Raw genomic sequence first — 55325 nt, forward strand, 5'->3', positions numbered from 1 at the left:
TTCCAGGGCGATGCGCAGCATCGAACCCGGAATCTCGAGATTCCGGGTTCGATGCTGCGCATCGCCCTGGAATGACGAACACAAAAAAAAGCCCCCGCAGGGGCTTTTCCAAATTGCGATGACGCCAGCGCTTAGTGCGCGTTAGCCCAGACCTTCTTCTTGGTGAAGTAGAGCAGGCCCGTGAGCAGGATCAGGAACACGAACACCTGCAGACCGAGCCGCTTGCGCGCCTCCATGTGCGGTTCCGCGGTCCACATCAGGAACGTGGTGACGTCCTTGGAGTACTGCGCGACGGTGGCCGGCGCACCGTCGTCATACGTCACCTGGCCGTCACTGAGCGGCTTCGGCATCTTGATGGCGTGGCCGGGGAAATACTTGTTGTAGTAGGAACCTTCCGGGAGCGAGAAGCCGGCCGGCGGCTTGTCTTCATAGCCTTGCAGCACGGCCGTAACGTAATCCGGGCCCTGCTCCTGGTACTGGGTGAAGAAGTCGACCAGGAACATCGGGAAGCCGCGCTTGTAGGAGCGCGCCTTGGTGATCAGCGACAGGTCCGGCGGAAACGCGCCGCCATTGGCGGCCCGCGCCGCATTCTCGTTCGGGAACGGCGACGGGAAATAGTCGGCCGGCCGGCCGGCCCGCTCGAACATCTCACCCTTGTCGTCCGGACCGTCCTTGACCTTGTAATCGGACGCGAACGCCGCCGCCTGCGCCACCGAATAACCGGGACCGCCGGCTTCGGCGAGGTTGCGGAAGGCGACGTAGGACAGGCCGTGGCAGGACGCACAGACTTCCTTGTAGACCTTCAGGCCGCGCTGCAGCGCGCCACGATCGAACTTGCCCATCGGGCCCGAGAACGACCACTTGTTTCCGGGCGGGGCAACGCCATGGTCCTCGGCGCGTGCATTCTGCGTACCACCGACCAGGAGACCGCCAGCGACGACGAGCGCGACCACCACTGAGGCCACCTTGCCGCCGTGCTTGGCCAGCACGTCGTCGGCGATCGAGTTCGGCACCGGACGCGGCGTCTCGATCCGGCTCAAGAGCGGCAGCAGGATCAGGAAATAGGCGAAATACAAGAAGGTCAGGATACGGCCGGCGATCACGTAGATGCCTTCCGGCGGCTGCGAGCCGAGATAGCCGAGCCCGAGGCAGACCACGACGAAGATCCAGAAAAACTGCTTCGCCAGCGGACGATATTTCGAGGAGCGGGTCCGCGCGTTATCGAGCCAGGGCAGGAACGCCAGGATGATGATTGCGCCGAACATCGCCACCACACCGGCCAGCTTGTTCGGGATCGAGCGCAGGATCGCGTAGAACGGCAGATAGTACCATTCCGGCACGATGTGCGCCGGCGTCACGCCGGGATTGGCGGGAATGTAGTTGTCGGCGTCGCCGAGATAGTTCGGCATGTAGAAGATGAACCATGCGAAGAACAGCATGAAGCAGGAGACGCCGAACGCATCCTTGATGGTCGCATAGGGCGTGAAAGGCACGGTGTCCTTTTCGGTCTTCGCCTCGACACCGGCCGGATTGTTCTGGCCCGCAACGTGCAGCGCCCAGACGTGCAGCACGACCACGCCGGCGATCACGAACGGCAAGAGATAGTGCAGCGAGAAGAAGCGGTTCAGCGTCGGGTTGCCGACGGCATAGCCGCCCCACAGCAGCGTCACGATGCTCTCGCCGAAATACGGTACGGCCGAGAACAGATTGGTGATGACGGTGGCGCCCCAGAAGCTCATCTGGCCCCACGGCAGCACATAGCCCATGAAGCCGGTCGCCATCATCAAGAGGTAGATGATGACGCCGAGGATCCAGAGGATTTCGCGCGGCTCCTTGTACGACCCGTAATAAAGGCCGCGGAACATGTGGATGTAGACGGCGAAGAAGAACATCGAGGCGCCGCAGGCGTGCATGTTGCGCAGCAGCCAGCCGTAATTGACGTCGCGGACGATCAGTTCGATCGACTTGAAGGCCATGTCAGCGTGCGGCGTGTAATGCATCGCCAGGATCACGCCTGTCAGGATCTGCAGGCCCAGCATCATCGAGAGGATGGCACCGAAGGTCCACCAGTAGTTCAGGTTACGCGGCGTCGGATAGGCCACGAACGAGGAATGGACGAGGCCCATGATCGGGAGACGCCGTTCGATCCACTTCAAGGCGGGATTGGTCGGCTGGAAATCGGATGGTCCGCTCATTGATGCGATCCTGAGGAAGTAAAACGACGCGACGGATTAAGGTCCCGGACGGGCGTCCGGGCCTTAGCCGATCTGGATTTTGGTGTCGGAAACGAAGGTGTAGGGCGGCACCGGCAGGTTGCTGGGCGCCGGTCCCGAGCGGATGCGGCCCGAGGTGTCGTACACCGAACCGTGGCAGGGGCAGAAGAAGCCGTCGTAACTGCCCTCATGGGCGATCGGGATGCAGCCGAGATGAGTGCAGATGCCGATCACGACCAGCCACTGGTCGTGGCCCGCCTTGACGCGTGCCGAGTCGGGCTGCGGATCGGGCAGGCTCGACAGCGACACCTTCTGCGCCTCTTCGATCTGCTTCTTGGTGCGATGGCTGATGTAAATCGGCTTGCCACGCCAGAACACCTTGATGTCCTGTCCCTCGGCGATCGGCGTCAGATCGACCTCGATCGGCGCACCGGCCGCGATCGTCGCGGCGTCCGGGTTCATCTGGGCAACGAACGGCCAGACTGCGGCCGCGGCGCCTACGGCGGCGACGGCTCCCGTTGCAACAAAAAGAAAATCACGGCGTGTCGGATGGTCCGCCGAAGACGCTGTCGTCACGATTCCAAGCCCTTTCTCATCTGCAGCCGGCGGAACCGCCCCGGAAACGCTGAAAACGCACCCAGAAGAGGCTGCCGGCGCCCGCGGCCCCCGCGGCGGCAGAAAGACCACTTTTCCCGGCCAAATCCGGCGGAACAAGCAATCCAGAATCGTTCTATTGGCACCCTTGCCGTAAGAGCGCAAGCCCGCTATCGGCTCGCAAGCGTGCAATGCACTAAATCCGCGCCGAGCTGTGATTTTTCAGTCATTTCATCAGGGCTTCACAGGCCGCCAACATCATGCAGATTGCGCTTTTCCAGCCCGACATCCCCCAGAACACCGGAACGATTCTGCGCCTGTGCGCATGCCTGGATGTCGCGGCCCACATTATCGAGCCCGCGGGCTTTCCGGTCTCCGACCGCCATTTCCGCCGCTCCGGCATGGACTATCTCGACCATGTCGCTATTACACGCCACGACTCATGGTCAAAATTCGAGCAATGGCGTAACGACGGCGGTTTCCGGCTGGTCCTGCTTACGACCAAGGGGGCCGGTTCCTATCTGGATTACCGATACCAGCGGGACGACGTCCTGCTGTTCGGGAGGGAATCCGCGGGGGTCCCCGACGAGGTCGCCGGCGTCGCGGACGCGCGGCTGGTGATCCCGATCAAGCCGGGCCTGCGTTCGCTCAACGTCGCGATGGCGGCCGCCATGGCACTAGGCGAGGCGCTGCGGCAAACCGGTTCCAAGACCTGATCGAGAAAGGCTTGATCGAGACCTGATGGAGAGATGGTGAGTTACGCGGTCAAAGAGATATTTCTGACCCTCCAGGGCGAAGGCGCGCATGCCGGCCGTGCGGCCGTGTTTTGCCGTTTCGCCGGCTGCAACCTCTGGACTGGCCGAGAACAGGACCGTAGCTCCGCCACGTGCAAATTCTGCGACACCGATTTCGTCGGCACCGACGGCACGCTGGGCGGCCGCTACGCCTCGGCCGATGAGCTCGCCGATACCATCGCCACGCAATGGACCGGCGCGAGCGCCAACCGCTACGTCGTGCTGACCGGCGGCGAGCCGCTGCTGCAGGTGGACACGCCGTTCATCGACGCGCTGCATGCGCGCGGCTTCGAGATCGGCATCGAAACCAACGGCACCATCGAGCCGCCCGAGGGCATGGACTGGGTCTGCGTCAGCCCGAAAGCCGGCTCCGACCTCGTGGTGCGCCGGGGCCATGAGTTGAAGCTGGTCTATCCGCAAGCGGGTGCAGCCCCCGAGCAATTCGAAGGTCTCGCCTTCGAGCGCTTCTCGCTACAGCCGTTGGATGGACCCGACGTAACCGCAAATACCGCGCGCGCGATCGACTATTGCCTGCAGCACCCGCAATGGCGACTCAGCCTGCAGACACACAAGACACTCGGCATCAGGTAGTACTGGCATCAGATAGGATTTGAGCTTTCGCAATGTGGGAACTGACAAAATCGTTTCGCTTCGAGGCGGCGCATTCGCTGCCGGGAACGACCTTTGGCGCTGATAGCGAAGAGATTCACGGCCACTCGTTTCGCGCCGAAGTGAGCATGCGCGGCACGGCCGATCCCGCGACGGGGATGGTGCTCGATCTCGGCCTGCTCGAACGCAGCATGGCGGAGGTCCAGAAGACGCTCGACCACAAGCTCCTCAACAAGGTCGAGGCGCTTGGCCCGCCGACGCTGGAAAACCTGTCCCGCTTCATCTGGGAACGGGTCCAGCATGCCGGAAAGATCACCCGCGTCAGTGTCCACCGCGACAGCTGCAACGAGAGCTGCACCTATTACGGCCCGCAGAACTAACCCGTCATTGCGAGGAGCGAAGCGACGAAGCAATCCACACTTTCTTTGTCGCACCATGGATTGCTTCGCTTCGCTCGCAATGACGGAGGATAGACGTTAGGAATTACCGATGGACACGACCGTCATCGAGGATCGCAAGGCGCGGGCGCGGGGTTGGTTCGAAGCGCTGCGCAACGACATCTGCGCGGCCTTCGAGCGGCTGGAAGACGATGCGCCCGCCTCACTCTATCCCGGCAGCGCGGGGCGCTTCGAGCGCACGCCGTGGGACCGTGCCGACCATACCGGCAAACCCGGTGGCGGCGGCGTGATGTCGATGATGTACGGACGGCTGTTCGAGAAGGTCGGCGTGCATTGCTCGACGGTTCATGGCGAATTCAGCCCCGAATTCCGCTCGCAGATTCCGGGCGCCACCGATGACCCCAGGTTCTGGGCATCCGGCATCTCTGTCATCGCGCATATGCGCAACCCGCACGTTCCCGCCGTGCATATGAACACCCGCTTCGTGGTGACGACGAAGGCGTGGTTCGGCGGCGGCGCCGACCTGACGCCGGTGCTCGACCGGCGCCGCAGCCAGGAAGACGCCGACACGATCGCCTTTCACGCGGCGATGAAGGAGGCCTGCACCGGGCCGAACGGCGTTGCCGATTACGACCGATACAAGAAATGGTGCGACGAATATTTCTACCTGCCGCATCGCAAGGAAGCCCGCGGCATCGGCGGAATTTTCTATGATCACCACGATTCCGGCGACTGGGATGCCGACCTCGCGTTCACCCAGGACGTCGGCCGCGCCTTCCTGAAAATCTATCCCCAGCTGGTAGGTAAGAATTTCGGCACCTCCTGGACGCCGGCCGATCGCGAGGAGCAACTGGTGCGCCGCGGGCGTTACGTCGAATTCAACCTGCTCTACGACCGCGGCACCACCTTTGGCCTGAAGACCGGTGGCAATGTCGATTCAATCCTGTCGTCGATGCCCCCTGAAGTGAAATGGCCCTGACCAAAATGGCCTCGAACAAGATGACACAACTACCCCGCGCCATGCTGATCGACATGGACGACACCATCCTGTCGGCCTATGGCCGCCCCGAGATCGCCTGGAATAATGTCGCGGCGGAATTTGCCGATGAGTTGGGCTCCATCCCATCGCAACAAGTCGCCGCGGCGATCGTGGAGTCCGGCCGGAATTTCTGGGCCGCGGCCGCTGCCGAATGGCGGCTGAAGCTCGCGGAGGCCCGGCACGTGGTGGTCGGCAACGGATTTGCAGCGCTTGCCGCCGCCGGCCACGCGCCGCTGTCGCCGGATCTGGCCACGCGGCTCGCCAACCGGTTCCATGCGTACCGCGAGGAGGAGATGTTCGTCTTCCCCGGGGCGCACGACGCGATCGACGCGCTGAAGGCACACGGGGTGAAGCTGGCACTGGTGACCAACGGCGCCGCCGGTCCGCAGCGCGCCAAGGTCGAACGTTTCGCACTGTCGCACAGGTTCGATCACATCCAGATCGAGGGCGAGCACGGCTTCGGCAAACCGGAAGAGCGCGCCTATCTGCACGCGATGCAGGCACTCGGCGTCACCGCGCCCGAGACCTGGATGATCGGCGACAATCTGGAATGGGAAGTCGTGGCGCCGCAGCGCCTCGGCATCTACGCGATCTGGATCGACGTGCACGGCGACGGCCTGCCGGCGGATTCGACGATCAAGCCCGACCGCATCATCCGCTCGCTGACCGAGTTGCTGCCTTAGGGGCTTCGGTTCCACCGCTCAAATCTCCACCGCGAAAACGGCCGGTCGTGATCCGTCTGTCATGACAGACCGATAGCCTGTTCGTCGCGTCAATCAGCGCGGAGGGAAGATCATGGAATTGAAGCCAGGCGATGTTGTTATTCTGAAATCCGGCGGTCACCCGCTGACGGTGGCCGAGGTCAACGACGACACGGTCGAGTGCCTGTGGATGGGCGGCGAGGGCGATCTGTTTCGCGAAACGCTTCCCAAAGCGGTCCTCGAGCCTGCCGAAATCGATGATACGGAAGACGATGATCAGGACGAAGACGATCAGGATGAAGACGAGAGCGAAGACGACGAAGATGAGGACGACGACCACAAGAAGAAAAAGAGCAAGAAGGTAGCGTAGTAACTCCCTGCGATACCGCCGGGTCGGGATACCCGGCGGCATCGTTTTCCCGGGCATTCCATCCGACCCTCGAACCGAGAGACCGCTAACCGAAGAGAGACCGCACGGCGGTTGAGATCATCACCACGCCGCCGGTGATGACGGCGGCGTCGAGGATCGCGGTATGAATATGTACCGGCATGCGCTCGACAAAGGCCTTGGCGAGAAACGCGCCAGGGATCGAGATCGCCCCGATCAGGATTGCAAAGGCGAGCACCTGCGCGGTGACGGCGCCGGCCAGGCCAAACACCGAAATTTTGATGATTGAGGTCGCAACCGAGATCACGGCGTCGGTGGCGATTACGGCTGCGCCTTCGAGGCCGACCGCCATCAACAGCGACAGCAGGATCACGCCCGAGCCCGAGGTGCCTCCGACCACCACCCCATACCCGACCGCGCTGGCGCCAAGTCCGGCGTCGCTGATCCTGATATCGCGGCGTTTGGCAAAACGGCGCAGCGGCACGCTCAGAATCAGCATGCTGCCGATCACCAGCGCCGCGCCGGAACCGGACAGCCGCGTATAGCCGTAAGCCCCGAGCGCCGTGGTCAGCGCCGCGGCCGATATCACGATCAGCGCGCGGCGGCGGTCGGCATAGCGGACATAGGCGACGAAGCGGCTGATATTGGTGAAGATCGAGGAGATCGCGATGATCGGCACCACCGGCTCGGCGCCGATCAACGGCACCAGCACCAGCGGCATCAGCGCGCCGGTGCCGTAGCCGGCAAGGCCGCCGACCACGGAAGCAAACAGCGCCACGCCGGCGACCAGCAACAGCTGGACGATCGAGATGTCGGCAAAGCCTGCGAGAATATTCACGGTTGCCGTTTCACAGCCGGTGGTCGCGGGTGAAGCGGGCGACGGTCTGGTCGGCAATGGCCGATAGCGCGGGTTGATCGAGCGGAAAATCCGCCGCCAGCCAGGCGTCCTCCGCCAGCGTCAGCACGTGGCCGAGCGCCGGGCCCTCGGCAATGCCGCGCGCGATGAAATCAGCCGCCTTTAGCGGGAATTTCGGAGCGCTCCAGCGCTGCGGCAGGGTGGCAAATTCACGCCAATAGGCGGCGCGATTGTCAGCGAAGTCCTGGCTCCCCCCTGAGCGCGCCCAGGCCAGCAGCAGCCGGTCGCGATATTGTTCCTCGCCTAGCCGGTAGAGCCGCCGCCGCGCCCTCGCCTCGTCCATGTCGGCAAGCCGCCACCAGCGGTGACCCATGGAGTCGAGCGCCTTGGCCTCGGCGTTGGTCAGACGCAGCCGCGCCGCGACACGTTTGGCGTCCTCGGTTACCGCCACCGAGAGCGCGCCGAGCCTGCGAACCGGGCTCGGCGTCAGCCCCAGCATGTGTTCCGCCGATATCATCGCAGCCATGGGTCCCGTGTAGGTGACGCCGCCGAAGATCGCTTGCAGCAGACCGGCATCCCCCATCGCGGTGACGGCAACCAGCGCGCCCTCCGCGACCATGATCTTCAACATTTCCATGCGCACGCGTTCGGCGGAGAGACTGGCCAGTCCCGCACGGCCGCCAATGCAGGCGAGATAGCCGACGCGGTCGGGCTCGCCAACGCCATAGACGGCGTTCATGCGGAAGAACCGCAGGATACGTAAATAATCCTCGGCGATGCGCTGACCGGCGTCGCCGATGAAGCGCACGCGACGGGCTGCGATATCGGCGAGCCCGCCGACATGATCGTGCACGACGCCGTCAGCATCGACGGACAGGCCGTTGATGGTGAAGTCGCGCCGCTCCGCATCGCGAACCCAGTCGCGGCCGAACGCGACCTTGGCCTTGCGGCCAAAGGTCTCGGTATCCTCGCGCAAGGTCGTGACCTCGAACGGCTCGGCGTCGACCACCAGCGTCACGGTGCCATGCTCGATGCCGGTCGGCACGCATTTGATGCCCGCCGCCTTGGCGCGACGCGCCACTTCATCAGGCAGCGCCGTGGTGGCGATGTCGATATCGCCGGGCGGGATGTTCAGAAGCGCATTGCGGACGGCGCCGCCGACCACGCGGGCCTCCTCGTTATTACCGTTGAGCAGAGCGAGCACGCGGGCAGCCGGACCTGACGTGAGCCAGGGCGTGTTGGCGAGCACGCGCACCTCGCTCATTTTCCGGCTCCGGGTCTATCGGTACCCGGAACGAACTTGCCGTTCTCGATGTGGGCGGGAACGTAGGTCGAATCCGGCGCTGCGCCTCTGAAATGCGCGAGCAGGACGAAACTGACGATCACGAGCAGCAGCGACCCCAGCACGAGCTTGGCGACGAGATGCGCCGGCCAGGAAGATTTCGCCAGCACGCCGGAACGGGTCGCAAGCAGGAACAGCGCATAGGCCACGAACGGGATCAGGAAAATTGCAAGTTCGGTCAATACCGGACGGATCATGCGAGATAAATCCGCTCGTACAACACCCGCAGGATGCCGGCGGTGGCGCCCCAGATGTAACGCTCGGCGAACGGCATCGCGTAATAGGAACGCTCCATGCCGCGGAATTCCTTGGAGTGGATCTGGTGGTTCTCCGGATTCATCAGGAACGCCAGCGGCACCTCGAAGGCGTCGACGACCTCGCCCTCGTTGATGTCAAGTTTAAAACCCGGCTTCACCCGCGCCACCGTCGGCAGGATGCGAAAGCCGAACGCGGTGCCATAGAGATCGAGATAGCCGATCGGCTCGATGAAGTCGCGCTTCAGTCCGACTTCCTCGTCGGCCTCGCGCAAGGCAGCGTCCATCGGCGAAGCATCGGTTGCATCGATCTTGCCGCCGGGAAACGAAATCTGGCCGGCATGGCTGCTCAGATGCTCCGAGCGCTGCGTCAGCAGCACCGTCGGCTCCGGATGATCGACCACCGGGATCAGCACTGCCGCCGGCCGCACCGGCTGTTCCTGGGCGATGATCTCGAGCATCCGATCATTGCCCTCGTCGCCGGTTCTGGGAATGATATTCGGATCGATCAGGCCGGGCGGGACGTCGAAGTTCAGCCGCGCCTTGGTCCGCGCGAAGAATTCCGCCGAGCTGACCGCTGCCGGTTCCAACTTCTTCAGCATCGGCTCGTTCAAAGCGCGTCCCTCACCTGCTTCGCGTCGGCCATCGCGAAGAATTCGCCGCCGGATTCGATTCCGAACATTGGCTGTCCATCGACCACCCGCTCTTCCCCCATGTCAACCAGATCGTAATAGAGCGCGCGGGTGACCTTGGCCCAGAGATCGCTGCGCACGTGAAGATAGGGCGTGAGGCCGCCGTCGGCAGCCATCTCGAACCGCAACCGGTGCTCGCCGTCGCAAGGCACCCAATCGTCCACATTGGTGCGGAAGCGCAGCAGGCGGCCACCGCCCTCGCTTTGCTCGTTCTGCATTTCGACCGCCAGGAACGGCGCATCGTCGACACGGATGCCGACCTTTTCTACCGGGGTCACGAGAAAGTGCTTGCCGTCCTCGCGCTTCAGGATGGTCGAAAACAGCCGGACCAGCGCCGGCCGCCCGATTGGCGTGCCCATGTAGAACCACGTGCCATCGCCGGCGATTCGCATGTCGAGATCGCCGCAAAACGGCGGATTCCACAGATGCACGGGCGGCAGGCCGCGTCCGGCGGGGCTGGCCTTTGCCGCATCGGTCGCTGCGGCGGTCAGACCTTCGAGACCGGTGTTTTCACGGCCTGGTTTGCTGGTTTGCCCTTGCTTCGCCATTGTTTGCCTTAAAGCTTCTGCGGCTCAATCTGGCACGATTGGTGCACGTCCGAGAGACGTGAGCGGGAACAATATTCTCGCCATATCGTGATGCCGTTCATACCCCCATATACCGATAATGTGGGGATAGTTTAATTCAGCGAATACATGGCCTTTGCGCAGGTTTAGCATGAGGTTCGTGGCATGACGACGCATTCGGCGGGGTCATGAAGCGGTGAAGGAGATGGATATGCCTGGCGCAGATGGTGTCGAAAAGCTCGAGGACGCAATCGTCCGTTCGGCCGAACAAGTCGCCGGTCAGATCAAGGCCGCGAAAGAAGCCATCTCCACCGTCATTTTCGGCCAGGAACGGGTGATCGAAAATACCCTGGTGACGATCCTGTCCGGCGGTCATGCACTCCTGATCGGCGTTCCCGGCCTCGCCAAGACCAAGCTGGTCGAAACCCTCGGCATCACCCTCGGTCTCGATGCCAAGCGCATCCAGTTCACGCCTGACCTGATGCCGTCTGACATTCTCGGCGCCGAAGTGCTGGACGAGAGCAACTCCGGCAAACGCTCGTTCCGCTTCATCTCGGGCCCGGTATTCGCGCAGCTTCTGATGGCCGACGAAATCAACCGTGCCAGCCCGCGCACCCAGTCGGCCCTGCTGCAAGCCATGCAGGAACAGCACATCACCGTTGCAGGCGCGCGGCACGATCTGCCCAAGCCGTTCCATGTGCTCGCGACCCAGAACCCGCTGGAACAGGAAGGCACCTATCCGCTGCCGGAAGCCCAGCTCGACCGCTTCCTGATGGAAATCGACGTCGACTATCCCGACCGCGACGCCGAGCGCCGCATCCTGTTCGAGACGACCGGCGCGGATGAGACGCTCGCCAAGGCCTCCATGAACGCGGAGATCCTGATCACCGCCCAGCGGCTGGTGCGCCGCCTGCCGGTCGGCGACAGCGTGGTCGAGGCCATTCTTTCGCTGGTGCGGGCCGCGCGTCCCAATCCGGATGGCGAGAGCGAGAAGCTGATCGCCTGGGGCCCCGGTCCGCGCGCCAGCCAGTCGCTGATGCTGGCGGTCCGCGCCCGCGCGCTGCTCGACGGCCGTCTCGCGCCCTCGATCGACGATGTGCTCGACCTTGCCGAACCGGTGCTCAAACACCGCATGGCGCTGACGTTCTCGGCGCGCGCGGAAGGCCGCACCATTCCCGACGTGATCAGGCAATTGAAGACGCGGATTGGTTGATGGCCGCAGAGACCAAGCACGCCAACGGGGAGATCACAGCAATCCGACGTGCCGATGGCGAAAGCCGTACGCTCGCCGCATCGCTGCCGCGTCTCGTGCTTGAAGCCCGCCGCATCGCCGCCAACGTCATTCACGGCCTGCACGGCCGCCGCCGCGCCGGCTCCGGCGAAAGTTTCTGGCAATACCGCCGCTTCGTCTCGGGTGAGCCGTCGCAGAACGTCGACTGGCGCCGCTCGGCGCGTGACGATCATCTCTATGTCCGCGAGCAGGAATGGGAGGCCGCGCACACCGTATGGGTGTGGCCCGACCGCTCGCCGTCGATGGCCTTTGCCTCGAAGCAGGCGCGCGACAGCAAGCTGGAGCGCGGCCTGATCGTGACCTTCGCGCTGGCCGAACTGCTGGTCGCGGGCGGCGAACGCGTCGGCATCCCCGGCCTGATGAACCCGACCGCCAGCCGCAGCGTCATCGACAAGATGGCGCAGGCGATGCTGCATGACGATGCCGCGCGCGCGAGCCTGCCGCCGTCGTTCATCCCGTCGGCGCTGGCCGAGATCGTGGTGCTGTCGGATTTCTGGTCGCCGATGAGCGAAATCCACACCATGCTCGCGGGCCTGTCGGCCTCCGGCGCGCATGGCACGCTGATCCAGATCGTCGATCCCGCCGAAGAGACCTTTCCCTATTCCGGACGCGTCGAGTTCGTCGAACCGGAAAGCGGCGGCGTCATCACCGCCGGCCGTGCCGAGAGCTGGGCCAGCGACTATGTCGCGCGCGTCGCCCTGCATCGCGACGAGATCCGGGGCGAGACCAACAAGCTCGACTGGCTGTTTTCGACCCATACCACCAGCCGCTCCGCGGCCGAGCTATTGTTGTTCCTGCACTCGGGCATGATGGTGAGCAAGGGCGCGGTGCGCTCCTCGACCGTCAAAGCGGGGCGAAGCGCATGATCGCGGGCCTGCCGCTCTCTTTTGCACAACCGCTGCTACTGCTGGGCCTGTTGTCTCTTCCAGTGCTGTGGTGGCTGCTGCGCGTGATGCCGCCGCGGCCGAGGCGGATCGAGTTTCCGCCGACGCGGCTATTGTTCGACATCAAACCCAAGGAAGAAACCCCGTCGCGGACGCCGTGGTGGCTGACGCTGTTGCGCCTGACCGCAGCAGCCCTGGTGATCCTCGCCGCCGCAGGTCCGATCTGGAATCCGCAGACCGCCGCCGGCGGCAGCAGGGCGCCGCTGGTGATCCTGCTCGATGACGGCTGGAGCGCGGCCTCGAGCTGGGAAACGAGGATCAAGGCCGCCGACGAATTGATCGCCAATGCCGACAATGACCGCCGCGGCGTCGCGCTGGTACCATTGTCCGAACCGGCGCGCGACGTCACGCTGATGCCGGGCGGCACGGCCCGCGTCGCACTGCGCCAGCTGGCGCCAAAGCCCTATTCGATCGATCGCGTCGAAACGCTCGCCGCACTCGACCGCTTCCTCAAGACCACCGGTGATGCCGAACTCGCCTGGCTATCCGACGGCGTCGATACCGGACGCGGCGCCGAATTTTTGGAGGCGCTGGCCAAGACGGCCGGCGATCGCACGCTGACGATCTATGAAGGCGGCGCAGCCTCAGCCCTGGCGCTGGTCGCCGCCGAGAACGCCGCGGCGAAGATGACGGTGAAAGTATTGCGCACCAACAGCGGCATTGCCGCCGGCGTGGTGCGTGCGATCGACGCCAAGGGTTCGCCGATCGGTGAAGCCCGTTACGCGTTCGGACCGCAGGACCGCGAAGCCGAAGCCGCGTTCGAACTGCCGGTCGAGTTGCGCAACGACATCTCGCGGCTGGAAATTGCCGGCGAGCGATCCGCCGGCGCCGTGCAGCTGCTCGACAAGCGATGGCGGCGGCGCGCGATCGGCGTCGTCACGGGCGCCACCAGCGACACCGCGCAGCCGCTGCTCGCCTCGACCTTCTATCTCACCCGCGCGCTGTCGCCGTTCGCCGACGTGCGGCTCGGCGACCGCGGCGCGCCGCAGCAGGTGATCGGACAGTTCCTCGATCAACGGCTGCCGATGATCGTGCTGGCTGATGTCGGCACGCTGTCGCCGGAAATCCGCGAACGCCTCAACGCCTGGATCGACCAGGGCGGCGTGCTGGTGCGTTTCGCAGGTCCCCGCCTCGCTCAGGCCGATGACGATCTGGTGCCGGTCAAACTGCGCCGCGGCGGCCGCAGCCTTGGCGGCAGCCTGACCTGGGAAAAGCCGCAGCATATGGCCTCGTTCGCCGCCGACGGCCCGTTCGCGGGCTTGCAGGTACCGAAGGACGTCACCGTCAACCGCCAGGTTCTGGCTGAACCAGATGCCGTGCTGGCAACCAAGAGCTGGGCTTCGCTGGAAGACGGCACGCCGCTGGTGACTGGCGAGCATCGGGGCAAGGGCATCCTCAGCCTGTTCCATGTCGGCGCCGACTCGCGCTGGTCCGACCTGCCGATGTCCGGCAGCTTCGTCGAGATGCTGCGTCGGCTGGTCGATACGTCCGGCTACACGCAAAAGCCGGGCGCGGGCGTCGCCGGCGAAGCGACCAATGTCGAGACCGTGGCGCCGCTGCGCACGCTCGATGGCTTTGGCGCATTCGGCCCGCCGCCCTCCACCGCCAAGCCGATGCCGGCCGATTATCGCGACCGCGCCACCGCGGATCATCCGCCGGGTTTCTATGGCGCGGCCGAAGGTCCGATCGCCGTCAACACGCTGGCCTCCGCCGATCGTATCGCAGCACTCGACACGACGTCGCTGCGCGCCCGCCGCGCCAGCTACACCAACGCCGAACCGCGCGATCTGCGCGGCATCCTGTTGTCGTCATCGCTGGCGCTGTTCCTGATCGATGCGATCGTGGTCGCCATGCTCGGCGCGGGCCTTGCCGCGCTGTGGCGGCGGCGAGCCGCACCCGCAGCATTGGTATTGGCGATGATCCTGGCCGCAACGTCGATCGCGCCCGCCCCGCTCCGCGCCGCCGACAATGACGATTTTGCGATCAAGTCGGTTTCGCAGACGCGCCTCGCCTATGTCGTGACCGGCAATGCTGACGTCGATTCCATCGTCAAGTCAGGCATGTCGGGACTGACGCTGTTTCTCGCCCAGCGCACCGCGCTGGAAGCCGGCGACCCCGTCGGCATCGATCCCGCGCGCGACGAGCTGGCGTTCTTCCCGCTGATCTACTGGCCGGTGGTACCGGGTGCGCCAAAACCGCCGCAGGACGCCATCAACCGCATCGACGCCTATATGAAGCAGGGCGGCACGGTCGTGTTCGACACCCGCGACGCCATCGAGGCGCCACCGGGCGAGAACGGCGCATCGCAGACGCCGGGCATGCGAACCTTGCGCGAGATTCTCTCCTCGCTCGACGTGCCCGAGCTCGAGCCGGTGCCACGCGAGCACGTGCTGACCAAGACGTTTTATCTGCTGCGGGATTTTCCGGGCCGGTTCAACTCGGGCCAGACCTGGGTCGAAACCCTGCCGCGCGAGGATGACGACGAAGCCGCATCGCGGCCCGCGCGTGGCGGCGACGGCGTCTCGCCGATCATCATCACCTCGAACGATCTTGCAGGGGCCTGGGCGATCCGGCCCGACGGCCAGCCGATGCTGCCGCTGACGCCGAGCGAACCGCGCCAGCGCGAATTCGCCTTCCGCGCCGGCGTCAACATCGTGATGTACACGCTGACCGGCAACTACAAGGCCGACCAGGTGCACGCGCCTGCCCTCATCGAACGGCTGGGGCAATAACGGCATGCAGTACGGCATCGCGTTCACCCCCCTCGTCCCCAGCCTCGTGCTGTGGATCGCGCTGGCCGCGATCGTCGCGATATCCGTGCTGCTGCTGATCGGCCGTGCGCGGGGCGCAGCCGTGCGCGTCACCGCGCTGGCGCTGATCTTGCTCGCGCTCGCCAACCCTTCCTTCACCCGCGAAGACCGTGAGCCGTTGTCGTCGGTGGCCGCCGTGGTCATCGACAAGAGCCCGAGCCAGAATTTTGGCACGCGCAACGAGGAGACAGTGAAGGCGCAGGAAGCGCTGGTCGACAGCCTCAAGAAGGTCAAGGGACTGGAAGTGCGTGTCGTCGACGCCGGACAGGCCGACGGCGAAACCGACGGCACCAAGCTGTTCGGCGCGTTGTCGTCGGCGCTGGCGGATGTTCCCGTCGATCGCGTCGCCGGCGCCTTCCTGATCACCGACGGCCGCGTCCATGACATTCCCGCCAACGCCGCGGCGCTCGGCTTCCAGGCGCCGGTGCATGCGCTGGTCACCGGCCGCAAGGACGAACGCGACCGCCGCGTCGCGATTTCTGCTGCGCCAAGATTTGGCATCGTCGGCCAGCCCCAGACCATCACCTACCGGCTGGACGACCAGGGCGTCACCGGCCAGCGCGCCAGGATTGTGGTGCGCCGCGACGGCGAGGTGATCAACGAACGCACGTTGCAGAGCGGCCAGACCGCCAATGTCGAGATCGACATCAAGCATGCCGGTCCCAATATCGTCGAGATCGAAGCCTCGCCGCTGGAAAACGAGCTGACGCTGGTCAACAACCGCGCCGTGGTCGCGATCGACGGCGTGCGCGACAAATTGCGCGTGCTGCTGGTATCGGGCGAGCCGCATTCCGGCGAACGCACCTGGCGCAACCTTTTGAAGTCCGACGCCAGCGTCGACCTCGTGCATTTCACCATTCTTCGCCCACCGGAGAAGCAGGACGGTACGCCGATCAACGAGCTGTCGCTGATCGCTTTCCCGACCCGTGAATTGTTCCAGCAGAAGATCAACGAGTTCCAGTTGATCATCTTCGACCGCTACGCCCGCCAGGGCGTGCTGCCGATTCCCTATTTCGAGAATATGGCGCGCTATGTGCGTGCCGGCGGCGCGGTGCTGGTATCCGCCGGACCGGACTACGCCTCGACCAGCAGCATCTGGCGCACGCCTTTGGATTCGGTGCTGCCGGCCGAACCCGTCGGCGTCTCCGAGAAGCCGTTTTATGCACGTCTGAGCGACATCGGTAAACGTCATCCGGTCACGCGCGGCCTCGAAGGCTCCGCCAACGAACCGCCGCGCTGGAGCCGGTTCTTCCGCACCGTGGAAACGCGCAATGCCATCACGCCGCCGGTCATGACCGGCGCCGACGGCAAGCCGCTGCTGCTGCTGTCGCGCTTCGGCGAGGGCCGCGTCGCGCTGCTGCTGTCGGACCATATCTGGCTATGGGCGCGCGGCTATGAAGGCGGCGGCCCGCATCTCGATCTGTTGCGGCGGATGTCGCATTGGCTGATGAAGCAACCTGATCTGGATGAAGAAGCACTGCGCCTGCAGATCCAGGGCAAGGACCTCGTGGTGTTGCGGCAGACCATGGCCGACAACGTCGCACCCGTAACGGTGACCTCGCCGAGCGGCGCCACGCGCGAATTGACGCTGAGCGCGAGCGATCCCGGCACCTGGCGTTCGACCATACCGGCGAGCGAACTCGGCCTGTGGCAGGCGACCGACGGCACGCTGAAGGCGCTGATCAATGTCGGGCCGACCAACCCGAGGGAATTTTCCGAAGTCACTTCGACGATCGAAATGCTCAAGCCGCTGGCGCAAGCGACCGGCGGCGACGCTCGACGCGTGGTCGACGGGTCAAGCATCGACCTGCCCCGCATCGTGCCGGTGCGCTCCACCAGCATCTTCCGCGGCGACGGCTGGATGGGCGTGAAGATGCGCGACGCCAGCGTCGTCAAAGGCGTCGGCGTGCTGCCGATGTTCGCCGGCCTGATCGGCCTGCTGCTGCTGCTCGGTGCCTTCGCCGCGACCTGGATCCGCGAAGGGCGCTAGAAGCAACGCGCCGAATGGCTAAGCGGCCTCATCGGCGCGCCGCCATCTGGGGAATGGATCGGGCAGACTAGCCCATTCATCGATGTGCATGCCGGACTTTCCTGGAACAAGACATGCGTCGAGGCGCGCCGTGATGGCGTCCTGGTCCATGGCGGTGCCGATGAAGACGATCTCCTGCCGGCGATCGCCGTACAGTTCGTTCCAGCTCTTCTTGAGCGACTGCCGCCAGAACGGATCGTCCGGCCAGCGGTCAGCCGGCACGTTGGCCCACCAAAATCCCAGGCCTTCGGTTCGGACAATCGCGCCGGCCTGACTTAATTCACCCAGCCATTGCGGACGCGTGGCGATCCAGAAATGGCCCTTTGCCCGGATGACTCCAGTCCAGCTTTCCCTCAGGAACTGATGGAACTTCGCCGGCTCGAACGGTCGACGCGCACGATAGACGAAGCTGCCGACGCCGTATTGTTCGGTCTCCGGCGTATGGTCGGCAAAGCCATACAGCTCCTTGAACCAGAGCGGATGTTGTTGCGCCCGCTCGAAATCGAAACGCCCGGTGTTGAGAATGCGCTCGAAGGGCGCATTGGCAAAATTGGTCTCCACGATGTCGGCTGTGGGGTTCAACGCGCGGATGATTTTGCGAGCGGCCTCCAACTGTTCATTGGAAGCATCATCGATCTTGTTGAGCACCACCACATCGGCGAATTCGATCTGCTCAACCAGTAGATCCACCATCGTCCGCTTGTCGTCAGCACCGAGCGACTCGCCGCGATCCCGAATGAAGTCGGTCGAGGAATAATCGCGCAGCAGGTTTACCGCATCGACCACCGTCACCATGGTGTCGAGCACCGCCACGTCGGAAAGACTGTCGCCTTCCTCGGTGCGGAAATCGAACGTCGCCGCGACGGGAAGGGGTTCCGAAATGCCGGTCGATTCGATCAGGAGGTAGTCGAACCGATCGCTCTCGGCGAGCGCGCGAACTTCCTTCAAGAGATCGTCCCGCAGCGTGCAGCAAATGCACCCGTTGGTCATTTCGACCAGCTTTTCATCCGTCCGCGACAGGTTCGCACCGCCATCGCGTACGAGGTCGGCGTCGATGTTGACCTCGCTCATGTCGTTCACAATCACCGCCACTTTCAGGCCATGACGGTTGTTCAGCACATGGTTCAGCAAAGTTGTCTTTCCAGCCCCGAGGAAGCCGGACAAGACCGTGACGGGGAGTTTTCGCATCGAGGTCAAAGAGCCTGTTCAGTTCACGGAATCCCAAACTAGGACGGCGAGGCATGGGATGATCCGCATCTATGTAATGTTATAACATAACAATCTGAACGCGGTTCGGCTGTCAACCAGGAAACTTGAGGGACGCCAGGTGCGCCCAATCGACGATGATCAGCTCGACCCGCATACCGTTGCGTGAATCACACACTCGCTTTGAATTGCGCCGGCACCCGGACCGAGCACGGTTGACCCCGCAGACCACCGCTGATGTTATAATATTACATTGGGACGGCCGAGACACCTTGGCCGGCCCGGGACAAGGCCCCCATCGTCGTGAAGTGGTTCCGGAATAACGTCAAACACGGCTCGCGGCTGGCGCTGCTCGCGCTCGCGATCCAGTTTGCGCTGTCGTTCGGGCATTTCCACCCGGTCGCGCCTGCGATCGCGTCCAGCCTGACGCAGGTGGATCTCGATCATGCGCAGATCCCCGCCGTACCGGAGGCGGCAGGCCAGGCCGCCCAGGCGCAGCCACCGTCCAGTCACGACACCGATCATCCGGCTGAGGCCTGCGCGATCTGCGCCGTCATTTCGCTGGCCAACAACCTCGTATTCCCGGCACCGCCGCTGTTGCTGCTGCCGCAGGCTATCGAACTTCTGTACCTGACGACCGACGCCGAATTCGCGCATCTGAGTTCGGTCCGCTCGCCGTTCCAGTCCCGCGCCCCTCCCGCCTCCTGACATCGATTGACTGATGCGCCCGAACGGGATCGCCGCGTGACACGTGGCCGATCCGCCAAGGGATAATCGAATCGATCCGTCGCTTGACGGAATCAGGATCGGGACAAATGACATTCACCAAAAGACGAGCGTTCCACATCGGTGGCGCAAGCTGGCTATTCCTTTGTGCGGTCGGCAGCGGCGCGATGGCCCAGGACGCGGCTTCGCCATCCTCCTCGACACAACTGCCGGAAATCACCGTGACGGCGCCAAGCCCGATCGTGCGGAGAAACGTGACCCCGGCGCGAAAGCCGGCGCGCGTCGCCCGCGGCGTGCCCGGCCGCAATCGCGAGCGCGATAACGAGCCGCAACCGGTCCCCGTCGCCGCCACGCCCCAACAGGGCGTGCTGCCGGTCGTGACTGATCAGTTCGCAACCGTCACCGTCATGCCCAACGAGGAAATCCGCCGGCAGGGCGGTGGCACGCTCGGCGATCTCCTGTTCTCCAAGCCCGGGATCACCGGCTCGAGCTTTGCACCCGGAGCGTCAAGCCGGCCGATCATCAGGGGTCTCGACGTCAATCGCGTCGGCATCGTCGAGAACGGGATCGGCAGCAACGGCGCGTCGGATCTCGGCGAAGATCACTTCGTGCCGATCGATCCGCTTTCGACCAATCAGATCGAGGTCATCCGCGGTCCGGCAACCCTGCGTTACGGGTCCACGGCGATCGGCGGCGTTGTCAGCGCCACCAACAACCGCATTCCGGACGCCTTGCCCACCTGCGCGGCACCCCCGTTTCAGACCTATGGGCTTCCGGTGAAGGCCCCGCTCGCCAATGCCGCATCGCCGGGGTGCCTGAACGTCGAGACCCGCACCGCGGTCAATTCGGTCGATCGCGGCGTCGAAGGCGGAATTCTGCTCGACGCCGGCGGCAGCAATTTCGCCATTCATGCCGACGCCTACGGACGAAAGTCGGGCGATTACAGCATTCCGAGCTATCCTTATCTGTTCGACCAGACCCGGCCGGTCGATGGACGCCAGCCGAATTCCTCGGCGCAGGCCACCGGCGCATCGATCGGCGGTTCGTATTTCTTCCATGGCGGATTCATCGGAGCGGCCGTCACGCAGAACGACACGCTCTATCACATACCCGGCATCGACGGCGCCGATCACCAGACCCGGATCGACGCACGTCAAACCAAGTTCACGACCAAGGGCGAATACCGGCCGGACGCGGCGGCAATCGATGCGGTGCGTTTCTGGGCGGGCGCCACCGACTATAAGCACAATGAGATCGGCCTCGCCGACCCCGCCGATCTGACGACGCTTGGCGTGCGCCAGACCTTCACCAACAAGGAGCAGGAAGGCCGCGTCGAGGTACAGTTGGCACCGTTCAACGTCCGCTTCGCCGCCCTCACCACGGCTGTCGGCATCCAGGCGTCGCATCAGGAACTCACAGCACCGAGCCCGGATGATATCGGCAGTCCAGTGAACGGCTTGTGGGATCCCAACAAGAACACCAAGGTCGCCGGATACATCTTCAACGAGCTGAAATTCAGCGATGCGACAAAGGCGCAGATTGCCGGGCGTATCGAGCACGCCAACCTGACTGGAACGACGCCGGCTTTCATTCCCGATGAGTTCGACCTCAACGTCGATCCCGGTGCCATTGGCCCCGCCACGCCGCGCAACCTCAACTTCGCGCCGAAGAGCGGGAGTATCGGCCTGATCCAGAATCTTCCATGGAATCTGGTTGCGAGCATCACCGGCCAATATGTCGAGCGCGCCCCCAAACCCGCCGAGCTGTTTTCACGCGGCGGTCACGATGCGACCGTCACATTCGATATCGGCAATCCCAATCTGGGTATCGAGACCGCGAAATCCGTCGAAGTCGGTCTGCGACGGGCAACAGGCCCCTTGCGATTTGAAATCACCGGCTATTACACCAAGTTCAACGGCTTCATCTATCGGCGGCTGACCGGCAACACGTGCGAAGACGGTGTGTGCCAGGCGGGCCCGGGCCTCGAACTCAACCAGGCGATCTACTCCCAGCGCGACGCCACCTTCCGCGGCGGCGAATTCCAGTTTCAGTACGATGTGCTGCCGGTCTGGAACGGTCTGTTCGGAATCGAGGGACAATACGATATTGTCCGCGCGACCTTCGAGGACGGGACCAACGTACCGCGTATTCCGCCGCAGCGGCTCGGAGGCGGCCTGTTCTATCGCGACGCCAATTGGTTGATGCGGGTCAATCTGCTGCACGCCTTCGCGCAGAACGATATCGCCGTGATCGGCGAGACGCCGACGGCGGGATATAATCTGTTGAAGGCCGAGGTCAGTTACAGGACCAAGCTCGATGCGTCCTGGTTCGGCGCGCGGGAAATGACGGTTGGCCTCGTCGGCAACAACCTGTTGAACGAAAACATCCGCAACTCGGTGTCCTACTCCAAGGACGAAGTCCTGATGCCGGGCATCGGGGTGCGGGCGTTTGCGAATTTGAAGTTCTAGCAATCCCGCTGGAGCAGGGCGAGATCAGCGCGCCTTGCTCCAGTCCGGGCGGATCTCGCCGGAGACGCCATCGAAGGCGCCGTCGACGAGTTCGGCGACCAGGAGGCGGCTGTAATCGACCGGGCCGGGCATGGTCATCCGCCCCTTCGGCACGGCCTTGAAACCGACACGGCTGTAATAGGCCTCGTCGCCGACCAGAATGACCAGGCGATGGCCCTTTGCCTTGGCATCCGCAAGGGCGCGATCGAGCAGCATGCGTCCGACGCCGCGGCTGCGAAACGGCGGCTCGACCGTCAACGGCCCGAGCATCAAGGCGGGGGTATCGCCGATGCAAACCGGCAACTGGCGCACCGAGCCGACCATCAGCGTACCGATCCGTGCCGTGAACGACAGATCGAGCAGGTGATCGACGTGCTCGCGCAACCGGTAGGCACTCAGCACGAAGCGGCCGGGGCCAAAGGTGCGTTCGAGCAGGCGCTCGATCGCCTGCGCGTCCTTTGGCGTTTCGGGCAATATGGTGACGGAAAGTTCGCTCATGGTAAGGCGCGGGATAGCATCTGGCAGCGGCGCGGTCCATTGCCGCCAGCGCTAAACCATGCCTCATTTCTTGTTGATGGCCGGTTGCGACAGATAGGCCAGCAGTTTCATCTCGCGGCGGCCGCGCGTCACCGTATCCAGCACCAGCCCCGACGAAACCGACAGCACCGCCATAATCATCAGCCCCATCGACAATACCGCGGTCGGTAGTCGCGGAACGAGACCGTGCTCGAGATAGGTGATGATGACGGGGATCGCGAGGACGACGGAAATCACCATCAGCAACACGCCGATTGCGGTGAAGAACCGCAGCGGCTTTTCCGAGCGATAGAGTTTCAGGATGGTGCCGAGGATGCGGAAACCGTCGCGCCAGGTGTTCAGCTTGCTGAACGACCCCTCGGGCCGGGCGAAATAGGGTGTCTCGATTTCGGCCACCGGCAGCGCCAGTTCGAGCGCATGCACGCTGAGCTCGGTTTCGATCTCGAAGCCGTCCGACAACACCGGAAACGATTTGACGAAGCGGCGCGAGAACACGCGGTAGCCGGAGAGGATATCCTTGAAAGCCTGACCGAACACCATCGAAAGGAATCCGGTCAGCATCCAGTTGCCGGTGCGGTGACCGGGCCGGTAGGCGGCGGCCGATTGATCGACGCGAAAGCCCACCACCATGTCGAGGTGTTCGTTGACCAGGGCCTCGATCATGCGTGGGGCGCTGGGGGCGTCGTAGGTCGCGTCGCCGTCGACCAGCACGTAGATATCCGCTTCGACATCGGCAAACATCCGCCGGACCACGTGCCCCTTGCCCTGACGGCGTTCGCTGCGCACCTCCGCGCCGGCCGCCCGCGCCACTTCGACGGTGCGATCTCTTGAATTGTTGTCATAGACGAAGATTTCGGCCGCCGGCAGTACTTTGCGAAAATCGGCGACCACGGTCGCGACGGCCGCCTCCTCGTTGAAGCACGGCACCAGAACCGCAACTCGCAACGCTGGTGTCGTCATCGCGGACCTGCCGAATCAGGCCTGACCATGGATCGCCTATGCCGCTTCAGGGCCTCTTCCAGTTGAGGGAGGCCCGGCTCTGCGGCGGCCCTGCCGCGCAGATCGAGCGTTGCGAACAGCAGCGTCCACAGCGTGAGCATGTCGATCGGCATGATGTAATAGGGCGTGAAGATCGGATGCGTCATGAAGAAAATCAGGTTTACCACGAGATTGGCGGCCAGCACGATGGCCACCCGCCTCGCACCGCCGCGATTGAAACGCCAAAGCCAGGCGGTCCATGCCGCCGCGATCGCCAGCAAGGTGAACTGCACGTCCCTGAAATACTGCCAGAGGACGCTTGCATCCAGCTCGGGCGGCGCGAGATCCTGTCCGCCATAGGTCGTCGTGAACGGGCTTCCCGCATTGATTGCATTCGCCACCAGCGTCGGCGCCATCCCGATCAGGAACGCAACGCCGAATGCCGCCCCTTGCAGGAACGTCTCCCTGTTTCGCGCCAGCAGGAATGCGCCGGCGAGATACAGGCAATAGCCCGCCGACAGGAACAGGTTCGGCAGGCGCAAATTCGCGGACAGCCCGATCAGCAGCCCCACCAGCGCGAGCAGCACAAGCCGATGCCGCGATCCATCCTTCAACAGCTTCGCGGTGAGCCAGCCCGCGAGCGCGCAGATCATCATGGTCGGCGCTATCGAATAGCTCGCCTTGGTCGGATTGATCATCAAGTAGATCGCGACATCCCCGAAGACGGCCGCCAATGCGAGCGAATACCACGTTGATGCGCAGCTCAACGCAAGCAGCGCGAAACCGGTTACCACGATCGACGCCAGAACATAGAGCGGGATAACCTGAAAGCCTTCGGGGAACAGCGCCAGCGCAAACCCGGTCCCCGGCGGATATTGAATGACGGTTTTTTTCGTCTTCTCCATCCAGACGTGGCAGGGAGCCCGCGTCGCCACGTTCCACTCGGGATAGCCGATCGCCTTCAGCTTGTTGGCGAGATATTGGTCGTCCTCGCGCTTGATGTCGGTGTTGAGCCCGTCCAGGCCGAACAGCTTGAACAGATGCGCCTGCCGCAAATAGCAGATGTCGTCATAGACCCCGCGGCTTTCGCTCCAGCGCGAGATGGTCCAGATGTTGCTCGCCAGCACCACCAGGAAGGCGAAGCCGCAGAGAAGTTTAATCAGTTTCATCCTGTCCGGCCCCCGCCTCGACTGCTCCGCTTCTAGGGGCTGTGATGGCGGGACGCAACCGAGCGCCTGCGCAAAAATCAGCGCCAGGTCGCGGTCCGTGCCTTGAAATCCAGCACCTCGGCGATCCGAAGGCGCGTACCTCGGGTAGTGTCCGCCGGCAGTGCAGCCGCATCGTAGAACCCGCATTCCACGATTTCGCGGTTGGGCTCCGGCAGGCGGTCCTGCCGGAATTGCCTGACGACATAGACCGCGACATGGTCGCGGGGCGATACGTGGACGTTGAAAAACAGACCATGCAACGCCGGCTCGTCGGTGAGTTCGATCCGCCCCTCCTCCATGAGTTCGCGCCGCAATGCTTCGAGGAATGTCTCGCCGACCTCGACCCCGCCGCCCGGCAGATGCCAGCCGGAGATATAGCTGTGTTTGACCAGAAACACCCTGTTGCTGCCGTCGAGCACGACGCCGCGGACCCCGAGCGTCATGCCGCGGGCGATCCGCCAATAGAGATGCATTACCCGCCGCAGCTGCGGCTCGAAGCGTTTTCGAAGATTCTGCAGAGCGGTCACAAATACCTCAAATGCCGGACATCATGTTTGATCCTTGCGCAGATACCGCTGGCTTGCCAATACATTGCAGGGATTCTGGCAAGGATTCTGGCAAGGATTCCTGACGAGGTTGTTGATGGCCGCATTCACGCTGGCGCATTTGTCCGATCCGCACCTGCCGCCGCTGCCGGCGGCACGGCTGCGCGATCTCGCGGGCAAGCGCGCGCTCGGCTATCTCAACTGGACCCGCAACCGCCACAAATACCACCGCCGCGAGGTGCTCGACGCATTGGTCGCCGACATGCAGGTCCAGCAGCCTGACCATATCGCGGTCACCGGCGATCTGGTCAATCTCGCGCTGGAAGCCGAGTTCTCGCCGGCGCAGGCCTGGCTTGAAAGCGTCGGCGCGCCGCAGGAAGTCACGGTGATTCCCGGCAATCACGACGCCTATGTGCGCGCCACCAGGCATCGCTTCGCTGGAACGTTCGGCGACTATCTGCGCGGCGATGCCGGGCCCAACGGCGCGACGTTTCCGTTCGTGCGCCGGCGCGGCCCGCTGGCGCTGATCGGCGTATCCTCCGCGGTGCCGACGCTGCCGCTGATGGCCACCGGCAGGCTCGGGCGGACCCAGCTCGATGGACTGGATAGAATCCTGACGCAATTGTCGTCCGAACAGGCATTCCGGGTGTTGCTGGTCCACCATCCCCTGCATTCGGATTCCCGCATCAAGCGGCTGACGGATTCGCGGCAGCTCCGCGCGCTCTTGAAGCGCCATGGCGTGGAATTGGTGCTGCACGGGCACGACCATATTCATTCGACCATGTGGATCGAAGGCACTGACCGCCAGATTCCCGCGATCGGAGTGCCTTCGGCGTCGGCACTGGCGCACCGGCACTATCCCGCCGCGGCCTATAATCTGTTTTCGATCGAGCGCGACGGCGACCACTGGCGCTGCGTGCAGACCGTGCGCGGCTTTGGCGATGACAATGTCATACGGCAGTTGGCGCAAGTCAGGTTGTCGTAACCGGTTCAAGCAGGGTTAGTCCCCACCGCCACCGCCGCAACCGCCGCCGCCGCCATCTCCGCCACCACCCCCATCGCTAGCCCCGCCATCGCCGCCATGGCTGGCGTCGCCATCGCCGAAGCCAGACGACGAGCCATCGACCGACGAGTCCGCGAAATCACCACCGCAGTATGCGGTGCCGCTGCCGTTCTTGCGTAACTCCTCGCAGTCGGGATGATAGACAAAGCCGTTGGGGATCTTGAACTTGCTGTCGAGCGCAAATAACAGCGGCAGCCGGCTCGGCCTGACAGGATCGATACTCTCGTACTTGCAGCAGTACCACCAGACCCGCCGCAGGCCCTCGTTGCTCTTGCGATGCTCGCTCAGCACCACCGCCGGGGTGTGATGCAGGAAACCGCCGAACGCGCGGCGGCAAAACGCATCATACTCGCGCGTGTAGAGGATAAACTCGTGCCACAGATCGTCCGCGACTTGCGAGGGCATCGAGACGTAGCGCTTGCCGCTCATGAGATAGGCGAGGAAAAACTGCCGCAGGCCCCGCGAGACCAACGCGCTGTCCTTGCGCTGGAAGCCCGGGTAATGCTGCTCCAGCCGCTGCAGCAGCCCGCGCGGCCAGCGGAAGGTGCGGATATATTCGGCACGCCTCAGCGTCAGCCATTTGCCGTACAGGCTCGCGGCGATGACCAGGACGATCACCGCCACGATGGCGTTGCCGATGATGATGGCTGGCACGAGGTCCCCTTCAGGCTCCGCGCTAGAGGTTTCGCAGGCTCGCGAACAGCGCGACGCCGAACAGGGCGGCGGCGCCGAGCAGGAAGCCGAACACGAACATCCCGAGGCCGCCACGGCGCTTCGGCGGCTCTTCGGCTGATGGCTCGACCATCGGGGTCGCCACCATCGCATGCTCGCGCTCGATCATGCGGCGCGCGACATAGTCGGTGACGGCATCGACGATGACGGGCACGTCGTGGGATTCGGCGAGCACGATGCGGCCGAAGCGGGTGTCCTGCACGAAGCGGTAGATGCGCTTGTCGCGTCCCATCAGGATATGCGCGACCACGTCGATCCACAGCCGCGGGGTCTCGCCCTGGCTGACGCCGCGGTCGAACAGATCGACCTTTTCGGGGACCTGCGCGAACAAGGGATCGAGCGCCTCGTTCATGATCTCGAGCCGCGCGACTTCAGCATCGCGCAGTTCGACGACGACGCCGGTGCGGTCGGCGGCCTCGATCCGCGCCTTGCGCAGCGCGTCGCGCAGCCGCGTCGGTTGCGGTTCGGTGATGGCGGTACTCTGAACGTCTGACATCTTGCGGCCCGCCTTTGTCCTGAAGGGTTGGCGGGGGTTAACCTAGCAGTAACCATGTTTTGCGCAAAGCTCGTTTGTTCCCAATGACTTAGGTTTTGGTTGAAAAGCCTTGTTTCGGTTGAAAACGGCCGACGGCCCCACCCGGAGATCCGGATGGGGCCGTCCCACCTACGTTTTCCTTGGACGTTTCTTCTAGTCTATCGGCAGCAGCCGCTCAGGCCGAGACGCGGGAGGGCTCTTCGACGATCGAAAAGCGCACGCCGGCCTTGTGACGGTTCTCTTCCGAGACCGCGCGCCAGGCATCCTCTGCCTCTTTGCGGGTCTTGAAAGGTCCCTGTACCTGGGCCGAGCCTTCCACGAGCTTGTGGAAGTTCATCGAGCCGAACTCGCCGCCAATCACCCAGAAATTGCTCTTCGTCATGACTAGTCTCCTGCTTGTTACCGTTAGCCGAACTGGTTCATCGTGTTGTGGGCGCCGCCCGCCTTCAGAGCGGCTTCCCCGGCGAAATATTCCTTGTGCTCGTCACCGATATCGGAGCCGGCCATGTTCTGATGCTTGGCGCAGGCGATACCCTGACGGATCTCCTGGCGCTGAACATTCTTCACATAGCCCAGCATGCCCTGCTCGCCGAAATACTCCCTCGCGAGATTGTCAGTCGACAGAGCTGCCGTGTGATAGGTCGGCAACGTGATCAGATGATGGAAGATGCCGGCGCGCTTGGCTGAATCGGCCTGGAAGGTGCGGATGCGCTCGTCGGCTTCAATACCCAGCGGCGTATCGTCGTATTCCGGCTTCATCAGATCGGCGCGGTTGTACTTGCTGACATCCTTGCCGGCTTCCTTCATCGCGTCGTAGACCTGCCAACGGAAGTTGAGCGTCCAGTTGAACGACGGCGAGTTGTTGTAGGCCAGCTTCGCGTTCGGAACGACCTCGCGAATGCGGTCGACCATCTTGGCGATCTGCTCGATATGCGGCTTCTCGGTCTCGATCCACAACAGGTCGGCGCCGTTCTGCAGCGAGGTGATGCTGTCGAGCACGCAGCGATCTTCGCCCGTGCCGGCACGGAACTGATAGAGGTTGCTGGCAAGCCGCTTCGGACGCATCATCTTGCCGTTGCGGTTGATGATGACATCGCCGTTCCGGGCATTATCGGCCGTGATTTCCTCGCAATCCAGGAAGCTGTTGTACTGATCGCCGATGTCGCCGGGCTTGTGGCTGACAGCGATCTGCTGCGTGAGACCGGCACCCAGCGAGTCGGTGCGGGTCACGACGATGCCGTCTTCGACGCCGAGTTCAAGGAAGGCATGGCGGCAGGCACGAATTTTCGCCAGGAACACCTCGTGCGGCACAGTCACCTTGCCGTCCTGGTGGCCGCACTGCTTTTCGTCCGAGACCTGATTTTCGATCTGCAGCGCGCACGCACCTGCCTCAATCATCTTCTTTGCGAGCAGGTAGGTCGCCTCCGCATTGCCGAAACCGGCGTCGATGTCGGCGATCACAGGCACGACATGGGTCTGGAAGTTGTCGACCTTTTCGATCAGTTCCTTTTCCTTCGCCTTGTCGCCTGCCTTGCGGGCGGCGTCGATGGCGCGGAAGATATCGTTGAGCTCACGGGAGTCCGCCTGACGAAGGAAGGTGTAGAGCTCTTCGATCAGCGCCGGCACCGAAGTCTTCTCGTGCATCGACTGATCGGGCAGCGGTCCGAACTCGGAACGCAGCGCGGCGATCATCCAGCCGGACAGGTATAGATAGCGGCGATCGGTCCTGCCGCCGAAATGCTTCTTCACCGAGATCAGCTTCTGCTGCGCGATGAAGCCATGCCAGCAACCCAGCGACTGGGTGTACTTGGTAGGATCGGCGTCATAGGCAGCCATATCGCTGCGCATCAGCGCCGCGGTGTACCGGGCGATGTCCAGGCCGGTCCTGAAGCGGTTCTGCAGACGCATGCGCGCCACGGCTTCGGCGGTGACGCCGTTCCAGGTCGGCTGGGTCTCGAGCAGCGCCTTGGCAGCGCCAAGCTCGCTCGCGTAGGAAGCGGGTCCCTTGATCGCCTGGTCGATGCCACGTGGCTGATAGTTCATTTGCTTAATCCTTTCGGTGACGACTAATTTGCGGCATTCATCACTCTTTGCCGTAATCGACATTCATGACAGTGCATTGCAAAACGTACCGAGAGCTAAACGCCAAAATCCCGATTTCGTATAGATAGCTTGATTTTGAATGGTGATGTCATGTAACATCTATACTTGTCACAGATGTCATTTTGTCAATTTTGTCACAAAATCCGTCAGAAAGGCTGACATGGCGAGCGAGTCCGGAAAGAAGCTGTTTGTCGGTCCGCGGTTTCGCCGGATCCGCCAGCAGCTCGGCCTTTCGCAGACCCAGATGGCCGAGGGCCTGGAGATTTCTCCGAGCTATATCAACCTGATAGAGCGCAACCAGCGCCCGGTGACCGCGCAGCTGCTGCTCCGGCTGGCGGAGACCTATGACCTTGATTTGCGCGATCTCGCGACCGCCGACGAGGATCGTTTTTTCGCCGAACTGAACGAGATATTTTCCGATCCGCTGTTCCGGCAAATCGACCTGCCAAAACAGGAACTGCGCGATCTCGCTGAATTGTGCCCCGGTGTGACTCATTCCCTGCAACGGCTGTACGCCGCCTATACCGAGGCCCGCCGCGGCGAAACGCTGGTGGCGGCGCAAATGGCCGACCGCGACGAGGGAACCCGGTACGAGGCCAATCCGATCGAACGGGTGCGCGACCTGATCGAGGCCAACCGCAATTACTTCCCCGAACTCGAACAGGCCGCGGAAAGCCTGCGCGACGAACTGGGCGTGCCGTCCGAGGAATTGTTTGCGGCCCTCGCCGCGCGATTGCGTGAAAAGCATTCGATCGTCACCCGCATCATGCCTGTCGACGTGATGCGCGAGACGCTGCGGCGGTTCGACCGCCATCGCCGGCAGCTGCTGGTCTCCGAACTGGTCGACGGCCCCGGCCGGGCCTTCCAGCTCGCGCTGCAGATCGGGCTTGCTGAATGCAGCGCCAGCATCGATACCATCGTCAACCGCGCCGGCCCGCTCGACGACACGCCGCGAAGGCTCTACCGGATTACGCTGGCGAATTATTTCGCCGCCGCCACCATGATGCCCTATCAGGCGTTTCATTCCGCGGCCGAGGCGCTGAACTACGACGTTCACGTGCTGGCGCAGCGCTTCAATGCCGGTTTCGAGCAGGTCTGCCATCGCCTGACCACGCTGCAGCGGCCGAACGCGCGCGGCGTGCCGTTCTTCCTGCTGCGCGTCGACAATGCCGGCAATGTTTCCAAGCGGTTTTCCTCCGGCACGTTTCCGTTCTCGAAATTCGGCGGCACCTGCCCGCTGTGGAACGTGCACTCGACCTTCGACACGCCGGACCGGCTGCTCAAGCAGGTCATCGAATTGCCTGACGGCACGCGTTATTTCTCGATCGCGCAGATGGTGCGCCGGCCGGTGGCGCCGCACCCGCAGCCGCAGCCGCGCTTTGCGATCGGTTTGGGGTGCGAAATCCGCCATGCCGCAAAACTGGTTTATGCCGCCGGCATGGACCTGGAGAAAACCGAGGGTACGCCGATCGGGGTCAACTGCCGGCTCTGCGAGCGCGAGAACTGCAGCCAGCGCGCCGAGCCGCCGATCACGCGCACGCTGATCCTGGATGAGAACACGCGGCGCGTGTCGTCGTTTGCGTTCAGCAATGCGAGAGAGTTGTGAGTGTTGAAAATGTTTAGGGCCGTCATTCCGGGATGGTCCGAAGGACCAGACCCGGAATCTCGAGATTCCGGGTCTGGTGCTAGCGCACCATCCCGGAATGACGGAGTAGCCACAAATCCTCTGACCTGAGAGACAACCGAATGTTCGTTTCATTCTTCCCCCGCCCGAAAATCTTCTTCATCTCGGCGATCGTCTGGGCCGCGCTGGCGATGACGCTGTGGTACAGTTACGCCAACGAACTGTACGGGTCGTCAGCGCCTGTTGTCGGCGTCTCGACCTTCTGGTCAGTGCGTTCGCTGTGGTTCGATCTGTATTTCTGGGCGTTCGTCGGCATCTTCACAGCCTTCTGGATGTGGTTTTCGCCGCATCCCTGGGCGCTGTGGTCGATCCCGGGCTCGGCGCTGATCCTGTTCGCCACCTATTTCCAGGTCCAGGTCAGCGTCGCCATCAACACGTGGTACGGGCCGTTCTACGATCTGCTCCAGGCCGCGCTTTCGAAATCGAAGCCGGTCACTGTCGAACAGATCTACGGAGAATTTTCGACTTTTGCCGGCATCGCGCTGGTCGCCGTTACCGTCGGCGTACTGACGCGTTTCTTCGTTAGCCATTACATCTTCCGCTGGCGCACCGCGATGAACGATTTTTACATCGCCCACTGGCCGCGGCTGCGCACCATCGAAGGCGCCTCGCAACGCGTCCAGGAAGACACCATGCGGTTTGCGACCATCACCGAAGGCCTCGGCGTCAATTTCATCAGCGCGATCCTGACGCTGATCGCCTTCCTGCCGGTGCTGCTCAGGCTTTCCAGCATTATCACCGAGCTGCCTATCGTCGGTGCGATCCCCTATCCGCTGGTGATCGCCGCGATCGTGTGGTCGATCTTCGGAACCGGTTTGCTGGCGCTGATCGGCATCAAGCTGCCCGGCATCGAGTTCTTCAACCAGCGGGTTGAAGCCGCCTACCGCAAGGAGCTCGTGCTCGGCGAAGACGATCCGGCGCGCGCCGATCCGATGACGCTGAATGAGCTCTTCGTGCACATTCGCAAAAACTATTTCTGGTTCTATTTGAACTACCTGTACTTCAACGTCGGCCGCATCGTCTATTTGCAGACAGACGTCATCTTTCCCTACATCCTGCTGGCGCCGACGATCGTCGCCGGCAAGCTCACGCTGGGTCCGCTGCAGCAGATCCTGAATGCGTTCACTCAGGTGAGAAACTCGTTCCAGATACTGATCAACTCCTGGACCACGATCGTCGACCTGCTCTCGGTCTACAAGCGCCTGCGCGGCTTCGAAGCCATGATCGCCGGCGCCCCGCTGCCCGACATCGAGCACGTGAAGGAGCCCGCGGGGATTTGAGGGAGGTACTGGCAAAGTCTCAATTGTCGTCCCGGCGAACGCAGATGCGCAATTGCGCATCGGGGGACCCATACCGCGATCCCTCGATGAGGCTTCGCTAGCAGAGACCATTCGCAAAACTTCTTCCTGTGGTTATGGGTCCCGGGTCAAGCCCGGGACGACGGCGGTGTTTGTTGTTGCACCATCATTCACATTCAAACGCAGCTTCCCGTTCTCGCGGCGCATTGCGCCCGAGCTTTGCTGGAAACTTCTCGCCCTCATGAAATCAGAGGGCGCAGGGAATGCCGGATGCGCGCTGCACCCGCGGTCTCGTGTGCGGATTGTGCTAAGTAGGCTGCACACGAGCATACAGGGCAGCGGAGAGCATCCGACATTCCCTGCGCAATGGCTTTACGGCTTATGACGCGCTCTCCCCGGTGAGACGGCCTCTATTGCCACCGTCGCCCCTCGGAAGCGTTAGCTCCCGAAAGGCTTGACGCCGTTACGGGCGCCAGGACCACACGCTTTCACCGTACGCATCAGCCGCGACCGTCAATCGCAACGTCAGCGTCCACCGCAACCCGCCCCTCGTCGTGACAACGGCCGACGCCCCTCTGAGTGGGACGGGATGAGTGAGAATGTGCCGGTGATTTGGGTCGAAGGAAAGAGAAGTATTTTTGATTTTCAGAAATTTTGGACTTGACATGATTTCCGAAAAGCAGAACTGATTTGCCCGTCGGGCCGTTTTGTCGCACCTCGCCGTCATTCCCCGATGCGCAATTGCGCATCGGGGAATGACGGAAGGAGTCCGTAGCCCGGATGAGCAGCGCGATATCCGGGTCTCGTCTTTCCCGCATATCGCTACGCTCATGCGGGCTACTCGCTCGCTTTGCGCCGCTCAAATCGCGCGCCGGCGACCTGCAACCATGCTGTAGACAAGCAGGACAACAATGGCGCCCACGACCGCGCCGATCAGGCCGGCCCCCTCGCCGGGGCGATACCAGCCGAGTGCCTGGCCGAGAAACGTCGCAACGAACGCCCCGATGATGCCGAGTATCGTCGTGAGGATGAACCCCGAGGGCTCGTTGTCTCCGGGCATGATGAACTTCGCTATCACGCCGGCCACGAAACCAATAATAATCGTCCAGATAATGCCCATATCAAAATCCTCGGTTTGTGAGCGTCAGCTCGGAAGGCGCCCGTCGGGCGTATATTGATCAACGGCATTTGGCAGTTCTCGCGACAGCCTTGCCAGGAGTTCTTCCTGCGACAGGCCGGTTTGCTGTTCGAGTGCGGCCAGCACATCCGCGCCGATAGCCTGTTTCAGTTGCGGGGCAGGAAGCTCCTTGTTCGGTCCCTTCCCGACCCAGGACTCGGCAGCATCTCCCTGGCCGTTCTCCTTGAAGCGTTCGAGCAACTCACCCAGCCCGCCGCCCAGCAGTCCGCCGACACCGCCGCCGCCGAGAGCTCCGCCGAGATTGCCGAGCAAGCCGCCCAGGGGACCTTGCTGGTTGCCGGCGCCCGGCTGCGCGTTGCCGGTCGCGCCTTTCAGCATCTCGGCGATCTTGTCCCTGTTCTGGTAGCCCGCCAAAGCGAGCAAGCCCAATAGCGCTGTCATCGATGGCATCCCGCGGGACATGGTCGTCTCCTTCGTTGAATCACTGAATCACCGCGCCTGTAACGTGCCAGTTCCTGCCGGGTTCCATGCCAGCCGTCAGATGGCTTCGATTGTCGTCTGAGAGGATTTGTCCTTTCGCACAGCGGCAGCACTCACCGCCCCAAGAGCCCGCCAACGATCATACTGACCGGTCTGGTGGCGCCGAACGAAAGACGCATGACGTCGCGATGCGAGGAACCAAAGACATAACGGGAGATTAGGCCCGCTCCTGAAACTCTGGAGAAAATTATGAAACGCTCACTTCTTTTCGTTTGTATCGGATTGCTGGCGGCCACTGCGGCCTCGGCGCAAAATCCGCCGGCGCAGCCCGGACCAAACAACAACGCGGTCAACAGCGCCGGACAGAACAACTCCAACGCTCCTGTCGCGGGTCGCAATAGTTTCACCGAAGGACAAGCCAAGTCGAAAATCGAGGATGCCGGCTACACCAACGTCACCGAACTCAAGAAGGATGACAACGGCGTGTGGCGCGGCAAGGCCAGCAAGAGCGGGTCCGCTACTGCGGTGAGCGTCGATTTTCAAGGCAACGTCAATACTGCCAAGTAAGGAAAAATAAAAATGACCGTCACAATCTCTCGCCTCTACAACAATCACACTGACGCTCAGCAAGCTGTCCAGCGCCTCGAAACCGCAGGCGTGCCGCACTCGGACATCAGCCTGGTCGCCAATAATTCCGACGGCTGGTTCAACACCGACAAGAAGGTGGATCGTGACCACGATGGCACCGACGACCGCGCCGAAGGTGCCGGCACGGGCGCCGGCATCGGCGCCGGCGTCGGCGGCGCAGCCGGCCTGCTGGCCGGACTAGGCTTGCTGGCGATACCCGGACTGGGGCCCGTTGTTGCGGCCGGTTGGCTCGCCGCAACGGCGGTTGGCGCGGCCGCAGGCGCCGCTACCGGCGGTATCGTCGGCGCGCTCACGCAAGCCGGCGTTTCGGAAGCCGATGCTCACTCCTACGCCGAGGGCATTCGCCGAGGCGGCACGCTGGTTTCAGCACGCGTTGCCGATGCGGATCGTTCCCGCTTTGAGGCGGCATTGAACGAATCTGCCGTCAACCTGCGCGACCGCAGCGCCGCCTGGCAGAAGACCGGGTGGAAGTCGTTCGATCCCGCCAGCAAGCCCTACGGCGCCGAGGAAGTCCGCAAGGAGCGGCAGCTCTACGGCGGCGGACTTCGCTAAGCAAAGCATCAAGGCGGCCCGCCCCGGCGGGCCGCTTCTTTGCCGAGCATCGACACTCAGCGATGAGAGATCAGTCATCGACGCAGTTCGCGGTCGAACATATAGGCCTTTAACGGACATGTTTTTCTTCCCCTGGTATTCCGCCATGATGCTTGCCGTTGAAGCGGGCACCGTTATCGACAGGAGATTGTGGAAGATAGCCCAGGGCGGGGCCGAAGGGGCGGCCGAAAGTCATCTGATGGTCCAAGAGAAGGTCGATGCCTTGTTTCAGGCGGGGTCGGTTCTGTTGGCTGGAGGAAGCTCCGCTCAGGTTATCGACATGTATCGCAAGCATGTGGCTGCCAACGCGTTACGGCTGCAGCCGCTCCTCGCGGCGCAAATCAACAAACCGGAAGCAATACTTCCCTCCCAGGCGGACGAATTCTAATCGTCGTCCGCGGCCCAGGGAACGGTGCCGCTCTTCCACTTGCCTTCGACCTTGTCGGTATCCTCGATCAGTTGATCGATGACGCTGATCGGCTTCTTGCCCGGGTTCTTCTGGCAGAATTCGTAGATCAGCGGGAGGATCTTCTTTTCGTTCATCAAATAGAGGTCGACATACTGGCTGTCGCCCTCGAGCAATGCGATGTTGGCGGCGCTCATATAACCCTGGACCCAATAGAAGATCAGGGAGTTGGTCACATTGTTGAAGCCCTCTGCCGGATTCATGTCCTTGGCCAGCTTTTCGCAAGACGCGACGCCGATCCCGTTGGTCGCCAATTGTTGTGCGCCGGCCGGCGCGGCGAAGGTGAAGAAGCAAGCTGCAACGGCCGATAGTCCGTAAGAAATGCGATTGATAGCGCTCATGGAAGCTCCCGTTTGTGCGCGCAATGGCTGCAAGTATGCCTTGCAGACTGCCCCATCGGCGGATTCGAGTCGACTCCCCGGCCTAAGGTAAGCGATTCTGCCCCAACGACGGCGCGGCCGCTCTGCCCATCTCAACGCGCGCACCATGCCTCGGATATTCCAGCTGCATCGCGACAAAGTCGGCGGTCGGCATGCCGTAGCGCGCCTCGATTGCGGCAAGCGTCTGGTCCAGCGCCTTCGCCGGCGGCCAAACGCCGATATCAGGCAGCCGCCGCTCCGCCGGCCAGGTGGCGGCGACCTCATCGGGCACAATGCGAATGCCGTTGCGGGTCGCTAGCGCGCCGGCGCTAGCGGCAAAAATCACTGCGCGTGAGCGATAGGTGCGCGACCAGGCGTCCGCGACGAGGGCCAGCGACACTTCGTCCATGCCGGGCGAAAGCTCGATGCCGAGTTGCTCGCGATTCCAGAAGGCCATGACATTGCGCATCGCCGTCAGCGCGAACGGGCGCGTGAACTGAAAGGCGTTGCTGTCATGACGCGCGTCCCAGTCGGCAAGGCCGATGTCGCGGCCGACGGCTTCGGCCTTGGCGCGGCCGGCGATGGCCTCGATCAGGGTCAGCGACATCGGCATCGACGCTGAGATCCCGGTCGTCGTCGCAACGGCGCCGTCGACCACCAGCCGCCGGTTCGCGACATAGCGGATCGACGGATGCTTGCCCTGCAACTCCTGCAGCGAATACCAGTGCGTCGTCGCCCGTTTGCCGTGGAGCAATCCGGCGTCGCCGACGACTTTTGCCCCGGCACAGACGCCGATAACGATCGCTCCCTTGGCCGCCTGGCTCCTGATCCATTGCAGCGCGGACGGATCGTCGTCCCGGCTCATGGCGGGGACGATGACATAGTCGGCTCCATCAGGATGCTGCGCGTCGAAATCAGCGATGGTCGCCTGCGGCTCCACCTTCAGCACCGGGAATAGCGACATCGGCCCCGGATTGGTTGCCAGCGTCACCACATCGGCCACATCGGCGCGCGCGAGGATGCCATAGGGCATCAGATAGTCCGTGGTCTCGGTGGCATCATTGATGCCGATGATCGCGATCAGCGGACGCTGGCGCTTCGGCGGCTTCAGCGCGGCAATCGTGGCCTCAGCCTCCTCTTTCGCGATCTGCGGCGCAGCCGCAAACGAGGCCGCCGGAGGCAGCGTGAAAATCCAGCCCGCAAAGATGATTGCGAACAGTGCCGGGGCGCCGAGGCCGATCCATTTTACAAGTCGCCAGTTCATGTTCTTGGGCTCTGACATCATTGCGATTTGGCGCGCAGGCTACTGCGCGCATGACCGAGCCGAAATGGCGTAAATCGCGCAAAAACGGACATGCGTTGGAAGGCGATCATCGTTCACGATTTCATGAACCAGTGCCGTTCACGCGCCTGGTCATCATCTTGCCAACGTTATGGACTGAACAGGATTTCGGTTGACTGAACGGCGCAGGAGCCCGCGCGCCGCGCACCCAGTATGGTCGACCAAGCCAGAGGTCAGCGTTGTCGGAATCTCCACTCATTCTCGTCGTCGAAGACGAGTACCAGTTGCAGGGCGTCGTCGAGGCCGCGCTGATCGACGGCGGTTTTGCAGCCGACATTCTGTCGTCGGGCGAAGAGGCGCTGACCCTGGTCAGAGGCCGGATCAAGAACTACCGGGCGCTCGTCACCGATGTCAGCCTGAAGGGCACGATGAGCGGCTGGGACGTGGCGCGACAGGTCAGGGAGATCGACCCGCATTGTCCGGTCATCTACATGACGGGACTGGCCGCGGATGAATGGTCATCGCGGGGCGTGCCCAACAGCGTGCTGTTGCAAAAGCCGTTCGCGCCGGCGCAACTCGTGACGGCGGTTTCCCAGCTGCTGAATGCCGGCCCGGCTACCGCGTAGGCAAGGGCCGAACGCAGCCTCACCTCACGTTGCCCGATGAGCCCGACGTCAATCACTTCCCTATTCCCGCCTGCGCTGTTACGTTCGGCCCCACAAAAACACGGCACGTCGCCGGCCGCTCGGCGCAACTTCGGGGAGAAAGACAAGATGTTTTCGCACGTCATGATCGGGACCAACGATCTGGAAAAGGCCAAGGTGTTTTATGACGCCTTGCTGGGCACGCTCGACATTCCGCCCGGGCGGGTCGACCGCCACCGCATCTTCTACCGCAGCAAAACCGGCACCTTCTCGGTTTCGAAGCCGATCGACGGCAAGGAAGCATGCCACGCCAATGGCGGCACCATCGGCTTTACCGCCAATTCCCCCGAACAGGCCGACGCGTTTCATGCGGCCGGCCTCGCCCATGGCGGCAAGACCTGCGAGGATCCGCCCGGCATCCGCGAAGGCAGCGGGGTGAAACTTTACATCGCCTATCTGCGCGACCCTGATGGCAACAAGCTCTGCGCGCTGCACCGCGTGGCGTGAGGCGAATGTAGAGAGGCGAATGTAGCCCGCATGAGCGGAGCGATATGCGGGTAGATCCAAGATCCCGGATATATCGCTTGCCTCATCGGGGCTACGATTGCCACTCGGCGGCGTTGCCATGACCGCGGCGCGTCGAATCTTCGCAGGAACAATTCGTGATTCCGCCGGTTGCTCGTTCTCAAACAATGGAGGAGCAACCATGGTTACGGAAGCAAGAGAGACCGGTTCCCTGATCGGCAGCGACAAGGTGGAAGGAACCGCCGTGTACGGCGCCGACGACACCAAGATCGGGTCGATCGAACGCGTCATGATCGACAAGACGAGCGGCAAGGTCTCGTATGCCGTGTTGAGCTTTGGCGGCTTTCTCGGGATCGGTGACGACCATTATCCGCTGCCCTGGCAGTCGCTGAAATACGACACCAATCTCGGCGGCTATCGTACCGGCATTACCGAGACGCAGCTGCAAGGCGCGCCGAGATACGGCAACGACAACGCCTGGAACTGGTCCGACCCTGCGCGGGTACGCACGGTCAACGACTATTACGGCATCGCGATGTAGTCACCGCCGCCGCGCAAAGACTGCAAAGGCCCGCTCTCAGGCGGGCCTTTTCGTTTGGCGAGACGAAACTTCGGGACGGTTAATCATAAGCTTAAGGGATTGGCCTGGAATCGCATTGCCGAAAGCTAAATGGCCACTGGATGCGAGGACGATCTCTTAAGGAAGCTCCGGTACAGCTGCCCGATAATCGACCTTCCAAACAAGACGGGTAACGACGGCCCGCGGCCCAGGGACCTGACGATGGACGATTCGGTTCAAATCCGCTGCCACCGCTGCAAATCGTGTTTTCGCGAAAAGGCGCGACGGCTGCAGAGCGGCTACTCCCGGCAGTGCATCAGCTGCGAAACGATGCTGTTCTTTGACGACGGGTCCGCCGACAAGAACATCCAGCGGACGCTGCGGGATGCGAGAAGAATTCGCAAGGAGCTTCGCGAAGCCGAAGCCGAAAAGTTCGCCACCTCGGCGCTGGTGTCCTCAAGCCGTGAGTCCTCAAACGCAAGGTCCACGACTTCGGGTCGCGAAGATTAGGCCGGCCCTGTAAATTGAGCTAGCATTGGCGTTCCCGGGGGGCACGCCCATGAAAATTCAACGCCGACAATTCCTGCAGCTCACGGCCGCCAGCCTCGCCGCGCCAGCGTTTCCACATTCCGCCGTGGCGGAGGATTATCCGGCGCGGCCGGTGCGCATCGTTGCCGGCTTTGCCGCCGGCGGCGGCGTCGACATCACGGCGCGGCTGATCGGCCAGTGGCTCAACGAGCGGCTCCGGCAATCCTTCGTGGTCGAGAACCGCACCGGCGCCGGCGGCAATATCGGCACCGAGGCCGTGGTCGGCGCCGCGCCCGACGGCTACACGCTGCTGCTCGCCACCGTGCCGAACGCGGTCAACGCCGCGCTCTACAATAATCTGAAGTTCAATTTCATCCGCGACATCGCCCCGGTCGCCGGCATCATCCGCGTGCCGATGATCATCCTGTTGCATCCCTCAATGCCGGTCAAAACCGTTCCCGAATTGATCGCCTATGCCAAGGCCAATCCGGGCAAGGTCAACATGGCCTCCGCGGGCAATGGCAGCGCGCCGCATATGGCGGGCGAGCTTTTCAAGATGATGACCGGCGTCAACATGGTGCACGTGCCCTATCGCGGCCAGGGCCCGGCGCTGACCGATCTCTTGGGCGGCGAGGTGCAGGTGCTGTTCGCAACCGCGCCGGGCACGACGGATTACATCGCGAGCGGCAGACTGCGCGCGCTGGCGGTGACCACGGCGGCGCGGGCGGAAGTAGCGCCGGAGCTGCCGCCGGTCGGCGATTTCGTGCCGGGCTACGAGACCAGCCAGTGGTACGGCATGTGCGCGCCCGCCAAAACATCAGCTGACATCATCGGCAAGCTCAACAGGGAAATCAACGCGGCCATCGCCGACGCCCGCATGAAAGCCCGCCTCGCCGCGATCGGCGGCGAACCACTGCCGGGCACGCCGGCCGAGTTCGGCAAGCTGATCGCGGAAGAGACGGAGAAATGGGCCAAGGTGGTTCAGGCGGGCGGATTGAAGCCGGATTGAGGTTGGCATGAGCTGGAACGAATCCGACATTCTGGCCGCCCGTCGCGCGATATTTGAGGCCGCGCAAGATATGCTGGCGGGCACCCTTTCCTATGTCGAAGGCGCGCGGAAAATTTTCGCCGCGATGGAGGCGTCGAGACTTGATCAATGGGATGCCGATCTGTTGCCCTTCGTTGGCATCGTTTCCGAAACCGACGCGCTGCCGTTTGGCGAAATGAGAACGCATTGGCAAGCCGCCGCACTCGATGCTCTCCAGCCCAAAATCGCAGAGATGGAAGCTTGGGCTCGACGGGTTGGCGAACCCTATTGCATCAATCTCGTGGATCGGTTCTCAAGCGGCAAGATCGAACTCAGGCCGTGGGGTGGGTAGAGCGAAGCGAAACCCGCCGCAGATGTGGCCACGAAGATGGTGGGTTACGCTGCGCTAACCCACCCTACGAAGTATCGCTCTGCACTACCTTCCCTTATAAACCGCCCGGCGCTTTTCCTTGACCGCGGCGGCGGCCTCGATCGCGTCTTCGCTTTCCTTGACTTCATGAAGCTGGCGCTGGGCGCGGCCGGATTGTTCGGAGGGTCCGTGCGGCAGGACGCCTTCGGTGACAAAGCGCTTCAGGGTTTTCAGCACCAGCGGCGAGAACTCGGCCATCTCGCGCGCCATCTTCAGCGCGACCTCGACCTGCTGCCCGACCGGCACCACCTCGTTGACGAGGCCGATATTCCAGGCGCGCTGCACCTCGACGATGCGGCACAGCAGCATCATCTCCATCGCGATCTTGTGCGGGATCCGCGCCGCCAATCCCGCGATCATGCCGCCGGTAAATCCCATCCGCGCTTCGGGATAGGAGAATTTGGCGTTCTCGGCCGCGACCGTGAGATCACACATCATCGACAGCACCAGCGCGCCGCCGACGCACCAGCCGCCCACCGCCGAGATGATCGGTTTTGTCGTCTCAAACCCGACGGTCGGGATGCAGCGCCACAGTTCGGGAAAATTGCCGGTATCGGCACCGCCGGAAAACGCCTCATTGCCGGCGCCGGTCAATACCGCGGCCTTCTGCGCCGGCGAGCGCTCGAACTCGACAAAGGCCTTCTGCAGCAACAGCGCCGTCTCGGCGCAGATGGCGTTGCGGCGCTCCGGCCGGTTGATCGTGACCAGCGTGGTGCCGTCGGAATTGTTTTCGACCAGAACTTTTTGCATGTTGTTTTCCTCCCCGAATGCGGGGAGGTTAGCATCGCTCGTGCGCCTGTGCGACCCGCCCGGAAGGCGCGCCGGTGCCCGCTCAGCGCATGCGCCAGCTCTTGTCGATGTAGCGCTGGCGGTCGAGTTCGGTGACCTGCAACGCGGCGCGATAGCTGTCGTCATCGGTTTTGACGAAATAGGTTTTGACCTGGATCGGCACCTGCTCCTCGTCGGGGCCGCCAGCGAAGGCCTCGCGCAGCGGCCGTCCATCAAAGCGGCTGAGGTCGACCTCGCTGTCGAGATTCATCAGTGCCAGCAAGGTCGGCGCAAGGTCGACATTGCTCGAAGGCGTGCGCACGGTCACGCCACGCTTGAAATCGGCGCCCCAGGCCAGGAACGTGTTGCGGACGGTCCATGGGCTCATGCTGCCGTGGTTGCCGGCGGTGCCGGTGAGCGGCCCCGTGGCGGCTGCCTCGGTGTAGTCGGTTCCGCTCACGCCCGAGGGGCTCTTCGCCGAACTCCAGGGAAAGGTAAACACGATGTCGGGACCGCGCTCGCTGTTGGCGAGATGAACCAGTTCGAGCGCGAAGGTGCCGGGCACCTGCCCCTCCACCGGCACGCCCGAACCGCCGGGTTTACCCGCGGTGAAAAGCACGCCGACCCATTGCTGCCGCTGCAGGAAGGAAACAATGGCGCCGATCCGCTCCGGATTTCGATCGCGGACATGCAGCGACATGGTCTGTCCGCTGCTGGCCAGGACGACGTCATCGCTGTCAGGACCGAGCTTGAGCCCGGCCTTGATCAGTTCATCAGCGACATTGACGCCGAAGATGCCGTGACCAAAGCCATGGTCGGAAACGACGATGATATTGGTCTTGTCGATCAGCCCGAGCTCGCGCAACCGGTCGAGCACGAGGCCGACCTCGCGGTCGTCGTGACGGATGGCGGCGCGGGCCTCCGCGGAGCCTGCGCCGGCGGCGTGCTGGACGTGGTCCGGCTCGGTGAGCCAGTTGACGATCACGTCGGGCTTGAGCTCGGGCAGCACGTAGTCGCGCAGCACCTGTCCGGTCCAGCTGACCTGATCGAGATACGGATCCTTGGCGCCGCCCTTTTTCGGTGCGGCCGGAAAGCGGCGCAGGATTGCCTCGTTCGCATTGTCGGGGAATGCCACCCGCACGCCCGGCTCCCAATCGGCATTCACGAGCACGCCGACGCCCTTTGGCGCGCGCGGATTGACCAAAAGCGCGCTCCCGGTCGAGCCCGAACTGACGACAGCCAGGGTCTTGCCGCGCTCGGCGAGAATTTCACCCAAGGTCTTGGTCAGCACCATGCGCTCGCCGGTGACGGCATCGAGGTGGAGCAGGTTCTTGTGATTATCATTGTTGAATGCTCGGTTCGGATCGACCTGCCGGACATAGAGTCTATTGCCGAAAATGCCGTTGCGGTCGGGATAGACGCCGGTCCCGATCGCCGCCGCGTTGGCACGGGTCACGGTCGGAAATACCGCGTGACCGTTTGGAAAATTCACGCCCTCCTCGCGCAGCCGCCAAAGATTGGGGGTTTCCTGCTCGGTAATGGAATCGGGCCGCAAGCCGTCGAGCACAAGCACGAGATTCAGGGTCGCTTTGCCGGCCGCTGCCGGGCTGGCCGCGGTTGCCGCAATGGCGGCGGCAATTGCAACCACGAAGGAAGGCTTCATCATCGATTGTCCCCGCTGAGCGCATTTTTCAGGATTTGGTGCTGCGCGTGGATTAGACAAAAGCTGTTGCAGTTCGATGACTTGCAGGCGGAATGGCAAGAACCGCTCAGCACCATCAAGGCGTGGCCCCTAGCTCGGATATTTCGCCTCAACGAGTTGCGGAATGGTTCGTATCAGCCCGCCAAGCTCGCCTGAGGTCAGCAACAGGACAACATCATCCGGCCGCAACATGTCGCCCAATCTCGCCAATGCCTCGTCCGGGTCGCTTATCGCCTCGGCATCGTAGTTCGCCGCCCTGACGCGGGCGACGATTTCATCCTGGGTCAATTGGGCATGGGTGCCGGCGCCCTGCGAAGCCGGCTGATAGATGAAAATCCTGGAGGCTCCTGCAAATGCGTCGTCATAGGCTGATATCGCCGCCCGGTTTCGCCAGGTGAACGTATGCGGCTCGAACACGATGATCAGCCGACGATTGGGGAAATGGAGTTTTGTGGCAACGATGGCGCTTCTGGCCTTTTCGTAGGACGATCCAAAACCTTCGTAAACCGGCACCTTCGATGCGGGCGAGAGCAATTCCATCCGGCGCTTGACGCCCAGGAACGTGCTCATGCCGGCCTTCAGCTCCTCGGGCGACAGCAGCTTCTTCTCCAGCAGCATCGCGCTGACGCCGACGATATTTTCGATGTTGTGATCGCCGAGCATCCGGGTCGAGAGGCGAATGATCTTTTCGCTGCCGCGCATCAGGTCGAAACCGGTTTCCGCGCCACGCTCGATGTTGGCGGCATGCCAATGCGCCTTGTCGTCCAAGGCATAAAAAACCGCGGGACAGGCGAGGCTTTCGGCCAGGGCGCGCGCGTGAGGCTCGCTGCTGCAGACCACCAGAAGTCCGTCTGAAGGCAGTGAGCCAAGCAGGCTTTGATACGGGGCCAGATAATCCGCGTGCGTCGGAAAGACGTTGATGTGGTCGTGGGTCGCCGAGGTGAGCAGGACGTTTTTAGCGTTGTAGCGAAGGAATTTCGATCTGTTGTCCCAGTTCGAGGCCGGGTATTCGTCGCCTTCGAGAACGAATGTCGGGCCCTGCCCGCGGTGCGCGTGGCGCTCGAACCCATTGGTGATCTCACCGATAAAATAGCTAGGATCCCTGTCCGAGACCTTCAGGCACCACGCCAGCAGCGCAGAGCAGGTCGATTTGCCGTAGCTTCCTGCGGCTACGATCGTCTCGGAATTGACGGTTATGTCGTGCAGCAAATCCGCAAACGATCGCACCAGCTTTCCGCTGTCCATCGCCGCGCGAACTTCTTCATTGCTGTCAGGCTGAAGCTTTGCGTTCTTGCCGATCACGATGACATCGGCATCGTCAGGAATGTTCTCTTTCCGGTATCCCGCGGCAAACGCGATCTTCTCGTTCCTGAGATAGTCGCTGACCGGCGGGTAAAAGCCTTCGTCGGAGCCGCTGATCTGCACGCCCATCTGCCGGAGCAGCAACGCGGTTGCGCTCATGCCCTTTCCGGCAATGCCAATGAAATGCGCTTTCGAAAAATTCATCTGTCCCCCCGATTCGGCGATATTAGAGCGTTTTCCAGCGAAGTGGATACCGGTTCGCTTCAAGAAAACGCGTCAAATCAAGAATCTGGAGCCCCGTTCCGATTCAATAGGAACGGGGCTCCGCTTGCCGAGGGGTGATGAAACCGGCGCAGCGCTAACGTATTCGCGCGGCCGGGCAGCTCAATCTTCCCGGGCTGCCAGGCAAAAAGGCCCCCGCATATCACGAGGGCCCCGTCCGCCTATTCCTCTGTTGTCTGCAATTCCTCCGTCTCGACCTTATCCGACGAAGACCTGATCCGCTCCAGCAGTTGCAGGAATTCAGCGGTTTCGTCCGCGATCGACTTCGGCTGGGGCTTGGGTGGGAACGGTATCACTTCAGACATGGGCAAAACCTCCCTGGGTGCAATTCCCTGCGGCATGTCCTTCTCATGCGCAATTGGCGCGTTTCTGCGGCGCGCAATTTCGCGCGCGCCCGGAAGCCGCCTTAAATAATTCCAATTCTGCTCGGGCGATCAGCCCCTGGATAATCCACGCACAACGCGATTGCGGACCGGGTGCCTGGCATCGAAGCCATCAGACAATTTTCCCGCGCGGTTTCGATCGGGTTCAGGCGACTGTTCTTCGCGCGGGATCAGCGTGGCCTCGAACGGCAGGCCCGGCGCCTGCTTGGCGGTTCCCGAGCACGACGCCAGCCTGCCCTTGAATCTCCCCGCAAGTTCTACGTCAACCACGTCGAGGCCGAACAGCGTGGGCGGACCTGCGGCATGCCGCGTGGTCGTCAACGCCGCGGTGAAATGGTCGTTATCGACCTGGTAGGAGCCGCTATAGGTGAAGAAGCTGTCGCCGCCCGATATAATGCCATTTGCAAGGTGCACGATGCCGGTGCCTTCGCCGCGCGACGTCTTGAACCAAACCGCATACTGGCCGTCCCTGCGCATGAAGAAACTCTCGCATGAGGAGAACTAACAATCGGCACCAACTAAGGGTTGGCGCATCTAACCGCTACAAAGGCGTCGCGCGGTAGTTAATGATCCAGAAAACGCGAGGAGAAAATTGTAATTGCCCCAACACGTGAGCTGATTTGCAAACTGAATGCGCATGCCGATGCGCGCGCGAACGGCGATCGCGGTCCGATGCCTGGCTTTTCGCGCGCTTCAAATGTTCCCGTGAGTTTCAGTTAACAGAAGCTTTCGCAAGTGCCGCGGCATCCTTTCCTGGACAAGACAACCGTCACGCGTGACGACATTACCGCAGGATTTACCGCCGGCCATAGCGCTGTAGCGCGCAGTACATAACGGACCCGACCTGAGAGGTTAACAAGTTTAGGTTGTGAAGTTAAGGAGTGCGTAAACTTTCCTCAGTATTTTCCCTTATATCGAACTGCCAGGGTCCCGGAAAGAACCCATGGCTGCGGCCGCTTCAATAACAACAACCGTCGCGGCTGCGCCGCGCTAGGGGGCTCTGTTGGCACTGCCGTTTCCATACAATCCAGCATTGGATGGATTGCGGGCGGTCGCAGTGCTCCTGGTCATCGCAGACCATTGCGACGTTACTGTATTCGACCAGGGCTATTTTGGCGTCGATCTGTTTTTCGTTCTGAGCGGCTTTCTGATTACGCGGCTTCTCGTGGACGAAATCGACGCGACGGGACGTATCGACCTGCGGAGATTCTATCTGCGCCGGTTGCTCCGTCTCACCCCGCCTCTGCTTCTGTTGCTGGCGGCGTATCTGCTGATTGCCCCCCTGCTCTGGCCGCAGCTCGACCTCATGTCGCATGTGCGCGACGCCGCGCTGGTGGCATTTTATCTGTCCGATTATTCGCAGGCTTTCTGGCATAATCCGAAAGTGCTGATTCACACATGGTCGCTCTCGGTCGAGGAGCACTTTTATCTGATCTGGCCGTTCGCAGTTCTGCTGCTGGCGCGCATCGGGCCTCGCGGGCGTGTGGTCGTTCTCTTCGGCCTCTACGTGCTCGCCAGCGCATGGCGCATATACATATATAAAACCCTGGGATGGGACGCGACGTATTATCGCTTTGATACGCGGATCGACGGCCTGGTTTGTGGCGCGCTGCTGGCGACAGCCCTCCGGCACAAGGACCTGATCTCGGAAAGAGCAGCCAATATCGCGGGCGTCGTCGCGTGGGCAGCACTCACCGTCTGCCTCTCGATCGGCTTTTGGCGCGCGCCCTGGTCGTTGGTGATCATGACCAATGTTGCCCATATCGCCGCGTTTGGTTTGCTGATCTCGGTCTCGAAAAAAGAATCGAGGGTCAGTTTGGTATTGTCCGCCCCGCCGCTGGTTGGCATCGGCGTCATCTCTTACGGCATGTATCTGTGGCACTATCCGGCAGCCATCTACTTCAGGGAATTGTTTCCCTGGTACCTGACTGGCCCGATCGTTCTCGGTTTTTCGATCGCCATGGCTACGGTCAGCTACCTGGCTGTTGAACGGCCACTGCAACGCTATCGCCGCAGTCTCGGAGGATATCAGCGCAACGCCGCGACCAAGCCCGCATCCGTGGGCGGCGCGCAAGTGCCACAGACCGCAATTGGCGCCACGACGACATAGCGCGCAGTAGTCGCGCGCGACGACATCACCGTTTCCAGGATCGACCGCAGGCCTTTGCGCCGCTCTAACGCACCTGCACGTCCACGACGCCGATGCCCTCGAGACTGAAACGATAGCTGGCATCGCTGTCCGGAAACACCGTCTTCATGACGCTGCCGGTCATCACCACCTGGCCGGCTTTCAGCCCCGCCCCCCGCGAATTGAGCTGCGTGGCAAGCCAGGCGACGGAGTTGAAGGGATGGCCGAGGATGTCGCGGCCATAGCCCTCGCCGATGTCAACGACATCCTTTGTGGCACATCCCATCACCGGCTCCAGGTCGGGCCATTTCGCCGCGAATTCCGACAGGACGATGCCGCCGTTCCAGGAATTATCCGATACCAGCGAAAGCACATCGAGATTGCCGTAATCGGCGTTGCGGTCATCCACGATTTCGATGGCTGCGCAGACGCCGCCGACATGCGGGGCAATCATTTCAGCGCTCACCGGCGCCGCCGTGACCGGCACATCCGATTTGATGCGAACCGCGATTTCGAATTCGAGACCGAGCCGCCCGAAATCCGCACGACGGATGGTCGCACCGGATCGATGCACGCGGCTTGCGAGCACGACGCCGGCGATCGGGTGGTCGATCCCGCAGAACTTCTGCATCGTTGCCGACGTCAGCCCGACCTTGTAGCCCACGGTGTCGCCGTGTTCACCGCGAAGCAGCGCGACATAGCTGTCCTGAATGTCATAGGCGTCCGAGATCGTGGCGGGTTTGTCCGGCGGAGCAAGCGAGGTGAACTGCAAATTGGCCTTGTGTGCCGCAAGTAGCGATTGCGCCGCGCGCCGGGCTGCAACGTCTTCCATGGGTAGCCTCCCTGTTGTTTTCTTGTAGCCCGCATGAGCGCGGTTCGTAGGGTGGGTTAGCGAAGCGTAACCCACCACTTCATTCGTCGGAACAACTGGTGGGTATCGCTTCCGCCTTCGCTCTTTGAGCTACGGCGGACAAGTCGCTCCACCCACCCTACGCAGATATCTTGTAGCCCGCATGAGCGCAGCGATATGCGGGATTCGAAAGAAGATCCGGATGTCTCTTCGCTCATCCGGGCTACGCCGACTGAACGGCGCTGAACTTCGAGTGGTGGAAAGCAATGATCCGACCTCTCTTCGGAGGAAGCAAAAGCGCAAGTTCGCCTGGAAGCTTCCAGACAGCCCCATCACCACTGACCCAATTCGTTCCGTCTGATCCGGATGTCACGACCGCATCTGCGAGCGCCGTCAGGAAGACCTCTCCTCTATCAAAAAGCAAACCGCCACTTGGCATTGGGATGAAACGGTGAAAAACCTCAAAGGACACGCCATCGTTCCCAAAGGCCAGCCAGTCCTTTTCTGCAGATATCGAGTACCACGTCCCGTATCTCTCGATACGTACAGAGCCCGTATCCAGCAGGATCAGACACTCAACAAGGTGTGACGCGAGTCGTGGGCCGGTCGCATCTCCGTTGAAAAATCTATCTGAGTGCGTGCGAATGTAAGAGACCGCGTCACCAACGATCTGGATGTCATTTTCCGTGTAGGTCGGCGCCATATCGATTTCTTATCCTAGCGTTTGCCAGACGATACCGCCTTGAATGCCCCATTGGCCAATTCAAAGTAATGCGGACCTGCCGGGCCTTGTTCGTTGAGTTGCCCGTTCAGGGTTATGAGGCGGCTCTGCAACTGAAACTCGACCGGCTCGAAATTCTGGGGAACGTCGATCGCCCAACAGCAAACCGAGCCCGGCAGAAAAATCACCTTTCCCGACTTCAGGTCCACCGCGGCGCCGAGCACGCAGCCGGTGCCACAGCCCCATGTGGTGAGAACGTAGTGGCCGGCGAAATTGGCCGGCTGGCCGGCGGCTTCCCGGAGCCGCGTCCGATATCCCCGGTTCTCCGGTCGTTTCAAATCGACCTTGGCAGCGCGGCCTCGAAAAACCTCGCCTGCCGGGTAATCCCTGGGCTGAGGAACGGGCGCCGCGGATTGGGCATGCGCGTCTTTGAACACGAAAAGCGCGAGCGACAGAATGACCAATGCCAGCGCACGGCGGCAGATTTCGAAGGTTGAATCGGATTGTCTCATCATGGCTGGTGCGTAGGGCGGGTTAGCCGAAGGCGTAACCCGCCGCGTTGGCGCAACGAAAAGGCGGGTTACGCTTACGCTAACCCGCCCTACGAAGCTAAGCAACGACGCTGGCTTACTCCGCCGCTTGCCGTGTCTCCGGCGCGTCGATCACTTCCAGCACCTTCGGCGGCGACATCGGCAAGGCGTAGAAGCGTTTGCCGAGGGCGTTGTAGATCGCATTCGCCACCGCGGCCATCACGGGGACCAGCGGCACTTCGCCGACGCCCTTGACGCCTTGCGGGTGCTTCGGGTTCGGCACCTCGACCATAATGCAGTCGATCATCGGCAGGTCCGAACACACCGGCATGCGATAGTCGAGGAAGCCGGGATTATCGACCTTCCCCTCTCTGGTGTAGATGTATTCCTCGTTCAGCGCCCAGCCGATGCCTTGCGCGACGCCGCCCTGCAGCTGGCCCTCGACATAGCCGGGGTGGATGGCGCGGCCGACATCCTGCACGGCGGTGTAGCGGATCACGCGCGCGATACCGAGATCGACGTCGACCTCGACGTCGCAGATATGCGTGCCAAAGCCGCCGTCCGCGCCCTGCGTGTTGAGCTGCACGCCGGCGCCGATCGGACCGCCCATCGCGGGCGCCTTCTCGGCGAGATCCTTCAGCGTCAACGGCGGGAATTGGCCGGCATTCGGGCTCACCGGATGCGCCGCGCCGTCTTCCCACTTCACGGCTTCAGGATCGATTTCCCAGATCTTGGCCGCGCGCTCGCGCAGGGTGTGGATGATCTTTTCGGCCGACTGCGTCACCACGATCGAGGAGGCGAACAGCACGCGGCTGCCGCCGGTGAGGTTCGAGAAGCCGATGGTGGCGGTGTCGCCGATCAGGACCGAGACGCGGCGATAGTCGATGCCGAGCAACTCGGCGCAGATGTTGGCGATGCCGGCGCGCGAGCCGCCGATATCGGGATGGCCCGTGGTGACGACGACGTTGCCGTCCTCGGTGATGTTGACCTGCGCGGAGGATTCGCCGCCGGCGTTGAACCAGAAGCCGGAAGCGACGCCGCGTCCTTGAAGTTTTCCCAGCGGCGCCTTGTAGTGATCCGACGCCTTTGCCGCTTCCACCGTCTCGATGTAGCCGATGCGCGGGAAGGTCGGGCCATGCGCGGCTTTGGTTCCTTCCTTGGCGGCATTCTTCAGACGGAAGTCGAGCGGGTCCATCTTCAGCGCCTCGGCGACCTCGTCGAGCACGCATTCCACCGCATAGGCGCCGATCGGCGCACCCGGCGCGCGATAGGCCGCCACTTTCGAGCGGTTGGAGCAGACGTCATAGCCTTCCGACAGCAGGTTCGGGATGTCGTAGGGTGTGAAGCTGCAGCCGACGGCGCCGCGGATCGGCGAGCCCGGGAGGGCGCCGGCCTGCAGATAGAAGGTGCCGTGCGCGGCGACGATCTTGCCGTCCTTGGTGGCGCCGATCTTCACCGTGCTCTTCGAGCCTGACGTCGGCCCGGTCGCGCGCATCACTTCCTCGCGCGTCATCACCATCTTCACCGGACGGCCGGACTTTTTCGCCAGCAGCGTCGCCAGCGGCTCGAGATAGACGATGGTCTTGCCACCAAAACCGCCGCCGATCTCGGCGGGGATGGCGCGGATGTCGCTCTGCGGGATGCCGGTGAGATGGGCCGTCATCGCGCGGACCATGAACTGGCCCTGGCTGGAGCTCCAGATCGTGGTCTTGCCGTCGGGCGCGACGCTGATCAGACAGGCATGCGGCTCGATATAGCCCTGATGCACCGGGCGCGTCGTGAAGCTGCGCTCGATCACGACGTCGGCCTTCTTGAAGCCTTCGGCGAGATCGCCCTTCTTGTGCTCGATCCGGCCGGCGATGTTGGAAGGCTTGCCTTCGAACTTGTTGAACTCGTGCAGGATCGGCGCGTCCGATTTGATCGCGTCCTCGATCTCGATCGCGAAAGGCAGCACTTCGTAGTCGACCTCGATCAGCTTGCAGGCTTCCGCCGCAATCGCTTCTGATGTAGCGGCAACGGCCGCAATGGGGTGTCCGGGAAACAGCGCCTTTTCGCGCGCCATCACGTTGCGGCACATCCAGCGCATGTCCTGGATGCCGAGCATGACGGCGCCCTTCTCGATCGGGAAATCGACGATGTCGCGCGCGGTGACGACGGCTTTGACGCCGGGCAGCGCTTCGGCCTTCGCCGTGTTGATCGATTTGATGCGCGCATGCGCGTGCGGGCTGCGCAACACCTTGCCCCAGATCATGCCGGGCATGTTGGTGTCGGCGGCGAACTGCGCGCGGCCGGTCACCTTGTCCATACCATCAGGACGAATGGTGCGCTGGCCGATCCACTTGTTGTTGGTGACGACGGTCATGGTGCTGGCTCCGGCTGTTATTGGGCGCGCATTTCGGCCGCGGTGTCCATGACAGCGCGAACGATCTTGTCATAACCGGTGCACCGGCAGAGATTGCCGGCGAGCCAGAAGCGAACCTCTTCCTCGCTCGGCTTCGGATTCCGCTTCAGCAGCGCGTCGGACGCCACCAGCATGCCCGAGGTGCAGATGCCGCACTGAAGCGCGGCCATTTCCAGGAACTTCTGCTGCAGCGGATGCAGCTTCTCGCCCTGGGCCATGCCTTCGATGGTGCGCAGCTCGTGGCCTTCGGATTCGACCGCGAGCATCAGGCAGGAACAGATGAGGTTGTCGTCGACCGTGATGCTGCACGCGCCGCAGTCGCCGGAGGCGCAGCCTTCCTTGGAGCCGGTGAGCCCGAGCGGCCCGCGCAGCGCATCGAGCATGGTGTCGTTGGGCTCGCAGAGAAACTCTGACGGTTCGCCATTAATCGTGGTGGTGACGTGGACCTTGGCCATGAAGCTTAATTCCCTTTGGCGCGTTGGGCGGCAATCGCGGTGGTGCGCTTGAGCAGCACACCGGCCACTTTGGTGCGGTAAGCGATCGTGCCGCGCTTGTCGTCGATCGGACGGCAGGCGGCGGAACAGGCGGCGGCGGCGGCATTGAGCGCGGCTTCGTCGAGCGTGCTGCCGATCAGGGCTTTGGCGGCCGCTTCGACCAGCAGCACGGTCGGCGCCACCGCGCCAAGGCCGACGCGGGCGGCGGTGCAGACGCCGTCCTTCAGCGTCAGGCTGACGCCGAGGCCGACCACGGCGATGTCCATTTCGGTGCGCGGGATCATGCGCAAATACGCGTCGCTCGAGCCTTTGGGCCGCGGCGGCAGCGTGAAGCTGACGAGGATTTCGCCGGGCTTGAAATTGGTACGGCCGGGACCCGCCGGCACCTGTTCCACCGGCATTTCGCGGCGGCCATCCGGCCCTTGCACCGTGACGATCGCGCCGGCGGCGACCATGGCCGGCACGCTGTCGCCGGCCGGCGAGCCGTTGCAGAGATTGCCGCCGGCGGACGCCCGCCCCTGGACCTGCTTGGAGCCGATCAGGTTGACGGCCTCCAGCACGCCGGGCCAGACCTTGCCGAAACTGACATGATCATGCAGCGCCATGCCGGAAACGGCGGCGCCGACGCGAAACCCGCCATCGGCGGTTTGCTCGATTTTCGTCATCTCGGCGATTTTCTTGATGTCGACGATCAGGCCCGGTTTCACGACGCCGGCGCGCATCTGCACCAGAAGATCGGTACCGCCGGCCAGGATGCGCCCTGCACTTCCGGCCGCGGCGAACGCCTTGATCGCTTCATCAAGCGAATTGGGCGCCAAATATCGGAGTTCCGTCATGGTTGTCCGTCATCTCCCATTTTCTGCCCGCCCCATTTGGACGTCGGCCTATGTGGCCGGCAGTTGCGGTAGCCTACACGGGCGATGCGGGTTGGAACAGCCTCCGGGCTGCGGTTCTGGCGGCAGGCTCCTATGCAGGAAGCGGGCTTGTTCTCACATCGTCGGAAGCACGGATATCCTTGACGCCAGCGCCCGCCACGTGGCCTCGTCTACCCGCCGCATGGGCACTTGCCTTCACCCTCCCCTGGAGGGGGAGGGTCGACGCTCATGAAATGAGCGGCGGGGTGGGGTGACGGTCTATCCTCTCGACAAGTGTTCCAGTTGAGAGACTGTCACCCCACCCCGTCTCACATTTCGCTACGCTCAATGTGAGCCGACCCTCCCCCTCCAGGGGAGGGTGAACATCACCTTCTCGCCGTTTGCTCGGAAACTGCATGCGAAATTTTTCAACGACCCATTTCCTTCCTGGCGCAGTCCTGCTGGCGATCCTCTCCGGACCGCAGCAAGCCTTGTCCCAACCGGCCCCGGCTCCCGTGCGCCCCGCTCCCGCCAGGCCCGCGGCTGCGCCTCAGCCCAGGCCGGCCGCGGTGCCCAGGCCCGCTGCGGTGCCGGGCCAACAGCCGGCCGCGCGACCCGTCGCCGCGGCCCCGCGCGGCGGTGCGGCGTGCCACAACGGCATGAGTTTCGATCGCTTCCTCACTGAGCTCAAACAGCAGGCGGTGGCGGAAGGCGTCTCGCAGCGCGCGATGGCGGAAGCCGCCCCCTACCTCGTCTACGACCAGAGCATCGTCAACCGCGACCGCGGCCAGCGCGTGTTCGGCCAGGTGTTCACCGAGTTTTCGCGGAATAGAGCATCCGACGGCGCGGCGAAAAATGCGCAGGCGCGAATCCGGATGCATCAGGCAGCGTTCAATCGCGCCGAGAAGGAATACGGCGTGCCGCCGGCCGTGATCGCCGCGTTCTGGGGGCTGGAAAGCAGTTTTGGCGCCGAGCTCGGCAAGCTGCATACGCTGCCGTCGCTGGTGTCGCTGGCGTATGACTGCCGCCGCTCGGAAATGTTCCAGAAGGAGACCATCGCCGCGCTCAAGATCGTCGATCGCGGCGATCTCACGGCAAGCGAGATGATCGGATCGTGGGCCGGCGAACTCGGCCAGACGCAATTTTTGCCGACGCATTATTTCAACTACGCGGTCGATTACGACGGCGACGGGCATCGCAATCTCCTGAGTAGCGCGCCCGACGTGATCGGCTCGACCGCAAACTACATCGCCAATGGATTGAAGTGGCGGCGCGGCGAGCCGTGGCTGCAGGAAGTGCGCGCGCCGCAGAATTTGCCGTGGGACCAGGCCGATCTGACCATCAAACTGCCGCGCTCGAAATGGGCGCAGCTCGGCGTCACCTTTGCCGACGGCAAGCCGTTGCCGAACGACGATCTGCCGGCGTCGATGTTGTTGCCGATGGGCCGCACCGGTCCGGCGTTCCTGGCCTACGCGAATTTCGCGGCCTACACCGAATGGAACAACTCGCTGATCTATTCGACCACCGCCGGCTATCTCGCGGCCCGTATCGCGGGCGCGGCGCCGATGCGCCAGCCCAGCGCGCCGGTGGC

58 protein-coding genes (1 of these 58 running past the window's edge) are annotated in these 55325 nt (G+C 62.9%); 27 read left to right on the forward strand and 31 right to left on the reverse strand.

Going from position 1 to position 55325, the window contains the following annotated elements:
• Positions 1 to 131 precede the first annotated feature (131 nt).
• Positions 132 to 2195 carry a cytochrome c1 gene (locus JQ597_RS02230; RefSeq protein ID WP_212262500.1) on the reverse strand — a complete coding sequence of 688 codons (2064 nt, stop codon included), beginning with the start codon at positions 2193 to 2195 and terminating at the stop codon, positions 132 to 134.
• A 63-nt stretch (positions 2196 to 2258) separates the two neighbouring features.
• Positions 2259 to 2789: a ubiquinol-cytochrome c reductase iron-sulfur subunit gene (petA, locus tag JQ597_RS02235; RefSeq protein ID WP_212262502.1), complete on the reverse strand. Its 531-nt coding sequence runs from the start codon at positions 2787 to 2789 to the stop codon at positions 2259 to 2261.
• Positions 2790 to 3067: 278 nt separating this feature from the next.
• Here petA and JQ597_RS02240 point away from each other — a divergent pair, with 278 nt between their 5' ends.
• The 6 genes from JQ597_RS02240 to JQ597_RS02265 all read left to right on the forward strand — a co-directional run bounded on the left by JQ597_RS02240 (position 3068) and on the right by JQ597_RS02265 (position 6718).
• Positions 3068 to 3523, forward strand: a complete 456-nt coding sequence (locus JQ597_RS02240) for a tRNA (cytidine(34)-2'-O)-methyltransferase (RefSeq protein ID WP_212262504.1) — start codon at positions 3068 to 3070, stop codon at positions 3521 to 3523.
• Positions 3524 to 3559: 36 nt separating this feature from the next.
• The gene (queE, locus tag JQ597_RS02245) at positions 3560 to 4192 is read left to right on the forward strand and encodes a 7-carboxy-7-deazaguanine synthase (RefSeq protein ID WP_212262506.1); all 633 of its coding nucleotides are present in this window, start codon (positions 3560 to 3562) and stop codon (positions 4190 to 4192) included.
• Positions 4193 to 4224: 32 nt separating this feature from the next.
• Positions 4225 to 4590, forward strand: coding sequence for a 6-pyruvoyl trahydropterin synthase family protein (locus tag JQ597_RS02250; protein WP_212262508.1), 366 nt, complete (start codon positions 4225 to 4227; stop codon positions 4588 to 4590).
• A gap of 109 nt (positions 4591 to 4699) precedes the next feature.
• The gene (hemF, locus tag JQ597_RS02255) at positions 4700 to 5587 is read left to right on the forward strand and encodes an oxygen-dependent coproporphyrinogen oxidase (RefSeq protein WP_212262510.1); all 888 of its coding nucleotides are present in this window, start codon (positions 4700 to 4702) and stop codon (positions 5585 to 5587) included.
• Complete coding sequence (locus JQ597_RS02260) at positions 5578 to 6330, forward strand: HAD family hydrolase (protein WP_249133746.1); 753 nt, start codon at positions 5578 to 5580, stop codon at positions 6328 to 6330. Before hemF ends, JQ597_RS02260 begins: the two co-directional genes overlap by 10 nt.
• Positions 6331 to 6442: 112 nt before the next feature.
• The gene (locus JQ597_RS02265; protein ID WP_211997797.1) at positions 6443 to 6718 is read left to right on the forward strand and encodes a YodC family protein; all 276 of its coding nucleotides are present in this window, start codon (positions 6443 to 6445) and stop codon (positions 6716 to 6718) included.
• A gap of 85 nt (positions 6719 to 6803) precedes the next feature.
• Here JQ597_RS02265 and JQ597_RS02270 read toward each other — a convergent pair whose 3' ends face one another.
• From JQ597_RS02270 to JQ597_RS02290, 5 genes are read right to left on the reverse strand one after another with little or no spacing between them, the layout of a single operon-like run.
• A complete protein-coding gene (locus JQ597_RS02270) occupies positions 6804 to 7574 on the reverse strand; it encodes a TSUP family transporter (protein WP_212262512.1) in 771 nt (256 codons plus the stop codon).
• A 10-nt stretch (positions 7575 to 7584) separates the two neighbouring features.
• Positions 7585 to 8856 (reverse strand): CCA tRNA nucleotidyltransferase, encoded by a 1272-nt coding sequence (locus tag JQ597_RS02275; protein ID WP_212262514.1) that lies wholly within the window; start codon positions 8854 to 8856, stop codon positions 7585 to 7587.
• Positions 8853 to 9131 (reverse strand): DUF6111 family protein, encoded by a 279-nt coding sequence (locus JQ597_RS02280; RefSeq protein WP_212262516.1) that lies wholly within the window; start codon positions 9129 to 9131, stop codon positions 8853 to 8855. The genes JQ597_RS02275 and JQ597_RS02280 overlap by 4 nt, the downstream gene beginning before the upstream one ends.
• Positions 9128 to 9790, reverse strand: a complete 663-nt coding sequence (locus JQ597_RS02285; RefSeq protein ID WP_409363283.1) for a CoA pyrophosphatase — start codon at positions 9788 to 9790, stop codon at positions 9128 to 9130. Before JQ597_RS02285 ends, JQ597_RS02280 begins: the two co-directional genes overlap by 4 nt.
• Positions 9791 to 9798: 8 nt before the next feature.
• Entirely contained in the window at positions 9799 to 10428 is a 630-nt protein-coding gene (locus JQ597_RS02290; protein WP_212262518.1) for a DUF1285 domain-containing protein, read from the reverse strand.
• Between the two features lie 229 nt (positions 10429 to 10657).
• On the opposite strand from JQ597_RS02290, the gene JQ597_RS02295 reads away from it, so the two are divergent.
• Genes JQ597_RS02295 through JQ597_RS02310 form a run of 4 tightly spaced genes read left to right on the forward strand, consistent with a single transcriptional unit; the run spans position 10658 to position 17481 of the window.
• Entirely contained in the window at positions 10658 to 11659 is a 1002-nt protein-coding gene (locus JQ597_RS02295) for an AAA family ATPase (protein WP_212033218.1), read from the forward strand.
• Positions 11659 to 12603, forward strand: coding sequence for a DUF58 domain-containing protein (locus JQ597_RS02300; protein WP_212262520.1), 945 nt, complete (start codon positions 11659 to 11661; stop codon positions 12601 to 12603). The genes JQ597_RS02295 and JQ597_RS02300 overlap by 1 nt, the downstream gene beginning before the upstream one ends.
• Positions 12603 to 15413, forward strand: a complete 2811-nt coding sequence (locus tag JQ597_RS02305; protein ID WP_212262963.1) for a DUF4159 domain-containing protein — start codon at positions 12603 to 12605, stop codon at positions 15411 to 15413. The genes JQ597_RS02300 and JQ597_RS02305 overlap by 1 nt, the downstream gene beginning before the upstream one ends.
• Positions 15414 to 15417: 4 nt before the next feature.
• The gene (locus tag JQ597_RS02310; RefSeq protein WP_212262522.1) at positions 15418 to 17481 is read left to right on the forward strand and encodes a hypothetical protein; all 2064 of its coding nucleotides are present in this window, start codon (positions 15418 to 15420) and stop codon (positions 17479 to 17481) included.
• Between the two features lie 18 nt (positions 17482 to 17499).
• Here JQ597_RS02310 and zigA read toward each other — a convergent pair whose 3' ends face one another.
• Positions 17500 to 18708, reverse strand: coding sequence for a zinc metallochaperone GTPase ZigA (gene zigA, locus JQ597_RS02315; protein WP_212262524.1), 1209 nt, complete (start codon positions 18706 to 18708; stop codon positions 17500 to 17502).
• A gap of 321 nt (positions 18709 to 19029) precedes the next feature.
• Here zigA and JQ597_RS02320 point away from each other — a divergent pair, with 321 nt between their 5' ends.
• Both JQ597_RS02320 and JQ597_RS02325 read left to right on the forward strand, forming a co-directional pair.
• Positions 19030 to 19434 (forward strand): DUF2946 family protein, encoded by a 405-nt coding sequence (locus JQ597_RS02320; RefSeq protein ID WP_212262526.1) that lies wholly within the window; start codon positions 19030 to 19032, stop codon positions 19432 to 19434.
• A gap of 107 nt (positions 19435 to 19541) precedes the next feature.
• Positions 19542 to 21920 (forward strand): TonB-dependent receptor, encoded by a 2379-nt coding sequence (locus tag JQ597_RS02325; protein ID WP_212262528.1) that lies wholly within the window; start codon positions 19542 to 19544, stop codon positions 21918 to 21920.
• A gap of 24 nt (positions 21921 to 21944) precedes the next feature.
• Here JQ597_RS02325 and JQ597_RS02330 read toward each other — a convergent pair whose 3' ends face one another.
• The 4 genes from JQ597_RS02330 to JQ597_RS02345 all read right to left on the reverse strand — a co-directional run bounded on the left by JQ597_RS02330 (position 21945) and on the right by JQ597_RS02345 (position 25209).
• Complete coding sequence (locus tag JQ597_RS02330; protein ID WP_212262531.1) at positions 21945 to 22457, reverse strand: GNAT family N-acetyltransferase; 513 nt, start codon at positions 22455 to 22457, stop codon at positions 21945 to 21947.
• 63 nt (positions 22458 to 22520) lie between these two features.
• Positions 22521 to 23456, reverse strand: coding sequence for a glycosyltransferase family 2 protein (locus JQ597_RS02335; protein ID WP_212262533.1), 936 nt, complete (start codon positions 23454 to 23456; stop codon positions 22521 to 22523).
• Positions 23453 to 24643 carry a hypothetical protein gene (locus JQ597_RS02340; RefSeq protein ID WP_212262535.1) on the reverse strand — a complete coding sequence of 397 codons (1191 nt, stop codon included), beginning with the start codon at positions 24641 to 24643 and terminating at the stop codon, positions 23453 to 23455. The genes JQ597_RS02335 and JQ597_RS02340 overlap by 4 nt, the downstream gene beginning before the upstream one ends.
• A 77-nt stretch (positions 24644 to 24720) precedes the next feature.
• A complete protein-coding gene (locus tag JQ597_RS02345; RefSeq protein WP_349628770.1) occupies positions 24721 to 25209 on the reverse strand; it encodes an NUDIX domain-containing protein in 489 nt (162 codons plus the stop codon).
• Positions 25210 to 25324: 115 nt separating this feature from the next.
• On the opposite strand from JQ597_RS02345, the gene JQ597_RS02350 reads away from it, so the two are divergent.
• Positions 25325 to 26212 (forward strand): metallophosphoesterase family protein, encoded by an 888-nt coding sequence (locus tag JQ597_RS02350; protein ID WP_212262537.1) that lies wholly within the window; start codon positions 25325 to 25327, stop codon positions 26210 to 26212.
• Between the two features lie 15 nt (positions 26213 to 26227).
• Here JQ597_RS02350 and JQ597_RS02355 read toward each other — a convergent pair whose 3' ends face one another.
• The 4 genes from JQ597_RS02355 to JQ597_RS02370 all read right to left on the reverse strand — a co-directional run bounded on the left by JQ597_RS02355 (position 26228) and on the right by JQ597_RS02370 (position 29600).
• The gene (locus JQ597_RS02355; RefSeq protein WP_212262539.1) at positions 26228 to 26944 is read right to left on the reverse strand and encodes a glycine-rich domain-containing protein; all 717 of its coding nucleotides are present in this window, start codon (positions 26942 to 26944) and stop codon (positions 26228 to 26230) included.
• 22 nt (positions 26945 to 26966) lie between these two features.
• Positions 26967 to 27518: a hypothetical protein gene (locus tag JQ597_RS02360; RefSeq protein WP_212262541.1), complete on the reverse strand. Its 552-nt coding sequence runs from the start codon at positions 27516 to 27518 to the stop codon at positions 26967 to 26969.
• A gap of 214 nt (positions 27519 to 27732) precedes the next feature.
• Positions 27733 to 27939, reverse strand: a complete 207-nt coding sequence (locus JQ597_RS02365; protein ID WP_212033207.1) for a DUF4170 domain-containing protein — start codon at positions 27937 to 27939, stop codon at positions 27733 to 27735.
• 23 nt (positions 27940 to 27962) lie between these two features.
• Positions 27963 to 29600: an isocitrate lyase gene (locus tag JQ597_RS02370; protein ID WP_212262543.1), complete on the reverse strand. Its 1638-nt coding sequence runs from the start codon at positions 29598 to 29600 to the stop codon at positions 27963 to 27965.
• A gap of 220 nt (positions 29601 to 29820) precedes the next feature.
• Between JQ597_RS02370 and JQ597_RS02375 the strand changes: the two genes are divergently transcribed.
• Both JQ597_RS02375 and sbmA read left to right on the forward strand, forming a co-directional pair.
• The gene (locus tag JQ597_RS02375) at positions 29821 to 31266 is read left to right on the forward strand and encodes a helix-turn-helix domain-containing protein (protein WP_212262545.1); all 1446 of its coding nucleotides are present in this window, start codon (positions 29821 to 29823) and stop codon (positions 31264 to 31266) included.
• A gap of 140 nt (positions 31267 to 31406) precedes the next feature.
• Positions 31407 to 32624: a peptide antibiotic transporter SbmA gene (gene sbmA, locus JQ597_RS02380; protein ID WP_212262547.1), complete on the forward strand. Its 1218-nt coding sequence runs from the start codon at positions 31407 to 31409 to the stop codon at positions 32622 to 32624.
• 877 nt (positions 32625 to 33501) lie between these two features.
• Here the strand turns inward: sbmA and JQ597_RS02385 are convergent.
• Both JQ597_RS02385 and JQ597_RS02390 read right to left on the reverse strand, forming a co-directional pair.
• A complete protein-coding gene (locus JQ597_RS02385) occupies positions 33502 to 33762 on the reverse strand; it encodes a GlsB/YeaQ/YmgE family stress response membrane protein (RefSeq protein WP_212262549.1) in 261 nt (86 codons plus the stop codon).
• Positions 33763 to 33786: 24 nt separating this feature from the next.
• A complete protein-coding gene (locus JQ597_RS02390) occupies positions 33787 to 34242 on the reverse strand; it encodes a YidB family protein (protein WP_212262551.1) in 456 nt (151 codons plus the stop codon).
• Between the two features lie 267 nt (positions 34243 to 34509).
• On the opposite strand from JQ597_RS02390, the gene JQ597_RS02395 reads away from it, so the two are divergent.
• The 3 genes from JQ597_RS02395 to JQ597_RS02405 all read left to right on the forward strand — a co-directional run bounded on the left by JQ597_RS02395 (position 34510) and on the right by JQ597_RS02405 (position 35887).
• Positions 34510 to 34827 (forward strand): hypothetical protein, encoded by a 318-nt coding sequence (locus JQ597_RS02395; protein WP_212262553.1) that lies wholly within the window; start codon positions 34510 to 34512, stop codon positions 34825 to 34827.
• Positions 34828 to 34839: 12 nt separating this feature from the next.
• Positions 34840 to 35460, forward strand: a complete 621-nt coding sequence (locus JQ597_RS02400; protein ID WP_212262555.1) for a hypothetical protein — start codon at positions 34840 to 34842, stop codon at positions 35458 to 35460.
• A 118-nt stretch (positions 35461 to 35578) separates the two neighbouring features.
• Positions 35579 to 35887, forward strand: coding sequence for a hypothetical protein (locus tag JQ597_RS02405; protein WP_249133494.1), 309 nt, complete (start codon positions 35579 to 35581; stop codon positions 35885 to 35887).
• Here the strand turns inward: JQ597_RS02405 and JQ597_RS02410 are convergent.
• Positions 35884 to 36306: a hypothetical protein gene (locus JQ597_RS02410; protein ID WP_212262557.1), complete on the reverse strand. Its 423-nt coding sequence runs from the start codon at positions 36304 to 36306 to the stop codon at positions 35884 to 35886. The genes JQ597_RS02405 and JQ597_RS02410 overlap by 4 nt on opposite strands.
• A gap of 82 nt (positions 36307 to 36388) precedes the next feature.
• On the reverse strand, positions 36389 to 37588 hold the full coding sequence (locus JQ597_RS02415) for a DJ-1/PfpI family protein (RefSeq protein WP_212262559.1): 1200 nt from the start codon (positions 37586 to 37588) through the stop codon (positions 36389 to 36391).
• Between the two features lie 50 nt (positions 37589 to 37638).
• On the opposite strand from JQ597_RS02415, the gene JQ597_RS02420 reads away from it, so the two are divergent.
• From JQ597_RS02420 to JQ597_RS02450, 7 genes are all read left to right on the forward strand, one after another.
• Positions 37639 to 37782, forward strand: coding sequence for a hypothetical protein (locus tag JQ597_RS02420; RefSeq protein ID WP_212262561.1), 144 nt, complete (start codon positions 37639 to 37641; stop codon positions 37780 to 37782).
• Between the two features lie 63 nt (positions 37783 to 37845).
• Entirely contained in the window at positions 37846 to 38232 is a 387-nt protein-coding gene (locus JQ597_RS02425; protein WP_212262563.1) for a response regulator, read from the forward strand.
• Between the two features lie 147 nt (positions 38233 to 38379).
• A complete protein-coding gene (locus JQ597_RS02430; RefSeq protein WP_192738521.1) occupies positions 38380 to 38757 on the forward strand; it encodes a VOC family protein in 378 nt (125 codons plus the stop codon).
• 199 nt (positions 38758 to 38956) lie between these two features.
• Positions 38957 to 39316 carry a PRC-barrel domain-containing protein gene (locus tag JQ597_RS02435; RefSeq protein ID WP_212262565.1) on the forward strand — a complete coding sequence of 120 codons (360 nt, stop codon included), beginning with the start codon at positions 38957 to 38959 and terminating at the stop codon, positions 39314 to 39316.
• 240 nt (positions 39317 to 39556) lie between these two features.
• Positions 39557 to 39844 carry a hypothetical protein gene (locus JQ597_RS02440; RefSeq protein ID WP_212262567.1) on the forward strand — a complete coding sequence of 96 codons (288 nt, stop codon included), beginning with the start codon at positions 39557 to 39559 and terminating at the stop codon, positions 39842 to 39844.
• Between the two features lie 49 nt (positions 39845 to 39893).
• The gene (locus JQ597_RS02445) at positions 39894 to 40871 is read left to right on the forward strand and encodes a Bug family tripartite tricarboxylate transporter substrate binding protein (RefSeq protein ID WP_212262569.1); all 978 of its coding nucleotides are present in this window, start codon (positions 39894 to 39896) and stop codon (positions 40869 to 40871) included.
• A 7-nt stretch (positions 40872 to 40878) separates the two neighbouring features.
• Positions 40879 to 41241: a hypothetical protein gene (locus tag JQ597_RS02450; protein ID WP_212262571.1), complete on the forward strand. Its 363-nt coding sequence runs from the start codon at positions 40879 to 40881 to the stop codon at positions 41239 to 41241.
• An 84-nt stretch (positions 41242 to 41325) separates the two neighbouring features.
• On the opposite strand, the gene JQ597_RS02455 is transcribed toward JQ597_RS02450, so the two are convergent.
• The 5 genes from JQ597_RS02455 to JQ597_RS02475 all read right to left on the reverse strand — a co-directional run bounded on the left by JQ597_RS02455 (position 41326) and on the right by JQ597_RS02475 (position 46233).
• Positions 41326 to 42069 (reverse strand): enoyl-CoA hydratase/isomerase family protein, encoded by a 744-nt coding sequence (locus JQ597_RS02455; RefSeq protein WP_212262573.1) that lies wholly within the window; start codon positions 42067 to 42069, stop codon positions 41326 to 41328.
• An 82-nt stretch (positions 42070 to 42151) separates the two neighbouring features.
• Positions 42152 to 43753: an alkaline phosphatase family protein gene (locus JQ597_RS02460; RefSeq protein WP_212262575.1), complete on the reverse strand. Its 1602-nt coding sequence runs from the start codon at positions 43751 to 43753 to the stop codon at positions 42152 to 42154.
• A 126-nt stretch (positions 43754 to 43879) separates the two neighbouring features.
• Positions 43880 to 45295 carry a UDP-N-acetylmuramate--L-alanine ligase gene (locus JQ597_RS02465; protein ID WP_283813383.1) on the reverse strand — a complete coding sequence of 472 codons (1416 nt, stop codon included), beginning with the start codon at positions 45293 to 45295 and terminating at the stop codon, positions 43880 to 43882.
• Between the two features lie 239 nt (positions 45296 to 45534).
• Positions 45535 to 45678: a hypothetical protein gene (locus JQ597_RS02470; protein WP_212262579.1), complete on the reverse strand. Its 144-nt coding sequence runs from the start codon at positions 45676 to 45678 to the stop codon at positions 45535 to 45537.
• Between the two features lie 129 nt (positions 45679 to 45807).
• Positions 45808 to 46233, reverse strand: coding sequence for a hypothetical protein (locus JQ597_RS02475; RefSeq protein WP_212262581.1), 426 nt, complete (start codon positions 46231 to 46233; stop codon positions 45808 to 45810).
• 526 nt (positions 46234 to 46759) lie between these two features.
• Between JQ597_RS02475 and JQ597_RS02480 the strand changes: the two genes are divergently transcribed.
• Positions 46760 to 47866, forward strand: a complete 1107-nt coding sequence (locus tag JQ597_RS02480; RefSeq protein ID WP_212262583.1) for an acyltransferase family protein — start codon at positions 46760 to 46762, stop codon at positions 47864 to 47866.
• Positions 47867 to 47930: 64 nt separating this feature from the next.
• On the opposite strand, the gene JQ597_RS02485 is transcribed toward JQ597_RS02480, so the two are convergent.
• The 6 genes from JQ597_RS02485 to JQ597_RS02510 all read right to left on the reverse strand — a co-directional run bounded on the left by JQ597_RS02485 (position 47931) and on the right by JQ597_RS02510 (position 53716).
• Positions 47931 to 48716: a 2-keto-4-pentenoate hydratase gene (locus JQ597_RS02485; protein WP_212262585.1), complete on the reverse strand. Its 786-nt coding sequence runs from the start codon at positions 48714 to 48716 to the stop codon at positions 47931 to 47933.
• A 241-nt stretch (positions 48717 to 48957) separates the two neighbouring features.
• Positions 48958 to 49437, reverse strand: a complete 480-nt coding sequence (locus JQ597_RS02490) for a hypothetical protein (RefSeq protein ID WP_212262587.1) — start codon at positions 49435 to 49437, stop codon at positions 48958 to 48960.
• Positions 49438 to 49451: 14 nt separating this feature from the next.
• The gene (locus tag JQ597_RS02495) at positions 49452 to 49919 is read right to left on the reverse strand and encodes a hypothetical protein (RefSeq protein ID WP_212262589.1); all 468 of its coding nucleotides are present in this window, start codon (positions 49917 to 49919) and stop codon (positions 49452 to 49454) included.
• Positions 49920 to 50082: 163 nt separating this feature from the next.
• Positions 50083 to 52347 carry a xanthine dehydrogenase family protein molybdopterin-binding subunit gene (locus tag JQ597_RS02500; RefSeq protein WP_212262591.1) on the reverse strand — a complete coding sequence of 755 codons (2265 nt, stop codon included), beginning with the start codon at positions 52345 to 52347 and terminating at the stop codon, positions 50083 to 50085.
• A gap of 17 nt (positions 52348 to 52364) precedes the next feature.
• Positions 52365 to 52841, reverse strand: coding sequence for a (2Fe-2S)-binding protein (locus JQ597_RS02505; protein WP_192738509.1), 477 nt, complete (start codon positions 52839 to 52841; stop codon positions 52365 to 52367).
• Between the two features lie 5 nt (positions 52842 to 52846).
• Positions 52847 to 53716 carry an FAD binding domain-containing protein gene (locus tag JQ597_RS02510; RefSeq protein WP_212262593.1) on the reverse strand — a complete coding sequence of 290 codons (870 nt, stop codon included), beginning with the start codon at positions 53714 to 53716 and terminating at the stop codon, positions 52847 to 52849.
• A gap of 434 nt (positions 53717 to 54150) precedes the next feature.
• Here JQ597_RS02510 and JQ597_RS02515 point away from each other — a divergent pair, with 434 nt between their 5' ends.
• A protein-coding gene (locus JQ597_RS02515; RefSeq protein ID WP_212262595.1) for a lytic murein transglycosylase crosses the window boundary here: on the forward strand, positions 54151 to 55325 show its 5' portion. Its footprint extends 229 nt past the window's final position; only the first 1175 of its 1404 coding nucleotides appear in the window; its start codon is at positions 54151 to 54153; its stop codon lies off the right edge, out of view.

Origin of the sequence: Bradyrhizobium sp. AUGA SZCCT0177, assembly GCF_018130125.1 — a bacterium.
In the GTDB taxonomy this organism is placed as follows: Bacteria; Pseudomonadota; Alphaproteobacteria; order Rhizobiales; family Xanthobacteraceae; genus Bradyrhizobium.

Excerpts from the sequence above, each read along its gene's own strand:
- JQ597_RS02230 (WP_212262500.1), bottom strand. The coding sequence starts at position 2,195 with ATGAGCGGACCATCCGATTTCCAGCCGACCAATCCCGCCTTGAAGTGG.
- JQ597_RS02240 (WP_212262504.1), top strand. The coding sequence starts at position 3,068 with ATGCAGATTGCGCTTTTCCAGCCCGACATCCCCCAGAACACCGGAACG.
- JQ597_RS02250 (WP_212262508.1), top strand. The coding sequence starts at position 4,225 with ATGTGGGAACTGACAAAATCGTTTCGCTTCGAGGCGGCGCATTCGCTG.
- hemF (WP_212262510.1), top strand. The coding sequence starts at position 4,700 with ATGGACACGACCGTCATCGAGGATCGCAAGGCGCGGGCGCGGGGTTGG.
- JQ597_RS02260 (WP_249133746.1), top strand. The coding sequence starts at position 5,578 with ATGGCCCTGACCAAAATGGCCTCGAACAAGATGACACAACTACCCCGC.
- JQ597_RS02265 (WP_211997797.1), top strand. The coding sequence starts at position 6,443 with ATGGAATTGAAGCCAGGCGATGTTGTTATTCTGAAATCCGGCGGTCAC.
- JQ597_RS02275 (WP_212262514.1), bottom strand. The coding sequence starts at position 8,856 with ATGAGCGAGGTGCGCGTGCTCGCCAACACGCCCTGGCTCACGTCAGGT.
- JQ597_RS02280 (WP_212262516.1), bottom strand. The coding sequence starts at position 9,131 with ATGATCCGTCCGGTATTGACCGAACTTGCAATTTTCCTGATCCCGTTC.
- JQ597_RS02285 (WP_409363283.1), bottom strand. The coding sequence starts at position 9,790 with ATGCTGAAGAAGTTGGAACCGGCAGCGGTCAGCTCGGCGGAATTCTTC.
- JQ597_RS02290 (WP_212262518.1), bottom strand. The coding sequence starts at position 10,428 with ATGGCGAAGCAAGGGCAAACCAGCAAACCAGGCCGTGAAAACACCGGT.
- JQ597_RS02295 (WP_212033218.1), top strand. The coding sequence starts at position 10,658 with ATGCCTGGCGCAGATGGTGTCGAAAAGCTCGAGGACGCAATCGTCCGT.
- JQ597_RS02300 (WP_212262520.1), top strand. The coding sequence starts at position 11,659 with ATGGCCGCAGAGACCAAGCACGCCAACGGGGAGATCACAGCAATCCGA.
- JQ597_RS02310 (WP_212262522.1), top strand. The coding sequence starts at position 15,418 with ATGCAGTACGGCATCGCGTTCACCCCCCTCGTCCCCAGCCTCGTGCTG.
- zigA (WP_212262524.1), bottom strand. The coding sequence starts at position 18,708 with ATGCGAAAACTCCCCGTCACGGTCTTGTCCGGCTTCCTCGGGGCTGGA.
- JQ597_RS02325 (WP_212262528.1), top strand. The coding sequence starts at position 19,542 with ATGACATTCACCAAAAGACGAGCGTTCCACATCGGTGGCGCAAGCTGG.
- JQ597_RS02330 (WP_212262531.1), bottom strand. The coding sequence starts at position 22,457 with ATGAGCGAACTTTCCGTCACCATATTGCCCGAAACGCCAAAGGACGCG.
- JQ597_RS02335 (WP_212262533.1), bottom strand. The coding sequence starts at position 23,456 with ATGACGACACCAGCGTTGCGAGTTGCGGTTCTGGTGCCGTGCTTCAAC.
- JQ597_RS02340 (WP_212262535.1), bottom strand. The coding sequence starts at position 24,643 with ATGAAACTGATTAAACTTCTCTGCGGCTTCGCCTTCCTGGTGGTGCTG.
- JQ597_RS02350 (WP_212262537.1), top strand. The coding sequence starts at position 25,325 with ATGGCCGCATTCACGCTGGCGCATTTGTCCGATCCGCACCTGCCGCCG.
- JQ597_RS02360 (WP_212262541.1), bottom strand. The coding sequence starts at position 27,518 with ATGTCAGACGTTCAGAGTACCGCCATCACCGAACCGCAACCGACGCGG.
- JQ597_RS02365 (WP_212033207.1), bottom strand. The coding sequence starts at position 27,939 with ATGACGAAGAGCAATTTCTGGGTGATTGGCGGCGAGTTCGGCTCGATG.
- JQ597_RS02370 (WP_212262543.1), bottom strand. The coding sequence starts at position 29,600 with ATGAACTATCAGCCACGTGGCATCGACCAGGCGATCAAGGGACCCGCT.
- JQ597_RS02375 (WP_212262545.1), top strand. The coding sequence starts at position 29,821 with ATGGCGAGCGAGTCCGGAAAGAAGCTGTTTGTCGGTCCGCGGTTTCGC.
- sbmA (WP_212262547.1), top strand. The coding sequence starts at position 31,407 with ATGTTCGTTTCATTCTTCCCCCGCCCGAAAATCTTCTTCATCTCGGCG.
- JQ597_RS02385 (WP_212262549.1), bottom strand. The coding sequence starts at position 33,762 with ATGGGCATTATCTGGACGATTATTATTGGTTTCGTGGCCGGCGTGATA.
- JQ597_RS02390 (WP_212262551.1), bottom strand. The coding sequence starts at position 34,242 with ATGTCCCGCGGGATGCCATCGATGACAGCGCTATTGGGCTTGCTCGCT.
- JQ597_RS02395 (WP_212262553.1), top strand. The coding sequence starts at position 34,510 with ATGAAACGCTCACTTCTTTTCGTTTGTATCGGATTGCTGGCGGCCACT.
- JQ597_RS02400 (WP_212262555.1), top strand. The coding sequence starts at position 34,840 with ATGACCGTCACAATCTCTCGCCTCTACAACAATCACACTGACGCTCAG.
- JQ597_RS02405 (WP_249133494.1), top strand. The coding sequence starts at position 35,579 with ATGTTTTTCTTCCCCTGGTATTCCGCCATGATGCTTGCCGTTGAAGCG.
- JQ597_RS02410 (WP_212262557.1), bottom strand. The coding sequence starts at position 36,306 with ATGAGCGCTATCAATCGCATTTCTTACGGACTATCGGCCGTTGCAGCT.
- JQ597_RS02415 (WP_212262559.1), bottom strand. The coding sequence starts at position 37,588 with ATGAACTGGCGACTTGTAAAATGGATCGGCCTCGGCGCCCCGGCACTG.
- JQ597_RS02420 (WP_212262561.1), top strand. The coding sequence starts at position 37,639 with ATGACCGAGCCGAAATGGCGTAAATCGCGCAAAAACGGACATGCGTTG.
- JQ597_RS02430 (WP_192738521.1), top strand. The coding sequence starts at position 38,380 with ATGTTTTCGCACGTCATGATCGGGACCAACGATCTGGAAAAGGCCAAG.
- JQ597_RS02435 (WP_212262565.1), top strand. The coding sequence starts at position 38,957 with ATGGTTACGGAAGCAAGAGAGACCGGTTCCCTGATCGGCAGCGACAAG.
- JQ597_RS02440 (WP_212262567.1), top strand. The coding sequence starts at position 39,557 with ATGGACGATTCGGTTCAAATCCGCTGCCACCGCTGCAAATCGTGTTTT.
- JQ597_RS02445 (WP_212262569.1), top strand. The coding sequence starts at position 39,894 with ATGAAAATTCAACGCCGACAATTCCTGCAGCTCACGGCCGCCAGCCTC.
- JQ597_RS02450 (WP_212262571.1), top strand. The coding sequence starts at position 40,879 with ATGAGCTGGAACGAATCCGACATTCTGGCCGCCCGTCGCGCGATATTT.
- JQ597_RS02455 (WP_212262573.1), bottom strand. The coding sequence starts at position 42,069 with ATGCAAAAAGTTCTGGTCGAAAACAATTCCGACGGCACCACGCTGGTC.
- JQ597_RS02460 (WP_212262575.1), bottom strand. The coding sequence starts at position 43,753 with ATGATGAAGCCTTCCTTCGTGGTTGCAATTGCCGCCGCCATTGCGGCA.
- JQ597_RS02465 (WP_283813383.1), bottom strand. The coding sequence starts at position 45,295 with ATGAATTTTTCGAAAGCGCATTTCATTGGCATTGCCGGAAAGGGCATG.
- JQ597_RS02470 (WP_212262579.1), bottom strand. The coding sequence starts at position 45,678 with ATGTCTGAAGTGATACCGTTCCCACCCAAGCCCCAGCCGAAGTCGATC.
- JQ597_RS02475 (WP_212262581.1), bottom strand. The coding sequence starts at position 46,233 with ATGCGCAGGGACGGCCAGTATGCGGTTTGGTTCAAGACGTCGCGCGGC.
- JQ597_RS02485 (WP_212262585.1), bottom strand. The coding sequence starts at position 48,716 with ATGGAAGACGTTGCAGCCCGGCGCGCGGCGCAATCGCTACTTGCGGCA.
- JQ597_RS02490 (WP_212262587.1), bottom strand. The coding sequence starts at position 49,437 with ATGGCGCCGACCTACACGGAAAATGACATCCAGATCGTTGGTGACGCG.
- JQ597_RS02500 (WP_212262591.1), bottom strand. The coding sequence starts at position 52,347 with ATGACCGTCGTCACCAACAACAAGTGGATCGGCCAGCGCACCATTCGT.
- JQ597_RS02505 (WP_192738509.1), bottom strand. The coding sequence starts at position 52,841 with ATGGCCAAGGTCCACGTCACCACCACGATTAATGGCGAACCGTCAGAG.
- JQ597_RS02510 (WP_212262593.1), bottom strand. The coding sequence starts at position 53,716 with ATGACGGAACTCCGATATTTGGCGCCCAATTCGCTTGATGAAGCGATC.